Source organism: Janthinobacterium sp. SUN118 (assembly GCF_030397695.1).
In the GTDB taxonomy this organism is placed as follows: domain Bacteria; phylum Pseudomonadota; class Gammaproteobacteria; order Burkholderiales; family Burkholderiaceae_D; genus Janthinobacterium.
Genome location: NZ_JAPUBV010000003.1, coordinates 230,686 through 286,991 on the forward strand (window position 1 = coordinate 230,686; position 56,306 = coordinate 286,991).

Annotated in this window: 54 protein-coding genes (2 of these 54 only partly in view); 28 read left to right on the top strand and 26 right to left on the bottom strand. The window is 63.8% G+C overall.

Features of this window, described 5'->3' with window-relative positions; all coding sequences use genetic code 11:
- Positions 1–259, top strand: partial view of an SDR family oxidoreductase gene (locus O0880_RS20090; protein ID WP_289888370.1) — the 3' end only. Its footprint begins 458 nt before the window's first position; 259 of the gene's 717 nt are visible here — the last part of the coding sequence; its start codon lies off the left edge, out of view; its stop codon occupies positions 257–259.
- Positions 260–262: 3 nt separating this feature from the next.
- On the opposite strand, the gene O0880_RS20095 is transcribed toward O0880_RS20090, so the two are convergent.
- From O0880_RS20095 to O0880_RS20105, 3 genes are read right to left on the bottom strand one after another with little or no spacing between them, the layout of a single operon-like run.
- On the bottom strand, positions 263–781 hold the full coding sequence (locus tag O0880_RS20095) for a hypothetical protein (protein ID WP_289888371.1): 519 nt from the start codon (positions 779–781) through the stop codon (positions 263–265).
- Between the two features lie 39 nt (positions 782–820).
- A complete protein-coding gene (locus O0880_RS20100) occupies positions 821–1,342 on the bottom strand; it encodes a DUF1993 domain-containing protein (RefSeq protein ID WP_289888373.1) in 522 nt (173 codons plus the stop codon).
- Positions 1,343–1,392: 50 nt separating this feature from the next.
- The gene (locus tag O0880_RS20105; protein ID WP_289888374.1) at positions 1,393–1,887 is read right to left on the bottom strand and encodes a hypothetical protein; all 495 of its coding nucleotides are present in this window, start codon (positions 1,885–1,887) and stop codon (positions 1,393–1,395) included.
- Between the two features lie 127 nt (positions 1,888–2,014).
- On the opposite strand from O0880_RS20105, the gene O0880_RS20110 reads away from it, so the two are divergent.
- From O0880_RS20110 to O0880_RS20140, 7 genes are all read left to right on the top strand, one after another.
- Positions 2,015–2,440, top strand: coding sequence for a hypothetical protein (locus tag O0880_RS20110; RefSeq protein WP_289888376.1), 426 nt, complete (start codon positions 2,015–2,017; stop codon positions 2,438–2,440).
- Between the two features lie 109 nt (positions 2,441–2,549).
- A complete protein-coding gene (locus tag O0880_RS20115; protein WP_289888377.1) occupies positions 2,550–3,515 on the top strand; it encodes a bifunctional helix-turn-helix transcriptional regulator/GNAT family N-acetyltransferase in 966 nt (321 codons plus the stop codon).
- Between the two features lie 98 nt (positions 3,516–3,613).
- Complete coding sequence (locus O0880_RS20120; RefSeq protein ID WP_071325050.1) at positions 3,614–4,252, top strand: TetR/AcrR family transcriptional regulator; 639 nt, start codon at positions 3,614–3,616, stop codon at positions 4,250–4,252.
- 116 nt (positions 4,253–4,368) lie between these two features.
- Positions 4,369–5,178, top strand: a complete 810-nt coding sequence (locus tag O0880_RS20125; RefSeq protein ID WP_289888378.1) for an alpha/beta hydrolase — start codon at positions 4,369–4,371, stop codon at positions 5,176–5,178.
- Between the two features lie 147 nt (positions 5,179–5,325).
- Positions 5,326–7,536, top strand: a complete 2,211-nt coding sequence (locus O0880_RS20130; RefSeq protein WP_289888379.1) for a TonB-dependent receptor — start codon at positions 5,326–5,328, stop codon at positions 7,534–7,536.
- A 117-nt stretch (positions 7,537–7,653) separates the two neighbouring features.
- Positions 7,654–8,655: a PHB depolymerase family esterase gene (locus O0880_RS20135; protein WP_289888382.1), complete on the top strand. Its 1,002-nt coding sequence runs from the start codon at positions 7,654–7,656 to the stop codon at positions 8,653–8,655.
- A 106-nt stretch (positions 8,656–8,761) separates the two neighbouring features.
- Positions 8,762–9,952, top strand: a complete 1,191-nt coding sequence (locus O0880_RS20140) for an esterase-like activity of phytase family protein (RefSeq protein ID WP_289888383.1) — start codon at positions 8,762–8,764, stop codon at positions 9,950–9,952.
- A gap of 14 nt (positions 9,953–9,966) precedes the next feature.
- Here the strand turns inward: O0880_RS20140 and O0880_RS20145 are convergent, their stop codons facing one another.
- Positions 9,967–10,962, bottom strand: a complete 996-nt coding sequence (locus tag O0880_RS20145; protein WP_289888384.1) for a nucleoside hydrolase — start codon at positions 10,960–10,962, stop codon at positions 9,967–9,969.
- 94 nt (positions 10,963–11,056) lie between these two features.
- On the opposite strand from O0880_RS20145, the gene O0880_RS20150 reads away from it, so the two are divergent.
- The 3 genes from O0880_RS20150 (at position 11,057) to O0880_RS20160 (ending at position 13,219) form a co-directional block, all read left to right on the top strand.
- Positions 11,057–11,923 carry a hypothetical protein gene (locus O0880_RS20150; protein WP_289888385.1) on the top strand — a complete coding sequence of 289 codons (867 nt, stop codon included), beginning with the start codon at positions 11,057–11,059 and terminating at the stop codon, positions 11,921–11,923.
- Positions 11,924–12,074: 151 nt separating this feature from the next.
- Positions 12,075–12,734 (top strand): hypothetical protein, encoded by a 660-nt coding sequence (locus O0880_RS20155; protein WP_156894934.1) that lies wholly within the window; start codon positions 12,075–12,077, stop codon positions 12,732–12,734.
- Positions 12,735–12,778: 44 nt separating this feature from the next.
- A complete protein-coding gene (locus O0880_RS20160) occupies positions 12,779–13,219 on the top strand; it encodes a DUF695 domain-containing protein (protein WP_071325043.1) in 441 nt (146 codons plus the stop codon).
- A 117-nt stretch (positions 13,220–13,336) separates the two neighbouring features.
- Here the strand turns inward: O0880_RS20160 and bla are convergent, their stop codons facing one another.
- Positions 13,337–14,227, bottom strand: a complete 891-nt coding sequence (gene bla / locus O0880_RS20165; RefSeq protein WP_289888387.1) for a class A beta-lactamase — start codon at positions 14,225–14,227, stop codon at positions 13,337–13,339.
- Positions 14,220–16,895 carry a PAS domain-containing protein gene (locus O0880_RS20170; protein WP_289888388.1) on the bottom strand — a complete coding sequence of 892 codons (2,676 nt, stop codon included), beginning with the start codon at positions 16,893–16,895 and terminating at the stop codon, positions 14,220–14,222. Before O0880_RS20170 ends, bla begins: the two co-directional genes overlap by 8 nt.
- Positions 16,896–17,420: 525 nt before the next feature.
- Between O0880_RS20170 and O0880_RS20175 the strand changes: the two genes are divergently transcribed.
- Positions 17,421–19,652: a TonB-dependent receptor gene (locus tag O0880_RS20175; protein ID WP_289888389.1), complete on the top strand. Its 2,232-nt coding sequence runs from the start codon at positions 17,421–17,423 to the stop codon at positions 19,650–19,652.
- Between the two features lie 74 nt (positions 19,653–19,726).
- On the opposite strand, the gene gluQRS is transcribed toward O0880_RS20175, so the two are convergent.
- From gluQRS to O0880_RS20190, 3 genes are all read right to left on the bottom strand, one after another.
- Complete coding sequence (gene gluQRS / locus O0880_RS20180) at positions 19,727–20,653, bottom strand: tRNA glutamyl-Q(34) synthetase GluQRS (RefSeq protein WP_289888390.1); 927 nt, start codon at positions 20,651–20,653, stop codon at positions 19,727–19,729.
- A gap of 318 nt (positions 20,654–20,971) precedes the next feature.
- On the bottom strand, positions 20,972–21,814 hold the full coding sequence (locus tag O0880_RS20185) for an outer envelope protein (RefSeq protein ID WP_289888724.1): 843 nt from the start codon (positions 21,812–21,814) through the stop codon (positions 20,972–20,974).
- A 192-nt stretch (positions 21,815–22,006) separates the two neighbouring features.
- Positions 22,007–22,195 (bottom strand): hypothetical protein, encoded by a 189-nt coding sequence (locus O0880_RS20190; RefSeq protein WP_289888391.1) that lies wholly within the window; start codon positions 22,193–22,195, stop codon positions 22,007–22,009.
- A 31-nt stretch (positions 22,196–22,226) separates the two neighbouring features.
- Between O0880_RS20190 and O0880_RS20195 the strand changes: the two genes are divergently transcribed.
- The 6 genes from O0880_RS20195 (at position 22,227) to O0880_RS20220 (ending at position 29,639) form a co-directional block, all read left to right on the top strand.
- Complete coding sequence (locus tag O0880_RS20195; RefSeq protein WP_289888392.1) at positions 22,227–23,741, top strand: ABC transporter ATP-binding protein; 1,515 nt, start codon at positions 22,227–22,229, stop codon at positions 23,739–23,741.
- Entirely contained in the window at positions 23,734–24,810 is a 1,077-nt protein-coding gene (locus O0880_RS20200; RefSeq protein WP_289888393.1) for an ABC transporter permease, read from the top strand. The genes O0880_RS20195 and O0880_RS20200 overlap by 8 nt, the downstream gene beginning before the upstream one ends.
- The gene (locus O0880_RS20205) at positions 24,803–25,732 is read left to right on the top strand and encodes an ABC transporter permease (protein ID WP_071325036.1); all 930 of its coding nucleotides are present in this window, start codon (positions 24,803–24,805) and stop codon (positions 25,730–25,732) included. Before O0880_RS20200 ends, O0880_RS20205 begins: the two co-directional genes overlap by 8 nt.
- An 84-nt stretch (positions 25,733–25,816) precedes the next feature.
- Positions 25,817–26,893: a BMP family ABC transporter substrate-binding protein gene (locus O0880_RS20210; protein WP_071325035.1), complete on the top strand. Its 1,077-nt coding sequence runs from the start codon at positions 25,817–25,819 to the stop codon at positions 26,891–26,893.
- A 121-nt stretch (positions 26,894–27,014) separates the two neighbouring features.
- Positions 27,015–27,851, top strand: a complete 837-nt coding sequence (locus O0880_RS20215) for an HDOD domain-containing protein (protein WP_071325034.1) — start codon at positions 27,015–27,017, stop codon at positions 27,849–27,851.
- Positions 27,852–27,998: 147 nt separating this feature from the next.
- On the top strand, positions 27,999–29,639 hold the full coding sequence (locus O0880_RS20220; protein ID WP_289888395.1) for a M28 family peptidase: 1,641 nt from the start codon (positions 27,999–28,001) through the stop codon (positions 29,637–29,639).
- A gap of 459 nt (positions 29,640–30,098) precedes the next feature.
- Here O0880_RS20220 and O0880_RS20225 read toward each other — a convergent pair whose 3' ends face one another.
- Together O0880_RS20225 and O0880_RS20230 are read right to left on the bottom strand one after the other, a co-directional pair.
- Positions 30,099–31,340 carry an MFS transporter gene (locus tag O0880_RS20225; RefSeq protein WP_289888396.1) on the bottom strand — a complete coding sequence of 414 codons (1,242 nt, stop codon included), beginning with the start codon at positions 31,338–31,340 and terminating at the stop codon, positions 30,099–30,101.
- Positions 31,341–31,657: 317 nt separating this feature from the next.
- The gene (locus tag O0880_RS20230; protein WP_289888397.1) at positions 31,658–32,656 is read right to left on the bottom strand and encodes an LLM class flavin-dependent oxidoreductase; all 999 of its coding nucleotides are present in this window, start codon (positions 32,654–32,656) and stop codon (positions 31,658–31,660) included.
- A 216-nt stretch (positions 32,657–32,872) separates the two neighbouring features.
- On the opposite strand from O0880_RS20230, the gene O0880_RS20235 reads away from it, so the two are divergent.
- Together O0880_RS20235 and O0880_RS20240 are read left to right on the top strand one after the other, a co-directional pair.
- Positions 32,873–34,390: a dipeptidase gene (locus O0880_RS20235; RefSeq protein WP_071325030.1), complete on the top strand. Its 1,518-nt coding sequence runs from the start codon at positions 32,873–32,875 to the stop codon at positions 34,388–34,390.
- Positions 34,391–34,742: 352 nt separating this feature from the next.
- A complete protein-coding gene (locus tag O0880_RS20240) occupies positions 34,743–35,885 on the top strand; it encodes a peptidase M24 (protein ID WP_289888398.1) in 1,143 nt (380 codons plus the stop codon).
- Between the two features lie 781 nt (positions 35,886–36,666).
- Here O0880_RS20240 and O0880_RS20245 read toward each other — a convergent pair.
- A complete protein-coding gene (locus O0880_RS20245) occupies positions 36,667–37,137 on the bottom strand; it encodes a hypothetical protein (protein WP_289888399.1) in 471 nt (156 codons plus the stop codon).
- Positions 37,138–37,293: 156 nt separating this feature from the next.
- Between O0880_RS20245 and O0880_RS20250 the strand changes: the two genes are divergently transcribed.
- Positions 37,294–37,647, top strand: a complete 354-nt coding sequence (locus O0880_RS20250; RefSeq protein WP_289888400.1) for a hypothetical protein — start codon at positions 37,294–37,296, stop codon at positions 37,645–37,647.
- A 20-nt stretch (positions 37,648–37,667) separates the two neighbouring features.
- Here O0880_RS20250 and O0880_RS20255 read toward each other — a convergent pair whose 3' ends face one another.
- On the bottom strand, positions 37,668–38,339 hold the full coding sequence (locus O0880_RS20255; protein ID WP_289888401.1) for a VanZ family protein: 672 nt from the start codon (positions 38,337–38,339) through the stop codon (positions 37,668–37,670).
- A gap of 55 nt (positions 38,340–38,394) precedes the next feature.
- On the opposite strand from O0880_RS20255, the gene O0880_RS20260 reads away from it, so the two are divergent.
- Positions 38,395–38,628, top strand: a complete 234-nt coding sequence (locus tag O0880_RS20260) for a hypothetical protein (RefSeq protein WP_289888402.1) — start codon at positions 38,395–38,397, stop codon at positions 38,626–38,628.
- 12 nt (positions 38,629–38,640) lie between these two features.
- On the opposite strand, the gene O0880_RS20265 is transcribed toward O0880_RS20260, so the two are convergent.
- The 4 genes from O0880_RS20265 to O0880_RS20280 form a co-directional block, all read right to left on the bottom strand.
- Positions 38,641–39,405, bottom strand: a complete 765-nt coding sequence (locus O0880_RS20265; protein WP_071325026.1) for an SDR family oxidoreductase — start codon at positions 39,403–39,405, stop codon at positions 38,641–38,643.
- Between the two features lie 72 nt (positions 39,406–39,477).
- Positions 39,478–39,999, bottom strand: coding sequence for a TPM domain-containing protein (locus O0880_RS20270; RefSeq protein ID WP_289888403.1), 522 nt, complete (start codon positions 39,997–39,999; stop codon positions 39,478–39,480).
- Positions 39,999–40,832 (bottom strand): TPM domain-containing protein, encoded by an 834-nt coding sequence (locus O0880_RS20275; protein ID WP_289888406.1) that lies wholly within the window; start codon positions 40,830–40,832, stop codon positions 39,999–40,001. The genes O0880_RS20270 and O0880_RS20275 overlap by 1 nt, the downstream gene beginning before the upstream one ends.
- A 1-nt stretch (position 40,833) precedes the next feature.
- Positions 40,834–41,448, bottom strand: a complete 615-nt coding sequence (locus O0880_RS20280) for a LemA family protein (RefSeq protein WP_071325023.1) — start codon at positions 41,446–41,448, stop codon at positions 40,834–40,836.
- A gap of 167 nt (positions 41,449–41,615) precedes the next feature.
- Between O0880_RS20280 and pyrF the strand changes: the two genes are divergently transcribed.
- On the top strand, positions 41,616–42,440 hold the full coding sequence (gene pyrF, locus O0880_RS20285) for an orotidine-5'-phosphate decarboxylase (protein ID WP_289888408.1): 825 nt from the start codon (positions 41,616–41,618) through the stop codon (positions 42,438–42,440).
- A gap of 135 nt (positions 42,441–42,575) precedes the next feature.
- Here pyrF and sbcB read toward each other — a convergent pair whose 3' ends face one another.
- Positions 42,576–44,024: an exodeoxyribonuclease I gene (gene sbcB / locus O0880_RS20290; protein WP_289888409.1), complete on the bottom strand. Its 1,449-nt coding sequence runs from the start codon at positions 44,022–44,024 to the stop codon at positions 42,576–42,578.
- A gap of 168 nt (positions 44,025–44,192) precedes the next feature.
- On the opposite strand from sbcB, the gene O0880_RS20295 reads away from it, so the two are divergent.
- Positions 44,193–44,816, top strand: a complete 624-nt coding sequence (locus O0880_RS20295; RefSeq protein ID WP_289888410.1) for a DUF5610 domain-containing protein — start codon at positions 44,193–44,195, stop codon at positions 44,814–44,816.
- 52 nt (positions 44,817–44,868) lie between these two features.
- Here O0880_RS20295 and O0880_RS20300 read toward each other — a convergent pair whose 3' ends face one another.
- From O0880_RS20300 to O0880_RS20320, 5 genes are all read right to left on the bottom strand, one after another.
- On the bottom strand, positions 44,869–45,834 hold the full coding sequence (locus O0880_RS20300) for a GGDEF domain-containing protein (protein ID WP_071326653.1): 966 nt from the start codon (positions 45,832–45,834) through the stop codon (positions 44,869–44,871).
- Between the two features lie 262 nt (positions 45,835–46,096).
- Positions 46,097–46,474 carry an HPF/RaiA family ribosome-associated protein gene (locus O0880_RS20305; protein ID WP_071325019.1) on the bottom strand — a complete coding sequence of 126 codons (378 nt, stop codon included), beginning with the start codon at positions 46,472–46,474 and terminating at the stop codon, positions 46,097–46,099.
- Positions 46,475–46,727: 253 nt separating this feature from the next.
- Entirely contained in the window at positions 46,728–47,393 is a 666-nt protein-coding gene (locus O0880_RS20310) for a DUF1345 domain-containing protein (protein WP_071325018.1), read from the bottom strand.
- Between the two features lie 38 nt (positions 47,394–47,431).
- Positions 47,432–48,703, bottom strand: coding sequence for an MFS transporter (locus O0880_RS20315; protein ID WP_289888412.1), 1,272 nt, complete (start codon positions 48,701–48,703; stop codon positions 47,432–47,434).
- A 91-nt stretch (positions 48,704–48,794) separates the two neighbouring features.
- Entirely contained in the window at positions 48,795–49,820 is a 1,026-nt protein-coding gene (locus tag O0880_RS20320; RefSeq protein WP_289888414.1) for a CDP-6-deoxy-delta-3,4-glucoseen reductase, read from the bottom strand.
- A 12-nt stretch (positions 49,821–49,832) separates the two neighbouring features.
- Here O0880_RS20320 and O0880_RS20325 point away from each other — a divergent pair, with 12 nt between their 5' ends.
- The 4 genes from O0880_RS20325 to O0880_RS20340 all read left to right on the top strand — a co-directional run bounded on the left by O0880_RS20325 (position 49,833) and on the right by O0880_RS20340 (position 52,061).
- Positions 49,833–50,750: an SDR family oxidoreductase gene (locus O0880_RS20325; RefSeq protein WP_289888415.1), complete on the top strand. Its 918-nt coding sequence runs from the start codon at positions 49,833–49,835 to the stop codon at positions 50,748–50,750.
- Between the two features lie 84 nt (positions 50,751–50,834).
- A complete protein-coding gene (locus O0880_RS20330; protein WP_071325014.1) occupies positions 50,835–51,095 on the top strand; it encodes a hypothetical protein in 261 nt (86 codons plus the stop codon).
- Between the two features lie 214 nt (positions 51,096–51,309).
- Positions 51,310–51,579: a hypothetical protein gene (locus O0880_RS20335; protein WP_289888416.1), complete on the top strand. Its 270-nt coding sequence runs from the start codon at positions 51,310–51,312 to the stop codon at positions 51,577–51,579.
- 242 nt (positions 51,580–51,821) lie between these two features.
- Positions 51,822–52,061, top strand: a complete 240-nt coding sequence (locus O0880_RS20340) for a hypothetical protein (RefSeq protein WP_029496207.1) — start codon at positions 51,822–51,824, stop codon at positions 52,059–52,061.
- A gap of 87 nt (positions 52,062–52,148) precedes the next feature.
- On the opposite strand, the gene O0880_RS20345 is transcribed toward O0880_RS20340, so the two are convergent.
- From O0880_RS20345 to O0880_RS20355, 3 genes are all read right to left on the bottom strand, one after another.
- Positions 52,149–52,895, bottom strand: a complete 747-nt coding sequence (locus O0880_RS20345; RefSeq protein ID WP_071325012.1) for a hypothetical protein — start codon at positions 52,893–52,895, stop codon at positions 52,149–52,151.
- A 188-nt stretch (positions 52,896–53,083) separates the two neighbouring features.
- Positions 53,084–54,928 (bottom strand): CHASE domain-containing protein, encoded by a 1,845-nt coding sequence (locus O0880_RS20350; protein WP_289888427.1) that lies wholly within the window; start codon positions 54,926–54,928, stop codon positions 53,084–53,086.
- Positions 54,929–55,137: 209 nt separating this feature from the next.
- A protein-coding gene (locus O0880_RS20355) for a glutamine--tRNA ligase/YqeY domain fusion protein (RefSeq protein WP_289888433.1) crosses the window boundary here: on the bottom strand, positions 55,138–56,306 show its 3' portion. Its footprint extends 604 nt past the window's final position; the window shows 1,169 of its 1,773 coding nt (coding positions 605–1,773); its start codon lies off the right edge, out of view — the gene reads right to left on this strand; its stop codon occupies positions 55,138–55,140.

The window sequence follows — 56,306 nt, forward strand, 5'->3', positions numbered from 1 at the left end:
GTTCGCCCTGAACGGCATCGCCGATGCCTTGCGCGAAAGTTTCCGCGAGCAGGGCCTGGCCGTGACGGCGCTGCAGCTCGGCTACCTGAATACGCAGGATGGCTTGTCCGTGCCGCTGGCGGACGCCGCCGCGCGGGGCGAAGGCGAGCTGATTCCCGTGCATGACGTTCTCACCATCGTGCGTGCGCTGCTGAGCCTATCGAACGTGTCCTTCGTGCGCGAACTGGTGTTGCCGGCCATCCGCGACGAGCGTTTCTAAACCTCAGGCGGCGTCGCCGTAGAGCTCGCTCCAGCCCAGGCGCTCTTCCAGCCACTCGTCCGCTTCGGAGGAGTCCATCTGCAGCAGCAGGGCGCCCAGCCGCAAGTTGCCCTTGGCCAGGGCCAGCACGGCGAACACGGATTCCAGCATGACGGGATCAAGCTGGCCCTGCAAGTCGCGTGCGGCGATGGCGGGCAGCTGCGCCCAGGCCGCCTGGTAGCTGTCGGCCAGCCAGTCCGGCAGCGGCGGATTGTGCTTGCGGTGGCGCTCCAGTTCGATCAAGGCGATGAGTGCATAGAAATCTTCCTCGCGCGAGGTCGCGCCACCGAGCATGTGGACGAGCTGGGGCACGGCCGCATACGAGGCGACGCCCACGTCGCCCTGGTGGTGCAACTCTTCCCATAGCTCATGCCACATGTCGTCGCCGGCCTGCATGGCCTTGAGCGCCTCGGCCACATCGTAAGGCATGCGGTAGCCGCCTTCCAGGGTGGGCCAGATGGGATCGTCGAGTGATAACAGCATGGTTTCTTCCTTATTGAAATGTGTGCGCCGTCGCAACGCTCACGCTGGCCGCGCATAGGCAAACATATGTTGTACATACTCGGCCTTGCCGAGCGGCACGCCGTTGTGCCGCAGGATGTTGTACGCCGTCACCAGGTGAAAATAGAATTGCGGCGTGGCCCAGTTCACCGCGTATTCCTGGCCCGTCATGTCGAAGGTCAAGCCGCCGCCCAGGGTGATGGCGACCGGCTGCTGCGCGCTGGCGTCGATCGCGGCGCGGTCCGCGGCGGCCAGCAGCTCCAGCGTGCGCGCGATCAATGCCCTGGCGGCCGGCATGTTCGCGGGCGTTTCAAGTAGCGGCAAGGGCTGCTGCGTCAGCCGGCACACGGCTTCCTGCGCCTGCGTGCACGTGAATTCCACCTGCCGCGCCAAGGTGTGCATGTCGGGCGCCAGCCGTGACTCAAGCAGGTTTTGTGCATCGAAGCCCAGTGCCTGGGCGCGTTCCTCGCCCTTGGCCAGCAAGGTCGTCAATGAGCGCAGCATCTGTGTAAAGCAGGGAATGGTAATGGCGTAGACCGACATGGAGTTCCTCAAGTAGTTATGCAGATCATCAGCAGAAAGGCGCGCGGCCCTTACGGATTGCCCAGCACGCCCGGGCAATGCTCGAACCAGCCGTCGTCTTCCTGCTGCGCGATAAACGCCGTGATCAGCGCCTGCTCCGCTGGCGGCGCGGCGGCCAGCAGGGCGTTGAAGCAGGCGATGGTCGAGGCGTTGGGCGTGCCGGCGCCGTTGGCGATGCCGACGAGAAAGTCGCCGGCCCAGTCGGGCAAGCTGGCGATCAAACGCGGCAGTTCGTGCAGCAGGGCGTTGCAATACACGCTTTCGCCGAAGCGCCAGGCGGCGCGGTTGGCCGTCTGGTAGGCGCCGTAATCGTGCTCGGCCTGCACGGATTGAAAAATGGCCAGCGCGTATTGCGCGCCTTCCGTGCCCGTCAGCGCATCGAGCATGGCGCAGTAGCGCTGGAAGCGCCGATGCGCGTCATCGGGCGGCGTGGCGGTATCGTCATCCTGGACGATATTGCCCACAATTAAAAGTTCGGCTTTCCAGAGTTCAAAGGCGGTCGGCATACATAGATCAAGGGCGAGAACGATGCCAGCATTATGCCCGGGCCAGCCGTGTTTCGGCGTGCCGCTTGAACATGCTACAGTCCGCCTTTGCCGCCAGCCCAGCGCGGCGCCTTCCGGATCATGCCCGATGCCCACCTGGACTTCCCCGCCACAACTCGTCTCCCTTGCCGCCCTGTATGCGCAGGCGCAAGCCCGGCCGGAGGCCTTCCTCGACGCGGCCTTTCTCGACGCCGTCAAACAGGCCCATTGGCCCACCAACTGCTGGAATTACGTGGAAGCGTCGTTCGCCATCATCGCGCCTGCCTGCCTGCTGCGTCCGCATTTGACCGCGGATCTGATCGCCTTGCCCATCGACGCCATGATCGCGGGCGGCCTGGACGATGCGGGCCAAGTCATTGCGATCGGCCTGGCGTGCGCCACGCGCAGCGAGCCGTATGTGGCGCCGAGCGAGGAGGGCAGGCGCTGGCTGACGCAGGTGTGGCCGGGACTCGGAGCGCTGGTCGAGACGGTGTTCCAGGCCAGGCTGCAAGAGGCGCTGGCCGATGACGATTGACGCCATGGCGGCCCTTGCTGCCAGCTGTCTGTGACACGCGGTCCCTCTTGACCTGGGAAGGTAGTTTACGTTACGGTATACGTAACTACTTACATATATTTCCTTCCTCATGTCCTCCACCCTGCAAACCTACGGCTCGCTGATGCTGGCCAGCCGCCTGCGCCGTCTTTCCGATCAACTGTATGCCGGCGTCGACACCAGCTATTTGGCGGCTGGCGTCGAACTGACGTCGCGCTGTTTCCCCTTGTTATTGCTGCTGCGCGACAATGGCCCCACGGCCATCACGGCGCTGGCCGCGCAGATCGGGCAGACGCATCCCGTGGTGGTGCAGCTGGGACGCAAGCTGCTCGATGCCGGCGTGGTGGTGGAAATGCCGGACAGCAAGGACGAGCGGCGCCGCCTGCTGGCGCTGTCCGACGCCGGGCTGGCCTTGCTGCATAACATGGCGCCGCTGTGGGACGATGTGCGCGCGGCCGTCGACGCCGTGTTCGAGCACGGCACGCCGCAGCTGATGGCCAGCCTGGACCGGGCCGAAGCGCGCCTGCAGGCGCAAGGCTTCGGCGAGACGATCGCCGCCTGCCGGCGCCAGCGCGAGCGGGCCGCCGTGGACATCATCGATTACGACGCGCCCTATGCGGCCGACTTCAAGCGCCTGAATATCGCCTGGCTGGAACGTTATTTCTATGTCGAGGCGCTCGACGACAAGGTGCTGTCCGATCCGCAAGGCTCGATCCTCGATGCTGGCGGGCAGATCTTCCTGGCGCGCCTGGACGGCACGATCGTCGGCACCTGCGCCCTGATCCGTGCCGGCGACGCCAGCTTCGAGTTGTCGAAGATGGCCGTCACGCCCGAGTGCCAGGGCCTGGGCATTGCGCGCCGGCTGATCGAGCGGGCTTTCGACGCCTTCGAGGCCAGCGGCGCGCAACTGCTGTTCCTGGAATCGAACAGCAAGCTGGCGCCGGCCATCCGCCTGTATGAAAGCAGCGGTTTTACGCACGTGGCGCGGCCGGCCGGCGACGCCCATTACCAGCGCGCCGACGTCTACATGGAGTGGCAGGGCAGAAACCGCAGCTGAGCGTGACGGGAACGCTCCCCATCGGCCGTCTCCCGCGTTACAATAGGCGTATCCAATAACGGAACCATGGTTCCACTATTCAAAGACGCCGACGCCGCATGCCTTCCTTTCCGATGCCCTTCCCGCAGATGATCGTGCCACCCGAGCCCACCCAGGCGCGCAGCAAGCAAGCGTTCGAGCGCCTGCTGCTGGTGGGCGAACAGTTGCTGGCGGAAAACCGTTTCGATGAAATCGGCGTGGCCGACCTGGCCAGGCTGGCGGAAACCTCCGTCGGCACGTTCTACCGCTTATTGGGCGACAAGGACACCCTGAGCCGCTTGCTGCTGCAGCGCTTTTTTTCCGACATGGTGGACAAGGTCGAGACCCTGACGGAACTGCGCCAGTGGGAAGGGCGCAGCCTGGAAGAGTTCATCCGCGCCATGGTGGCCATGTTCGTGGCCGTCAACACGGGCCGGCGCGGCGTGCTGCGCGCCCTCATCACGCGCTGTTCGCAGGATGCGCAGTTCCGCGACAAGGTGCACCAGATCAATCATCTGATCTCGCAGCGCACGGTGGCAGTGCTGGCCAGCAAGTCAGCCAGCATCCGCCATCCGAACCCCACGCAGGCGATGATGGTGGTGCCGCCCGTGCTGCTGGGCATCCTGAATCAGCACGTTTTGTCGGGCTCGCTCTCCTTCCTGTCGGGCGCGGCGCTCGAGGATGAACTGGTACGTGTTGCTTTAAATTACCTGACTTGAGATATTTGTCGATTTAACTTGAAATCGGAATTCGGATTCCGTATTATGTTTTCCAACAGCAGGAAAATATATTCCTGCACCTGAACACAAAGCATGTTCAACAGCAAGGAGACAGAATGCGGCGTCACACGACATCCGATGTTCCATTGCATTACCTCGACCTCGGCAGGGGGCAGGCCGATCCCGCGCAGCAAGCCCCTGTGTTTCTGCTGCATGGCCTCGGTTCCTGCGCCGAAGACTGGCGTGCGCAAATCGACGCGCTCGGTGCCACGCGCCGCGTGATCGTGCCCGACCTGCGCGGCCATGGCCGCAGTCCCGCTCCCGGCGGCGACTGGCAGATCGGCGACTTCGCCAACGACGTCTTCAACCTGATGGACCAGCTCGACGTGCCGCGCGCGCACATCGTCGGCTTTTCCCTGGGCGGCATGGTGGGCCTGGAAATGGCCAACCGGGCGCCGGGACGTGTCGCCACCTTGTGCCTGATCAACTCGCAACCATTCCAGGGCCGCAAGCCCGCTGCGCTGCTGTTTGCCTACTGGCTGCGCCGCACGGTGATCGCCACGCTGGGCTTGAAACCCATGGGCAAGATCATCGGCAAGAAGCTGTTCCCGGATCCCGCGCAGCAGGCGCTGGTCGAACGCTTCGCCACGCAGATGGCGGGCATGGACAAGCGCGCCTACCTGGCCGCGCTGGACGCCATCTTTCACTGGGATATCGAGATTCACTTCCAGGCCCTGGCCATGCCCGTCCTCATCATGGCGGCCGACCAGGATTACACGCCCGTCGCCAGCAAACGGGCCTTTGCCGCACAGATTCAGCATTGCGAGTTTGAAATCATTGCGAACTCGCGCCACGCCACGCCCCTGGACCAGGCGCAGCGTGTGAATACCTTGTTGCAGTCCTTCCTTACTCTACATTCAAAATAAACAGGCCACTTGCCGCACGGGCAGGGGGCCGGCTTCAATCGTCGCAGGGCAGGTGCTCGCTTCACGCGCGCGGGCACCGTTACGTCTTGCGATTCTGGAGTCCGGCCGTTTTCCCTGGCGGTCAGCAAGCCTGACATTGGAGACGCTATGAAACTTGCTTTGAAACTGTTGCCCGCCGCACTCGCCGTTGCCGGCGCCTTTGCCACCCAGGCCCATGCGCAGGAAGCCAGCCCCGCGGCTGCCAGCACTGCCAGTGCCCAGGAAGCCAGCGATGCGAAAGAACGCATGGAAACCGTCACCGTTTCCGCCCGCCGCCGCGAGGAGCGCCTGCAGGACGTGCCGCTGGCCGTCACGGCGTTTTCCGCCAAGGCCCTGGAAAGGGCGAATATCCAGAACCTGGCCGACTTGCAGGAACGCGTGCCGAACCTGACCGTGTACGCCTCGCGCGGCACGAATACCACCTTGACGGCGTTCATCCGCGGCGTCGGCCAGGCCGACCCCGTCTGGGGCGTGGATCCGGGCGTGGGCATTTATTTCGACGACGTCTACATGGCCCGTCCGCAAGGCGCCTTGCTCGACGTCTTCGACGTGCAGCGCATCGAAGTGCTGCGCGGGCCGCAAGGCACCTTGTACGGCAAGAACACCATCGGCGGCGCCATCAAGTACATTTCGCGTCCGCTGGCCAAGGAAAACGGCGGCTCGGCGGAAGTGGGCCTGGGCAATTACAACCAGCGCAACTTCAAGGCCGCCTTCAATGTGGCCAACGAAAGCGGCACCTGGCGCGCGCGCCTGGCGGCCGCCAAGCTGGACCGCGATGGTTTCGGCCGCAACACCTTCAATGGCGAGCAGGTCAGCGACCAGGACAGCACGGCCGCGCGCCTCTCCGTCGGCTACTTTCCGCAGGATATACCCTTGACCGTCGTGCTGAGCGTGGACGCCACCGACGACAAGTCGGGCGTGCGCGGCTTCCAGCGCATGGGCGTGAGCGCCTTCGACCCGCTCAAGCGGCCAGCCAGCACGGATGCGTACGACATCCAGAGCGGCATGCCGGGCCACAACTTCACGCACAACCGGGGCGGCTCGCTGGTGGCCAACTACACGCTGTCGAACGATTGGTCCGTGAAAGTGATCGGCGCCAAGCGGCGCAGCACGTCCGAGCAAACCATCGACTTCGACGGCTTGCCGCAGCCGATCGCCGACGTCTTCGGCGACTCGCGCGACGAACAGAAGAGCCTGGAGCTGCAGGCCTCGTACAGCGGCGACTACGGCGCCGGCGTGATCGGCCTGTACCGCTTCGAAGGCACGGCCGGCGGCGGCATCTACAACAACTTCCTGGGACGCCAGTTCACGGCCGCCGTCAGCACGGTGGAGACGGACAGCACGGCGCTGTACACGGACTGGACCTGGCCGCTGGGCAAGGTGTGGAGCGTCAACGCGGGCTTGCGTCACACGCGCGAGGAAAAGCGCGCCATCGTGCTCAACCGCACCTTCGCCGATGTCGGCTTCACGCGGCCCATCCAGACGGCGGCCGACTTCGACAAGTCGCTCTCCGTCAGCAATACCTCGCCGAAACTGTCCGTGCGCTATGAAGCGTCGAAGACGACGAATTTTTACAGCAACCTGTCGCGCGGCTTCAAGTCGGGCGGCTACAACGTGCGCGCCAACAACCTGGTGGTGCCCGATTCCGCGCGGCCATACAAGGATGAAAAACTCGACGCGCTGGAAGTGGGCATGAAGTATGCGGCGCCGGACGATACCTTCGACGCCAACGTGGCCCTGTTCTACAACCGCTACAAGGATATTCAGCTGTCCGTCTTCACCAGCTATGTGCAGCCGGGCGGCGTGCCGGGCTTCTATGGCGACTTCACGAACGCGGGCAAGGCCACCGTCAAGGGCGCCGAATTCGAATTCTCGTGGCGGCCGAACCGCCAGTGGGAAGTCAACGGCTTCCTCGCCCTGCTCAATGCCGGCTATGCCGAGTTCATGAGCGGCGGCAAGAACATTGCGGATACGCAAAAGTTCAGCAACACGCCGCGCCGGCAAGTGGGCTTGAACCTGACGCGCACGGACCGCGACGTCTTCGGCGGCGCCCTGCGCAGCATGGTCGGCTATGGCTACCGCAGCAAGGTGTATCCGACCACGGACTTGAGCGAAACCCTGGCGCAGGGCGGCTACAGCATCTGGACGGCCGGCATCGTCTGGGAAGCGCCGAAGAACTGGACCTTGAGCCTGCATGGCAGCAACCTGGGCAACAAGCGCTACCGCACGGATGGCTACAACATTCCCGCCGTGTTCATCCTCGACGGTTTCTACGGCCCGCCGCGCCAGATCATCGCCAAGGCAGGCTACAAATTTTAAGGTGTCATCAAGGTAGGACGTTGCAAGAGTAGGGCGTTGTAGGAGTGGCCGGCTTGCGTTGGATCAAGCCGGCCCATTGTCGCTGTTTTCGTCGTTAATAATAATCAGGAGACTGGCATGGAATTTCCGCGTTTGCGTCACCAACTGCGTCATTTGTTATCTGCATTCATCGCCGCCTGCGGCTTGCTGGCCGCGTTGCCGGCTTCCGCCGGGCAGTGGGACTTCGGCCTGTACGCGAGCCTGTGGGGTTCGCGCGAATACCAGGTCTGGCTACCGAGCAACTACAACGCCAGCACGCCGCTGCCCGTCGTGCTGATGCTGCATGGCTGCGGTTCCGAGCCGAACAGCATGGCCGCCGTCAGCCGCTTTAACGAACTGGCCGACAGCGAGAATTTCATCGTCGTCTATCCGCGCCAGAACGTCACGGCCAATCCCATGCGCTGCTGGAATTTCATGTTGCCGCTGAACCAGGAGCGGGGCACGGGCGAACCGGCCGTGCTGATGGGCATCTTGAACAAGGTCAAGAATAAATATGCGGTGCAGGACAGCCGCGTGTATGTGACGGGCATCTCGGCCGGCGGCGCCATGGCCTCCATCATGGCCGCCTGCTACTCGGACGTGTTCGCCGCCGTGATGGTGCATTCGGGCGGCATGTACAAGGGCGCCACCGGCATGATCACGGCCGCCGACTCGCTGTTCAACGGCAGCTCGTTCGACCCGAAAGTGCGCGGCAAGGATGCGTGGCGCTGCTCCGGTTCACCGCGCCGTCTGATGCCGACGATGGTATTCCACGGCACCTCCGACATCGTCGTCAACCCCGTCAATGGCGAGCAAACCATCGAGCAATTCCTGCAGACCAGCGATTACGGCGACGATGGCCTCGACAATGACAGCGTGCGCTACCGTGCCGACAGCATCGTGCGCCAGACCGTGCCGTATGGCCGCAGCTATTCCATCGACACCTATCTGCACAACGGCGCCGTCATCGCGCAAAAATACACGGTGGAAGGCATGAACCACGCGTGGAGCGGCGGTCCTCCGGGCTGGCCATTCAGCGATGAGCTGGGACCGGACGCCACCGTGATCAGCTGGAATTTCTTCAAGAACTATCAGAGGTAAAGCGGTGCGGGCGGGAACGCCGACTTGACCGGCCCGTTCCTGCCCCGCAAAATGTCGGCGCATCGCGCGGCGACATGGTGTCCCGGCGCATACTCACGAGGAAACCATGGCCGTCCCCTTGCGCCGCATTCTTGCTCCCCTTGCCATCGCCTGCCTGCTGGCCGCCTGCGCCCAAGCGCCCGTGCGCGGCGTGCATGCCACGGCTGCCGCCCCGGCGGAACCGGGCATGGCGCTGCGCCTGATCGGCGAGCAGCGCATCGCCTGGAAACACGATTACCAGGGCACGGCCGTGGGCGGCCTGTCCGGCATCGATTACGATGCGAGCAACGATCGCTGGGTGATGACGAGCGACGACCGCTCGGCCATCAACCCGGCGCGCTTCTATACGGCAAAGCTGCGCTATGACGCGCAGCACGTCGCTCCCGTGGAACTGACCGGCGTGCATTTCTATCGGCAGGCGGACGGCAGCCCCTATCCCAACCTGCAAGCGTGGCGCACGCAGGGCGGCGAAGTGCCCGACATCGAAAGCATCCGCGTCGATCCGCAAGACGGCAGCCTCTGGTACACGAGCGAAGGCGACCGCAAGCTGGGAGCGCAACCGTTCATCCGCCATGCGCGCGCCGACGGCAGCCTGATCGGCAGCCTGCCGCTGCCAGCCATGTTCGCCATGCCGGCGCCGGGCGCGCCTGCGCAAGGCAAGCCATCGGGCGTGCGCGACAACCTGGGCTTCGAGGGACTGGCGTTTGCGGCCGATGGCCAGTCGCTGTGGGCGGCCATCGAGGCGCCGCTGCTGCAGGACGGACCCGTGGCCGATTTCGTCGCCGGCGCGCATAACCGCATCACGCGCTTCGGCCGCGACGGCCAGGTGCTGGCGCAGTATGTGTATCCGCTGGAAAAAGTCGCCTCCATAGGCGGCCCCGCGCGCTTCGCGGAAAACGGCATCTCGGAAATCCTCGCCATCGACGAGCACCGCCTGCTGGTGGTCGAGCGGGCCGGCGTGCAGGATGCGCAGGGCACGTTCCACGAATTCGTGCGCGTGTACGAGATGGACGTGCGCGGCGCGACCGACGTGAAGGACGTGGCCGCGCTGCAAGGCGCCAGCTATACGCTGGCCGGCAAGCGCCTGGTGCTGGACATGAACGCGCTGAACCTGCCGCGCCTGGACAATATCGAAGGCATCAGCTGGGGCCCCAGGCTGGCGAATGGCCATGCCAGCCTGGTGATGGTGTCCGACGACAATTTCCACGACAAGATACAGGTGACGCAGTTCCTCGTCTTTGAAGTCTTGCCGCGTTAAGCCTCACTGCCGCCTCACTGCGCCTTTTGCGGTGCGGCCAGCAGGCGCTGCATGAATATGTTGAAAAAGCGCGGCTGGTCCGAGGCCAGGCATACCTGGGCGTTGGCCTTGCCCGCCACTTCGCGCGTCAAGCCGTCGTCCGTGACGGCGATGCGCAGCGGCGTCGTGGGGCAGCTGGCCGGGTCGAGCAGCCAGGTGACGGGCACGACGTCGAACAGCGACGGCATGTTGCTGGACCATGGCTGATAGGTGTCGATCCACTGGTGGTACAGCAGGGTGACGGCATCCGTCAGCGGCGAGCCATGGCCGAAGATGGCGTTGCGCTCCACTTCATCGAGGCGTATCTGCGTCGAGTCGAGCGGCATCATGACGATGGGCACGCCGGAGCCGAACAGCGCCTGCGCGCCCTTGACGTCGGACGCGATGTTGTATTCCTTGTCGGCCGGGCGTACGGGCACGTACTGCGACTTGCGGTAGCCGGCGCGCACGGAGCCACCCATCATCACCACCTGTTTTACTGTTCCGAAGGCGACGGGATCGCGCGCGATGGCGGCGCCGATATTCGTCAGCGGTCCCAATGCCAGGATAGTGATCTGGCCAGGCTGGCGTTTGATTTCGCGCAAAATAAAGTCGATGGCGTCCGGCGGCGGCTGTGCCGGCGCCAGGCCCTGCTGCGCATAGCGCGCCTGCGTGAACGGCGTGGGGTTGGGCGTGGCGATGCCTTGCGCGACGGGAATGCCGGCATGGCCCGTTTCGCGCAGCAGGCGTTCGAGCAGGCGGCCGCGCAAGGCCGTGTCGCCCCAATCGGTGGTGATGCCGACGATCTCGATCTCCGGGCTTTGCAGCAGCAGCGCCAGGGCGAAGGCGTCGTCGATGTCGTCACCGATATCCATGTCGACGATGACTTTGTGCGCGGCGGCTGTGGCCGTCGCCTGGCCGGCGGCCAAGGCGGTGCAGGTCAGGACGGAGGCAAGCGCGGCGCGGCGCAGCAGGGCAAGGCAGACGGACATGGCGGACCTGGAATGAGTGAAAGGCGCGGCGATTTTAGCAGGCGCATGCCTTGCATCAGTACAATGCCGTATCGTTCCATGTGTGAAAGCCGCCATGCCGTCTCGCCGTGTATTGCCCCTCCTCATCTGTGCTGTGCTGCTGGGCGGCTGCGCCAGTGTCGGCATGGACACGCCATCGGCTGCCCATACGGAGGCGTTCGAGCGTGCCGCCAGGCAGGACAGCATGCGCAGCGAGTGCGACTGGGGCGTGCGCTATGCGCCCGTGGCCCCGGAGGGCGCCAGCGTGGCGCAGCTGCAGGCGATCGCCACGGTGCGCCTGGCGGCCATGCGGCTGGCGCCCGCCTGGACCCTGGCCATGTCCGGCGGCGAGGCGCAGGCCTTCACGGACTCGAAGGAGGACCGGGCCGGCTTGCAGTTGTTGCTCAGCATCGTTTTGCCGGCCATGGAACGCTATCCGGCCGGCGTCTTCGCGCAGACGGGCTTGCGCCACGTCGTGCTGGTGAAGGACTTGAGCGTGGATGGCCAGCGCCGCCTGGCCATGCCGGCGCCGAAAATCGACAGCGTCGTCTACGCCGACAACATGCTGGCCGCCATGTGTCCATCCGGCATGGAGCTGCGCGTGCACCACGAGTATTACCACTTCATCGAATACCGGCTGTTCAACGATTTCTATTACCGCGACCCCGTTTGGCTGGCCTTGAACCCGCCCGATACGGCGTATGGCCAGGGCGGCGCCACGGCCTACGGCAAGGGCTTCCAGAACCTGGGCCACCCGCAGCCGGGATTGGTCAGCCGCTACGCGGCCTACGGCCCCGAGGAAGACAAGGCCGAAGTGTTCGGCTGGATGATGACGCCCGCGTACGCGCCACGGCTGGAACAATGGAGCTTGACGGACGCGGCGCTGTCGGCCAAGCGGCAACTGTTGCGGCAAGTACTGGGCAGCAAGACAGCGTCTTACTAAGTATCAAGTTTGCTTCTCCTTTGACGGCGAAGTCAGGCGATGCGCCGCCACCCTTCGCACGTCTTGACGCCGCGTCATCCCTGTCTTTCCTGGTAACTATATAATCTGCGCTTGGGCGAGGTCCGCTCTTGAACTCCAGTGAAGGAATGACATGCGAGGATATTTCGTGCGCCCGTTGGCGCTGTTTGCGGCATCGGCCGTGTGTGTCTCTGCCGGCGCAGCCGATGCGGTGGTCGATGCACAGCAGCGCGCATCCCTGCTGGCATTTTATGCGCAGCAATACCCGGGCGAGCCGGCCACGCGCACCGTGTTCGAAAGCGTGCCCGTGGTCGGTGGCCGTGGCAGCGAGGTGGTCGGCAGCGTGGAAGCGCCGCCCTACCGTGGCCATGGCGCACTGTGCCGCACGCAGCGCACCAAGTTCGTGCTGCAGGGCTCGGGCCAGCAGGCGCGCTGGCAAGAGGCGGGCATCGAGTATTACGCCTGGCTCGACCGTGGCACTTGCCGCGCCGTGGCCGAACCCGTGCGCATGCTGCAGCGCGTGCCCGATGCGGAGCTGGAAGGCGTGTTGCTGTACCAGAAGCCCCTGCTGGCGCGGGCGCGGTTGCTGATGGCGGGCAATACGGCCTGCGCGCCGCTGCGCGCCTTGCCGTTTGCGCTGGCGGCCGTCGACGTGGGCGCCGCCGCGCCGCGCGCCGAAGAGCGCTATGCGCTGGTGTTCAAGAGCGACCGCGACAGCTACGCCCGCATCTGGCTGCGCAAGAGCGGGGGCCAATATGACGCCTGGAATGTGACTTGCCCGCCAGTGCTGTAAACTGCTTGCCCTTTGTTTGATCCCTACTTTTGATTGTTGCAACCATGAACCAGAATTCCACTTCCGCCCGCAGCTGGGGCACCGTCGTCACGCACAGCGACGAGATGGCCATCATCTACCGCTACGTCGACGCCTTCCATGACGACTGGGACCTGTCGTCGCAGCCGGACCGCATCATCATCGCCTGGCGCTACGAAGACGAGACGGGCATGCCCGCGCCGAACGAGCGCGAGCACATGGAGGAGCTGGAAGCGGCGCTGGAACCGGTGGTGGAAGCGGATGGCTTCGCTACCCTGGCGCTGGTGTCCACGGGAGAAAACCTGCGCGAATGGATTTACTACACGCAGTCGGGCGAGGAATTCTTCAACCGCCTGAACACGGCGCTGGCGCCGCGCCCGAAGTTCCCGATTGAAATTCGCAGCGCGGCCGACCCCGCCTGGTCCACATACGCGGGTTTCATGGCGGCCTTACCCCCAACGACCTGATCAAACCTGCTGCGCGTCGTGATCTGCCGCCTGCGATGCTCACTGTGCTAAAGCACAGTTCCGCTCTCGGCGACAGCTCTCTTCCGCTCGCGACGGTTTTATCAGGGTTGGATCTAATCAGACCAGCGCGGCCGTTACGATGCGCGTGGCGGCCGTGATGATGTCCTGGTTCGTCGGTGCATTTTTCTGTTCGCGCGTGTAATACACGGCGATCAGCAGCGGCGCGCCGCTGGCCGGGTAGGCGACGCCGATATCGTTGACGCTGCCATACGCGCCCGAGCCCGTTTTATCGGCCACGTTCCAGCCGGCAGGCACGCCGGCGCGGATGCGCTTGTCGCCGGTCGTGTTGCCGCGCATCCAGGCGTCCAGTTGCTGGCGCTGCGGCGCCGGCAAGCTATTTCCCAATAACACTTGTTGCAAGCTGTGCGCCATCGACGCAGGGCTGGCCGTGTCGCGCACTTCGCCCGGAATCGCGCTATTGAGTTCCGTTTCCCAGCGTTCCAGCTGGAACAGCGTATTGCCGATGCTGCGCGCATAGGCCGTCACGGCTTGCGGTCCGCCCAATATTTTCATCAGGAAATTGGCCGCGCTATTGTCGCTGTATTGCAAGGTGGCGGCGCACAGCTCGGCCACGCTCATGCCGTCGGCCAGGTGCTTTTCCGTGATTGGCGAATACGTGACCAGTTCTTTTTTCTCGTAGCGCACGTGCTGCTCCAGCAAGCCCGGCTGGCTGACGCTGCGGGCCAGCACGGCGGCTGCCAGCATGGCCTTGAAGGTGCTGGCCAGGGGAAAGCGCTCGTCGGCGCGGTGGGTGACGCGCACGTCGCTGCCGTGGCGCCAGGCGGCAACGCCGAGGCGTCCGCCGGCGGCCTGTTCCAGCGCAGCCAGCTGTGTTTCGGCAGTGGCGATGCTGATGGCGGGCGCGGCGAACAGCGGTGTCGGGCACAGCAGGGCGGCGCCGCTGGCCAGCAAGAGGTTGCGGCGGAGGGGATTCAGGGATTCAGTCATGGTCTGGAAGCATTTTCGGTGTGGATAGGGTGGCCAGCAGTTCGCCGATGGCGAGCAGGTTGGCCGGTTTGGTCAGATGGTGGTCGAAGCCGGCCGCACTCGACTGGCTGCGGTCGTTTTCAGCGCCCCAGCCCGTCAATGCGACGAGCACGGCGGCAGCGCCGGCCGGCGTCTGGCGCAAGGCGCGCGCCACTTCGTAGCCGTTCATGCCGGGCAGGCCGATATCGAGGAAGATGACGTCGGGCAAAAATTGCGGCGCCATCGCCAGTGCCTGCGCGCCATCGTGGGCCACCTGCGTGGCATGGCCCATCATGTCGAGCACGGCAGCGAGCGTATCGGCCGCATCGACATTGTCGTCGACCACCAGTACGCGGAAATGGCGACCGCTGGCGGGGTATGCCGGGATGGCCGCTTCGGCGGGCGCTGCCGGCGCCACCGCCAGCAGCGGCAGGCGCACGCTGAAGGTGCTGCCGAGGCCGGCGCCGGGGCTGGCCGCCGTGGCGCTGCCGCCATGCAATTCGGCCAGGCGCCGCACCAGCGACAGGCCGATGCCCAGGCCGCCCTGGGCGCGGCCCATGTTTTGCCCCACTTGCGTAAACATGTCGAACACGGTGGCGATCGACTCGGCGGGAATGCCCACGCCGCTGTCCTTGACCTCGATCAAGACCTCGTTGCCATCGCGTACGGCGCGCAAGCTGATGTGGCCGCCGGCGGGCGTGTACTTGGCGGCATTGTTGAGCAGGTTGCCCAGCACTTGCGCCAGGCGCGTGGGATCGGCGTTGAGCGGCAGCGCCTGCTCGTCCAGCGCTACCTGCAACTGGTGGCGGTTGGCTTCGATCAGCGGCATGCTCGTTTCCACGGCGCCCGCGATGATGGCTTTCAAGTCCGCGCGTTCGAGCCTGAGTTCGATCTGCCCCCGCGTGATGCGGGCCACGTCCAGCAAGTCATTCACCAGGTGCACCATCTGATTGACTTGCCGCTCCATCACGTCGCGCACGCGCGCCACGGTGGCGGGCTTGTCCGCGGCCAGGCGCATGATCTGCAAGCCGTTGCGGATGGGCGCCAGCGGGTTGCGCAGCTCGTGCGCCAGCGTGGCGAGGAATTCCGTCTTGCGCCGGTCCATCTCGGACAGGTTGTCGGCCAGCTGGCGCAGCTGCTGCTCCGAGCGCTTGCGTTCGCTGATGTCGCTGAACAGTACCGTCAGCAGCCGGCTGCCGGGTCCGCCCAGGCGCGCGGCAAACACTTCGAACCAGCGCTCCATGGCCACGGCTTCGTTTTCATAACGGGCAGGCTCGCCCGTTTTCACGACCTGGTCGTACAGGTCGAACCAGTGCTGGTCGTGGTCGGGCACGAAGCTGCGGATGGTCTTGCCGATGGCATTGTCCAGGCCCGACTGCTTGACGAAGGCGGGGTTGCCTTCCAGGTAGCGGAAATCCACGGGACGGCCTTGCTCATCGTACAGCATTTCAATCACGCAAAAAGCCTGGTCCATCAGCTCGATCAAGGTGCTGTAGCGTTCCTCGCTGCTGCGCAGCGCGTCTTCCACCTGTTTCTGGCGCGTGATGTCGAGGAGGACGCCCGGCAATTGCAACGGCGTGCCATCGGCCGCGTATTCCACGCGTCCGCGCGCGATGACCGAGCGGTACTGGCCGTCGCCGGCGCCGACGCGGTAGCTGGCCTCGAACGGCGTGTGCGCGTGCAGCGCTTGCGCAATCTGCGCGCTGACTTGCTCACGGTCATCAGGATGGATGACGTCCAGGTAGCGCGCCAGCGGCGCCGCTGCCGTCGCGTCCGCATCGATCGGGAACAGGCGCGCCATATTGCTGTCGGCCGTGACGCGGTCGGCAACGATGTCCCAGTTCCAGGTGGCCACTTCGCCGGCTGCCAGGGTCAGGCGCAAGGTTTCCTCGTTCTGCTTGCTGGCCGTCAAATCGAGCGAAATGCCGGACAGGGCGATGACGTTGCCGGCGCCGTCGCTGGCGCAGGCGCCGCGCATGTGGGCCCAGTGCAGCGAGCCGTCGGGCCAGCGCACGCGGATTTCCACTTCGAAGTCGCTGGCGCTGGCGATCGCCGCATGCACGGCCGCCTGCCAGTGCTGCAGGTCGCCGTCGAGCATGGCGCCCGTCAATTGCGCGTAATCAATGCTGCTGGCCGGCGGCAAGCCGAGATTGGCCCTGAACGCGTCGGAACAGGTCATGCTGCCGCTGCCCAGGTCGATCTCCCACGTGCCCATGCGGCCGCCCTGCATGGCCAGGCGCAGGCGCTGCTCCGTCTGCCGCTGCTGCGTCACGTCGCAATGCGAGCCCAGCCATTCAATGACGCCGCCGTCCGGCGCGCGCACGGGCAACATGCGCACGATCACATTGCGGTAGGCGCCGCTGACATGGCGCAGGCGGTACTCCGTCTCGAATACCGTGGTCAGCTGCGTTGGCATGACGTAGGGCAGGTTGCGGTCGTCCGGGTGCAGCGCATTGATCCAGCCACGGCCCATCAGTTCGGCTTCGCTCTGGCCCGTGAAGGCGCGCCACGAGGGCTGGTCGGCATCGAACTGGCCAAAGGTTTTGGTGCTCCAGACGATGTCGCAGTGCGCGCCCAGCAGCAGATGCGCGGCCTGGGCGGCGGCAAGTGAGGATGGATCGGCGTGGTTGTGCTGGCTTGGTTCTGGCATGGATGTGATCGGCTATGGTGCGGCGCGCCGCCGCTGCACCGGAATGTGGCAGAACGGCATCGCTAGGTACGGCGATATTACAGTCAAATGCCGCTGCGGGCGCGTCTTCCACACAGCTGGCTCCGCCTTTTGCGCGCTGGGCGCACATGCCGGCGCCGGCGCCGGCAAACGGTGAAAACGGCGCCAGCATGCCCGTAGTGTGGCTGAATAACCACTAGGCAGTCGTTAATGTTAACTAATAAATATTTTACATAACAATATTCTTGCGGCGCATAAGGCGCTTGAATTAAATTGGCGCCTTACTGAAAAGTTGGTGTTCATCAGACATCCCAGAGATGCGGCCAGGACCGCTGTCAACTTGCGTGACAGCCAGGGCAGAGCCAGTGACGCCGAGAGCGGGGGGACATCCGCTCGCGCTGTTGCACCACGGTAGTGCAAATGATCGTCCAGCGCCGTACACATTCCGGAGACAGGTTGCAAGAAATACAGATTTCGCAATTCTTTTTTAAACTTCTGGGAAACAACATGATCAAAATGTCCAAGATGCACAAGCGTTTGTGCGCCAAAAGCGCCGCCATGCTGGCACTGTCCGCAGCCCTGCCTATCGGCACGGCTTACGCGGATGAAGCCGCCGCAGATACGACGCCTGCCGCCAGCCAGCTCGAGACCGTGACGGTCACGGCGCAGCGCCGCAAGGAAAATATCCGCGACGTGCCCGTCTCCGTGTCGCTGTTGCGCGACGAGAAGCTCGACGTGCTGGTCTCCAGCGGCCAGGATATCCGCGTGCTGGCCGGCAAGGTGCCGAGCCTGAACGTGGAATCGTCGAATGGCCGTACCTTCCCCCGCTTTTACATCCGCGGCTACGGCAATACCGATTTCAACATCTTTGCATCGCAACCTGTTTCCCTGATTTACGACGACGTGGTGCAGGAAAACCCGATTCTCAAGGGCTATCCGATTTTCGACGTGGCCGGCGTGGAAGTGCTGCGCGGCCCGCAAGGCACCCTGTTCGGCCGCAATACCCCTGCCGGCGTGGTCAAGTTCGAATCCGTCAAGCCGAACCTGGACAAGGTCGAAGGCTATTACAACGTCTCCACCGCCACGCATAACACGAGCAATTTCGACGGCGCCGTCAACGTGCCGCTGAGCAAGGAATGGGCGCTGCGCTTCTCGACCCTGCGCCAGCACCGCGACGATTACGTCGACAACACCTTTACGGGCAAGAAAAACGCGCTGGACGGCTACAACGAACACGCCGAGCGCGTGCAACTGCTGTACGCACCGAACACGACTTTCAACGCCCTGTTTAATGTGCACCAGCGCAACACCACGGGCAGCGCGCGCGTCTTCTACGCCAACATGATCAAGCAGGGCACGAACGATATCGTCGACGGTTTCGACCCGAACAAATCGTTTACGAATGCCCCGAACTTCCAGCGCCTGCGCACCAACGGCGCCAGCGCCCGTCTGAGCTGGGACCTGGATGGTATCAAACTGTATTCGATCACGGGCTTTGAGCAGGTCGGTAATTACGTGTCGCATGGCGACATCGATGGCGGCACGCCGACGGGCCCCGGCTTTATTCCTTTCCAGGTTGAAACGGCTGGCGGCATCACGAGCGTGAAGCAATACTCGCAAGAATTCCGCGCCGAATCGAAGAATGCCGGTCCGCTCAATTGGCAGGCAGGCGTGTACTACTTCAACGAAGATGCCAATGGGTTCACCGACAACTTCAATACCGACACGCATGTGCTGACCACCCACCTGGCCAGCCGCCAGAAGAACTCGGCCTGGGCAACGTTTGGTTCCGTCAACTACGCCGTCAACGATGACTTCATGCTGCGCGCCGGTTTGCGCTACACCAAGGACAAGAAGGATTTCAACACGGTGGAAGCGACCAACATCGTGCAAGTCAACCCGACCAGCGCCGATGTCAGCAAAGCCAAGGTCAACTGGGACTTGAGCGGCACCTATAAATACAACAAGGACGTGAACTTCTACGGCCGTATCGCTACCGGTTTCCGCGCGCCAAGTATCGCTCCGGCCAGCACCAGCGTGCCCGTCACCGTGGCCGATGCGGAAACCATCACCTCGTTTGAAGCCGGCATCAAGGCCGACCTGTTCAACCGCCGCGCCCGCGTCGCGTTCAGCGTGTACGACTACCAGGTGAAGAACCAGCAGCTGACGGTGGTGGGCGGCACGTCGAACATCACGCGCCTGATCAATGCCGCCAAGACGAATGGCCGTGGCGCGGAACTGGAACTGGAAGGTTTTGTCACGCCGAGCCTGAAGATGTCGCTGGGCGGCAGCTACAACTTCACGGAAATCAAGGACCCGAGCCTGTCGATCGCCACCTGCGCCCAAACGCGCTGCACCGTGACCGATCCGCTCACCACGGGCAATCGGGCCATCATCGACGGCAATCCATTGCCGCAAGCGCCGAAGTGGACGATCACCGCCACGGGCCGTTATTCGATCCCGATGGAAAACGGCGAGTTCTTCGTCTTCACGGATTGGGCATACCGCAGCAAGATCAATTTCTTCCTGTATGAGGCAACCGAGTTCACCGGCAAGCCGATGGTCGAAGGCGGCTTGCGCGTGGGCTACACCTGGGATGCCGGCAAGTATGAAGTGGCTGCGTTTGGCCGCAACATCACCGACACCCAGCGTATCACGGGCGCCATCGACTTCAACAACCGCACGGGCTTCATCAATGAGCCGCGTCAGTTTGGCGTGCAATTCAAGGGCAACTTCTAATTGCCCGATAGCAGGCGCCGGCCATGTGCCGGCGCCGGCATTGCCACCCGCCCGGTTCGCCGCGGCGGGTTTTTTTATGCGCGCGCGGGAAGTTGCGCCAGCCGCTGGGCCCAGGCGGGAATGGCCTGCCGCCAAAACGCATCCACGTTATCGGCGCGCACGTCGAGGCCGAGGAAGCGGGCGGCCGGCAGCAGCGCCGACGCCAGCAGCCCGGCAGTGCCCGTGCCCGTATCGAAGGCGAGGGCGCCCGTCTGCTTCGACAGTTTTTCGCCGCTGTCGTTGGTGACGACGGGCACGTGCAGGAAGCCCGGATGCGGCAGACCCAGCACATCCTGCAGGTAGAGCTGGCGCGGCGTGGAATCGAGCAAGTCGGCGCCGCGCACCACCTGCGTGATGCCTTGCGCGCCATCGTCGACCACGACGGCCAGCTGATAAGCCCAGTAGCCGTCGCCGCGCAGCACGATGAAGTCGCCCACCTCGCCGGCCAGGTCCTGTTGCTGCGGACCATGCCAACGGTCGACAAAGCCATACACGGCTTGCGGCCCCTCTGGCACGCGCAGGCGCATGGCGCGCGCCGCCTTGCCTGGCGCCAAGCCGTGGCGGCAGGTGCCCGGATACACGGCGGCGCCGTTTTTCGGCGCACCGGATTGCAGCACCGAATCCTGGATTTCCTTGCGCGAACAGCCGCACGCATACACGAGGCCATCATCCTGCAACTGCTTGAGCGCCGCCTCGTACAGCGGCAAGCGCTTGCTCTGCCACGTCGCCTCGCCATCCCACTGCATGCCGCAACGCTGCAGGCTGGCCAGGATGCCGAGATCGGCGCCCTCGACATTGCGGTCATAGTCCAGGTCCTCGATGCGCAACAGCCACGTGCCCCGATGCACCTTGGCATCGAGATAACTGGCCATGGCGGCAACAAGTGAACCCATGTGCAGGGGGCCGGAGGGGGAGGGGGCGAAGCGGCCGATGTAGTGGGCGGTGGGCAAAGAAGTGTTCATTCGTGCAGGCGCAGGCGGCTACACCGGTAGGCTGCGCTTGGGGAGTTGGCTATGGTTGGCGCCAAGTATCGGGGAGCGAACGTGGCGTGTCAAATCGGGGGCGAAATGCTGCATGCCGTCATGATCGGTAACGCCATGCTGGTTTGCCGGATGCGCGCGATGTCGGCGATGGCATCTCGCGGAAGTTGTGCGAATGAAAGGACGAATAGTATCCAGGGAACTTGCCGGCAGTTGTTCCACGCTCGCGCCCTCCGCCAGCCGGAAAGCGTCATGCTGGCATCAGGCGCGCGCGTGGGTGTCGATGCGTGACTATGATTCCTAGAAATGGTACTCGGCGCGTATCATCGGCGTCTTCGCCGTCTGCCCCGTGTTGCCCGTGGTGGCGGGCGAATTGCCGAACTTGTTTTTCCAGTACTGGTACTCGAGGCCCACGCGGAAGGTGTTCTTGGCACTGCCCAGGGCGGCGCCCACGTCGTACATCACTTGCATGTCGATATTCGTTTCCACCGCCGTGTCGCGGCCGACCTCGTCCTTGCCTTTTGAATCGATGAGGTTAAAGAATCCTTCGAACGAGAACAGCGGCGACAGCGGGATGGCCCAGGCGCCCGTCAGCATCGTGTGCGTCTTGTACGTGTAGCGGCCCGTCACTTGCGAGATGGGCGGGAAGGCGCCGCTGGGGGCATTGCTTTCGCGCAGCAACAGCAGGCTGGTGTTGAAGAAACCGGGCACGTCCCACATCAGGGTCGGGCCCGCCACCAGCATGCGCTTGCGCGAGTTGTAGCCGACGTCGTTCTTGGTGTTGACGTCGAAGCCCAGGGTGACGCCGACGCCGCGCACGGGGCCGAACTTGATGTCGCTGCCGCGCACCTTGCCGATGTCGATGGTGTTGCGGTACACCAGGTAAGCCTCTTGCGCGCCCGAGGTCTTGCCCAGCGCGCCAGGGTCCTTGCTGTCGGAAATCAGGAAGTCCAGGTTGACGAAGTTGCTGCCGTATTTGTAGCCGCTGGCATGCGTGATGGCAAAGATGTTTTTCTTGATGTCATCGGGATTGAACGGTTCGCGGTAGTCGTTGCCGGCGCGCCAGCTGAGGGCGGTATCGCTCCATTCGGCGGCCTGGACGGCGGCCGCCGGGCCGAGGGTCGTGGCAAGGCATAGCAACAGACACGGTAGGTTTTTTGGCACTTTCGGCTCCTGGTGGCGGGGTGGGAAAACGGTGCTGCGCGATGGCGGGACGGGGTGCCCGCACCTTGCGGCGACGCGGAAAAAAGGCGTGCCGTTCAATCCATGATGCGAGCAGCGCGGCGCCGGACGATATGTATCATGTGCATACTTACTATCATTTCCTGCATATAATCATCGCACCTTCTCGTCCTTGCGGGGCAAGGCGGGTGCTGCAAAGCTGATAATTTTTTTCAAAATTGTATACCGGTGTTGTTTTTTTGCGGAAATGGAAATGGGCGCCGCCACGCCATCCACCAAAGCGCCGCGGATGCCGATACGATACCTGTCAGACACATGCACGGCCCGGTTTTCCTCTCCCATCGATATACTGCAGCGAGGCACGAGAACAACAATGACGGCACGCCTGGAACTCATCGGTATCAGCAAGCGCTATCCGGCCGTGGTGGCCAATGACGGCATCCATCTCACCGTCGCACCCGGGCAAATCCACGCCGTACTGGGCGAGAATGGCGCCGGTAAATCGACCTTGATGAAAATCATCTACGGCGCCGTACAGCCCGATGGCGGCCGCGTCCTGTGGAACGGGCGCGAAGTCGATATCGCCAACCCGTCGGCCGCGCGCGCGCTCGGCATCGCCATGGTCTTCCAGCATTTCTCCCTGTTCGATACCTTGACCGTGACGGAAAACATCGCCCTCGGCTTGCCTGCTGGTACCGACATGGCGGAGCTGGCGCTGCGCATCGAGGCGACGGCGCGCCAGTACGGGCTGGAACTGGAACCGCAGCGCCATGTGCACACCTTGTCCGTCGGCGAATGCCAGCGCGTGGAAATCGTGCGCGCCTTGCTGGCCAAGCCGCAACTGCTGATCCTCGACGAACCGACGTCCGTGCTGACGCCGGGCGCCGTGGAAAAACTGTTTGCCACCCTGCGCCAGCTGGCGGCCGAGGGGTGCAGCATCCTCTACATCAGCCACAAGCTCGACGAGATCCGTGCCCTGTGCCATACGTGCACGGTGGTGCGTGCCGGCAAGAATGCGGGCGTGTGCGATCCGTCGCTGGAATCGGCGGCCAGCCTGTCGCGCATGATGATCGGCGCCGAGCCGCCCGCCATCACGCGCGTGGCGCGCACGCCCGGTGCGGCCATGCTAAGCGTCAAGAATTTGCATTTGCCGAAGAGCCATCCATTCGCCACGCAATTGAGGGATATCCATTTCGACGTGCGCGCAGGCGAGATCGTCGGCATCGCCGGCGTGTCCGGCAATGGCCAGCAGGAATTGCTGGCCGCGCTGTCGGGCGAGGACAGGCGCGCCGGCGCCGACACCATCGTCCTGAACGGCACGCCGGCGGGCCGCTTGCCGCCGGGCCGGCGTCGCGCGCTGGGCTTGGGTTTCGTGCCGGAGGAGCGGCTGGGCAGGGGCGCCGTGCCCGACATGTCGCTGGCCGACAACGTCTTGCTGAGCTTGCAAACGCCAGCCACCATCCGCCACGGCTTCCTGCGCCACAAGGTCATTGCCCAGCGCGCCGCCGCCATCATCGCGCGCTTCCAGGTGAAGGCGGGCGGGCCGCAGGCGCTGGCGCGCAGCCTGTCGGGCGGCAACTTGCAGAAATACATAGTCGGGCGCGAAGTCCTGCGCGCACCCACGGTGCTGGTGGTGGCGCAGCCGACCTGGGGCGTGGACGTGGGTGCGGCCGCGCAAATCCGCGCCGAGTTGCTGGCGCTGCGCGATGCGGGCTGCGCCGTGCTCGTCGTATCGGAAGAACTCGATGAATTGTTCGAGATCAGCGACCGCCTGCTGGTGATGGCGAAGGGGACGATGTCGCCCTCCGTGGCCGTGGGCGAGGCCAGCGTCGCGCAGGTGGGACAATGGATGAGCGGGTTGTGGCCGCAGGAGGCTGCCCATGGCTAAGTTTGCCTTGCGCCTGGAAGCCCGTCCGTCCCCATCCAGGTTGATGGCGTGGCTGTCGCCCGTGCTGGCCGTGCTGCTCACCGTGCTGTGCGGCGCGCTGCTGTTTATGGCGCTGGGGCACGATCCGCTGGCCGGCCTGGCCGTCTTCTTTGTCGAACCGCTGCGCGATGCGCACGGCTGGTCCGAGCTGGGCCTCAAGGTGGCGCCGCTGCTGTTGATCGCCGTCGGCCTGGCCATCTGCTTTCGTGCCAACATCTATAACATCGGCGCGGAAGGCCAGCTGACGCTGGGCGCCATCTGCGGCGGCGCGGCCGCCTTGCACCTCGACGATGGCGTCGGCGGCGCGGCCATCATCGGCGTGTCCCTGCTGGCCGGCATGGCGGGCGGCATGGCGTGGGCGGGACTGGTGGCGTGGTTGCGCGACCGCTATAACGCCAGCGAAATCCTCGTCTCGCTGATGCTGGTCTACATCGCGCAGTTGCTGCTCAGCTATCTCGTGTATGGCGTGCTGCGCGACCCGGAAGGCTTCAATTTTCCCCAGTCGAAACTGCTGTCGGACGGCTTGCTGCTGCCGATGGTCGTGGCGGATACGCGCTTGCACCTGGGCATCGTCTTTGCCCTGCTGGCCTCATTGGGCGGCTGGCTGTACCTGTCGAAAAGCCTTTCAGGCTTCCGCCTGCGCGTGGGCGGCATGGCGCCGGCCGCCGCCCGCTATGCGGGCTTTTCCTCGCGCAAGACCCTGTGGTCGTCCCTGCTGATCTGCGGTGCGCTGTCGGGCCTGGCGGGCGCATGCGAAGTGCTGGGACCGATGGGGCAGCTGACGCCTACCGTCTCGCCCGGCTACGGCTTTGCCGCCATCATCGTCGCCTTCGTCGGGCGCCTGCATCCGGTGGGTGTGATCTTTTCCAGCTTCGTCATGGCCCTGTTCTATATCGGCGGCGAGCTGGCGCAATCGCGCCTCGGCTTGCCCAGCGCGATCACGGGCGTGTTCCAGGGCATCTTGCTGTTCGCCTTGCTCGCTTGCGATGTGTTGATCCAATACAAACTGCGCTGGAGGAAACATGGATAACCTGGCCCTGACGATTGCGCCATTGGTCGCCGCCAGCATCAATGCGGGCACGCCGCTGATGCTGGCCGCGCTCGGTCTGCTCGTCAATGAAAAGGCGGGCGTGGTGAACCTGGGCGCGGAAGGCATGATGCTGGTGTCGGCCATCACGGGCTTTGCCGTGGCCGTCAACACGGGCAGCCCCACGCTGGGCTTCCTGGCCGGCGCGGGCGCCAGCATGGTCCTGTCCGGCTTTTTCGCGTGGCTGACGGTGTGGCTGGGCACGAACCAGTACGCGACGGGCCTGGCCCTGTCGCTGTTCGGCGCGGGAGCGTCCACGTACATCGGCCTGAAGTACGTGGGCAACAGTTTGCAGAACGGCCGCTTCGGTATCCCTTTCCTGGAAGACATTCCCGTGCTGGGGCCGGCCCTGTTCCGCCAGCATCCGATGGTGTATCTGTCGCTGCTGCTGTGCCTGGCCATCGCCTGGTTCTTGTACCGCACGCGCGCCGGCCTGGTACTGCGCGCCGTAGGCGAGTCGCCCGCTTCCGCCCATGCGCTCGGCTATCCCGTGCGGCGCATCCGCCTGGCGGCCGTGCTGTTCGGCGGCGCCTGCTGCGGCCTGGCCGGCGCCTTCCTGTCGCTCGTCTACACGCCGCTGTGGGTCGAGGGCATGGTGGCGGGGCGCGGCTGGATCGCGCTGGCGCTGACCACCTTTGCCACCTGGCGCCCGGCGCGCGTGGTGGGCGGCGCCTATCTGTTTGGCGGCATCACGATATTGACCTTCCACGCGCAGGCGCTGGGCGTGCCCGTCGCTTCGCAGCTGCTGTCGATGCTGCCGTACGTGGCGGCCATCGTCGTGCTGGTCCTGATTTCCAGCAATGCCAATTACATCAAGCTCAACATGCCCGCTTCGCTGGGGAAGAATTTCAATCCGGGCGCTTAGCCCATGCCGCTCGAAGGCACGCCGTCACTCCCCCGCGGCGCGCTGTCTTCTTGATTTCCGATGGGGGGCCATCAAAGGAAAACCATGTCCAAGAAACTGTTGTGCGCCGCCGTCTGCAGTGCCGTTCTGATGCCAGCCCTGGCCGCCGCGCCTGCCGCTACCCCGTTGAATGTCGGCTTCGTGTATATCAGCCCCATCGGCGACGCGGGCTGGACCACCCAGCACGACCAGGCGCGCAAGGAAATGGAAAAGGCGCTGGGCAGCAAGATCACCACCAAGTACGTGGAAAACGTGCCGGAAAGCGCCGATGCGGAACGCGTTATCCGCGACCTGGCACAAACGGGTAGCAAGCTGGTCATCACGACCTCGTTCGGCTACATGAATCCCACCTTGAAAGTGGCGAAGCAATTTCCTAATGTGAAGTTCATTCATTTGACGGGATACAAGACGGCGCCCAACGTGGCCAATACGAATGCGCGCTTTTATGAGGGCCGCTACCTGGCCGGCGTGCTGGCAGGCAAGATGAGCAAGACCCATGTGGCCGGCTACGTGGCGGCGTTTCCCATTCCGGAAGTGTTGCAAGGCGTCAACGCCTTCACGCGCGGCATGCGCAGCGTCGACCCGAAGGCGGAAGTGAAGGTGGTGTGGGTGAATAGCTGGTTCGACCCGGGCAAGGAGCGCGACGCGGCCATCACCCTGATCGGCCAGGGCGCCGACGTGGTCACCCATCACACGGATTCGACCGCCGTGGTGCAGGCGGCGGAAGAGAAGGGCAAGTATGCGATCGCCTACCACTCGGACATGAAGAAGTACGGACCGAAGGCGCAGCTGGCCGCCGTCACCCACCACTGGGGCGACTACTATACGAAGCAGGCGCAGGCCGTGCTGGACGGCACATGGAAGTCGAGCAGCACCTGGGGCGGCATCAAGGATGGCATGGTCAGGCTGGAAGGCGTCAACGCCGCCGTGCCGGCGGACGTCAAACAGTTTGTATTGGCACGAGAGAAAGAGTTGGTTGCTGGTAAGCTCAACCCGTTCAGCGCACCGATCAAGGATAACGACGGCAAAGTGCGCCTGGACAAAGGCGTGCTGGACGATGCGGCGCTGACGAAGATGGATTATTTTGTCGAAGGCGTGGCTGGAAAAGTTTCCGGAAAGTAATAGGTTTGAGTATAAACTTGCTGTAATATTGCCGGAAACGGGAGCGGGGCCGGGACGCACTGCGCGTCGCCGGCCCGCTCACATAGCAGAGCCTGAACAGGCCCGTACCGGAGAACGACCCATGGATAGACTGGAAGTATTCAAGATTATCGCGTTGCAGGCCAGCAAGGGCGAGCTGACCTTCCCTGCCAACGTCAAGGCCACCCTGAAGCTGCAGGAAGCGCTGGACGACCCCGATTGCCACATCGAAGCGGCCGCGCGCATGGTCATGGCCGAGCCGCTGTTGTCGGCCAGGGTCGTGGCGCTGGCCAACTCGGCCGCCTACAACCGTACCGGCAATGAAATCGCCAATGTGCGCGCGGCCGTTTCGCGCCTGGGCTTTGCCACCTTGAAGTCGATGGTGGCGTCCGTCATCGTGCGCCAGCTGGGCAGCCAGATTACCGACCCGCAATTGCGCGCCAAGTCCGCCAAGCTGTGGGAACACACGGCCCACGTGGCCGCGCTGAGCCAGGTGATCGCCAGGAAAGTCACGCATGTGGACGTGGAAACGGCCATGTTTGCCGCCATCGTGCATGAAGTGGGCGGCTTTTATCTGCTGTCGCGCGCCGAGGAATATCCGGGCTTGCTCGACGATAATACGGAAGACTGGATCGAATACGGCGAAAAACTGATCGGCCGCGGCGTGCTGCGCCAGCTGGAAGTGCCGGACCTCGTGCTGCAGGCCGTGGAAGGCATGTGGCATGGCGGCAGCCCGTTTCCGCCGCGTACCCTGGGCGCGACCCTGGTGCTGGCCAACGACCTGGCGCCCGTCGGCTCGCCCCTGCACCCGCCGGAAAGCGCCGCGCGGCGCCAGGCGGCGGCGAAGATCGACTTCGGCATCGGCGGCAGCACCCTGCATACGATACTCGAGGAATCGGCCGAAGAGATCGAATCGCTGGCGGCCGCCTTGCTGGTGTAATTGCTGGTCCGAACATTTTCATTGAAGAATCCCCGCCCTTGCGCGGGGATTTTTTTCGCCCGCATTTTGCTGTGCTTGCCCCATGGCATACAATCGCCGGCTCGGCCATCCGCCGGACTGACTTACTCCTCTTATCAAAAGGATCTTATGCAGAAGCTGTTTTCCTCCCTGGCCTTCACGGCGCTCGCTTCCAGCCTGGCGCTGGCGTTTTCCGCGCACGCCGCCGCGCCTGCCGCCAAGGACTTGCCGACCGTGCAGGAAGCGCCGTTGCGCGCCCACCTGGCCTTCCTGTCGAACGACTTGCTGGAAGGCCGCGGCACGGGCCAGCGCGGCGCCGACCTGACGGTGGCGTACCTGGAAACCCAGGCGCAGATGGCAGGGCTGAAACCCGTGCGCGGCAACAGCTACCGCCAGAGCGTGCAGATCGCCGGCGTGAAGTCGCTGCCGGCCGAGAGCAGCCTGCAAGCCGTGGCGGGCGGCAAGGCCGTGCCGCTGGCGTTCGGCCCGGACTGGGTATGGGCCACGGGCGACTCCGTTGCCGCCCACACGTTGGATGCGCCGCTGGTGTTCGTCGGCTACGGCATCACGGCGCCGGAAGAAGGCTGGAACGATTTCAACGGTGTCGATGTCAAGGACAAGATCGTCGTCATGATGGTCAACGACCCGCAGCCGACCGTGGCCGAACCGAACCGCTTCGCCGGCAAGGCGCTGACGTATTACGGCCGCTGGACGTATAAATTCGAGGAAGCCAAGCGCCAGGGCGCCGCCGGTGTGTTGCTGATCCACACGAAGCCATCGGCATCGTATGCGTGGAGCGTGGTGCAGAACAGCTGGAGCGGCAGCGAGCGCTTCCAGCTGGCCGACCGCACGGCAGGCACGCCGTTGCAGGGCTGGATCACGGAAGAGGCGGCGCGCCGCCTGTTTGCGGCCGGCGGCCAGGACCTGGACGCCTTGCGCGCCAAGGCGGAAAGCAAGGACTTTAAAGCCGTCGCACTGGACGCCAAACTGTCGGGCGAAATGAAGTCCGCCGTGCGCAAGGTGGAGCAGTTCAACATCGCCGGCATGGTGCCGGGCACCGATCCGAAACTGAAGGATGAAGCCGTCATCTACAGCGGCCACTGGGATCACCTGGGCAAGCAGGGTGACACGGGCGACACCATCTATAACGGCGCCGTCGACAATGCCTCGGGCACGGCAGGCTTGCTGGCCATGGCGCAGGAAGCCGTGAAAAAGCCGGCCAGGCGCACGCAGATTTTCCTGTGGGTGGCGGCCGAAGAACAGGGTTTATTGGGCAGCGCCGCCTACGCGGCCGACCCGTTGTGGCCGCTGGACAAGACGGCTGCCGCGCTCAACCTCGACAGCCTGAACTTCGTCGGCGCCACGCATGACATCGGCGCACAGGGCAGCGAGCGCACGGAACTGGGCGCCATGGCGGCCACGGTGGCGAAAGCCATGGGCATGCATATCGCGCAAGCGCGCCCTGACCTGGCCGGCGGCTATTTCCGCAGCGACCATTTCAGCTTTGCCAAGGCGGGCGTGCCCGCGTTCTCCATCAATGGCGGACGCGAGTACATCAAGGACGTGGAAGCGTCGAAAGCGAAGGCGGCCGCGTATGGCCCCCGCTATCATCAGGTCACCGATGAGTACGACGCCAGCTGGGATTTGTCCGGCATGACGCAGCAGGCGCAGTTCACCCTGAACCTGGGCCAGGCCGTGGCGAACGGCGCGAAGATGCCGGCCTGGAAGGCGGGCGACGCGTTCGGCAAGGCGCGCGAACCGGCGCAGTAAGGACGTAAAAAAACCGCTCGAGGGAGCGGTTTTTTTTAGGATCGTAGGTCGGATTAGCTCGAAGAGCGTAATCCGACAACATGGTTGGCGCAGCAGTGTCGGATTACGCGGCGTGCCGCCGCTAATTCGACCTACGTGATAGATGGCTGGGCGGCCCGTTCCAGCCGTCGCTGCGTGTGGCGGTACTTGCTCCACACCAGCAGGATCGTAGGTCGGATTAGCTCGAAGAGCGTAATCCGACAACATGGTTGGCGCAGCAGTGTCGGATTACGCGGCGTGCCGCCGCTAATTCGACCTACGTGATAGATGCCTGGGCGGCCCGTTCCAGGCGGCGCTGCGTGTGGCGGTACTTGCTCCACACCAGCAGGGTCGTAGGTAGGATTAGCTCGAAGAGCGTAATCCGACAACATGGTTGGCGCGGCAGTGTCGGATTACGCGGCGTGCTGCCGCTAATTCGACCTACGTGATAGATGTCTGGGCGGCCCGCTCCAGCCGGCGCTGCGTGTGGCGGTACTTGCTCCACACCAGCAGCAGCAGGAGCGGCATGGCGCCGCCGACGGCGCACAGGGCCAGCCAGCCGCCGGCGGCAAAGCTGGCGCTGGCCAGCGCCGAACCGGCCGAGGCGCCGATGAAGCCGCCCGCGATGAAGACGGTGGTGACCCTTGCGCGCGCATGCGGCGCCAGCTTATAGATGATGGACTGGTGCGTCACTTGCAGCCCCATCACGCCCATGTCCAGCAGGACGATGCCGACCAGCAGCAGCACCAGCGAGTGGGCGCCGAAGCCGATCAGGGCCCATCCCGCCAGCGAGGCGACGGCCAGCAGCCACGTGGCCTGGCGCGCGTAGCCGCGGTCGGCCATGCGGCCCGCCGTGTTCGCGGCAAACGCCCCCGTGGCGCCCGCCAGGCCGAACAGGCCGATCTGCATTTCCGAGTAGTGGTAGGGCGCGCCGCTGAGCAAGAAGGTCAGGCCCGTCCAGAACACGCTGAAGGTGCCCAGGCCCAGGCCGGAGAACAGCGCGCGCTGGCGCAGCAGCGGCTCCTGGCGGATGATGTCGGCCAGCGAGGCCATCAGCTTGCCGTATTGCAGCTTGCCCCGTGGCGCCTCGTTCGGCAGGATGCGGCGCAGCATCAACAGCAGCGCCGCGACGACGATGGCGGCCAGCACGTAGACGGTGCGCCAGCCGCCGCTGATCTGCGCCACCGTGCCGGACACTGTACGCGCCAGCAAGATTCCCAGCAACAGGCCCGTCATGACGGTGCCCACCATGCGGCCCCGGCTGTGATCGGGCGCATACGAGGCCACCATGGCCGTGACCACCATCAATGCGCTGGCCGTGATCCCCATCAAGACGCTGGCGATGGCAAAGACAATAATATTCTGGCTGGTGGCCGCCAGCAGCAGGGCGGCTATCTTGGCGATCAACATCCACGTCAGCAGCTGGCGGCGGTTCAGCACGTCGCTGAGCGGCACGAGGAAGACGATGCCCAGCACATAGCCGATTTGCGTGGCCGTGACCAGGTAGCCCGCTTGCGGCACGCTGACGCCAAACGAGGCGGCCAGCATGGACGTGAGCGGCTGCACATAATAGAGGCTGGCGACGAGCACGCCGGCGGACAGGGCAAACAGCAGGATGCGGGTGGCGCTCAGCAGGGTGCTGGCGTCGAGGGTAGCGGGTGCGGCGGGAACAGCTGGTTTCATGCGATACGACTTTCTTGGAATGACGCTTTTGGATCAGCATGATAGCGGGGCTGCGCATTTCTTGCCGGGCATGGCCGATTCTGGCGGCGGGACGCCAGGCAAAAAAAATCCCGGCGATCGTTGCCGATGGCCGGGAAAAGGGTATACGGGGATATACCGAGGGAGGAAAACAGAAAACAATTGCTACACTTGCTGAGCGTGCCGATTGCGTGCTTCGGCGGCCTGCATTGCCCGCTGCCTCGGCGGTTCCATGCATCAGCACGGTGCAGGGGCTCGTCGACCACGCGCTTGCGCCCGCGGCAGACTGGGCAGCGTTGTTATGACTGGCGCGCCAGTTCCGCGTGCACTTGCGCCGTGATTTCGTACGAGCGTAGCCGGTGCTGATGCTCGAAAATTTGCGAGGTGATCATCAGCTCGTCGGCGCCCGTTTCGGCGATGAAGGCGGCTATCTTCGCCTTCACCGTGTCTGGCGCGCCGATGGCCGTGCACGACAGGACGGAATCGAGCATGGCGCGTTCCTGCGGGCCCAGCTGCTCCAGGTAACCGGGCACCGGTGGTTGCAAGCGCGACGGGCGCCCCGTGCGCAAGTTCACGAACGCCTGCTGCATCGACGTGGCGCGCAAGTGCGCTTCCGCATCCGTGTCGGCGGCAAACACGTTGAAACCCAGCATCACGTACGGTTTCGCCAACTGTTTTGAAGGCTTGAAGTGTTCGCGGTAATAGGCCACGGCTTGCAGCATCATTTGCGGCGCGAAATGCGAGGCGAACGCATATGGCAAGCCCAGGTGGGCCGCCAGCTGGGCACCGAACAGGCTCGAGCCGAGTATCCACACGGGCACTTTCGCGCCCTTGCCAGGCACGGCCAGCACGCGCTGGCGCGGCTCGTCGGACATATAGTCGATCAATTCCAGCACGTCCTGCGGAAATTGCTCGGCATCGGATTGCAGGTCGCGGCGCAAGGCGCGCGCCGTCGTCTGGTCGGAGCCGGGGGCACGGCCCAGGCCCAGGTCGATGCGGCCCGGATGCAGCGCTTCCAGGGTGCCGAACTGTTCCGCGATGACCAGCGGCGAATGGTTAGGCAGCATGACGCCGCCCGCGCCCACGCGGATGGTTTTCGTGCCGGCCGCCACATGGGCGATCACGACGGCCGTGGCGGCGCTGGCGATGCCGGGCATGCCGTGGTGTTCGGCCAGCCAGTAGCGGTTGTAGCCCCAGCGTTCGCCGTGCTGCGCCAGGTCGAGCGTGTTCTTGAACGACTGGCTGGCGTCGCTGCCTTCGGCGATGGGGGCCAGGTCGAGTATGGAAAATGGAATCATGGTAGCGATATCGGGACGTGGTGGAAAATCACAATGGACGATTTGTCTATCCCCTGACGACAGCAGGGTCAGCCACAACAGCATGGCGGGGAAGACAGGCTGTGCACATGATAATGCGAATCGGGAATTTGCGTACTGATCGGTAAAAAACTCGCCTTGATTGGAAATTCATGACAGCAATGCTAGAGTGTGCCTCCCAACCCTACACCCCTCGCCATGACCAAGAAACCCGTCCTGCTGACCCTGCTGACCCTGCTGCTGCAGTCCGCCTTCCCGCTTGCCGCCCACGCCGCGCCCGTCAGTGCGCAGGCGCAGGAAACGGCCCGCCATGCGCTGGCCACCTATCCCGAACCGCTGATCGCCAGCCTGGCGAAGATGGTCAGCTACAACACGGTGGCCGACCCGGCCGTGCCGTTTGCCGACAATCCCCAGCACACGGGCTTCAAGCGCTACCTGGCGCAAGAGGCGCAGCGCCTCGGCTTTGATTTTCACGATCACGGCCATGTGGTGATCATCGGCATGGGCAGTGGCAGCGAGCGCGTGGGCGTCATCACGCACGGCGACGTGCAACCGGTGAATCCCGCCAAGTGGGCCCGTTCGCCGTTCGAGTTGGACCGCACCAGCGAGCCGGGCAAGCTGCTGGGACGGGGCACGGAAGACGACAAGGGCCCGATCGCCACGGCCCTGTATGCGATGAAGGCCATCCAGGATAAGAAAGTCCCGCTGAGCAAGCGCATCGAGCTGTACGTCTACATGGCCGAGGAATCGGACTGGGAGCCATTGAAACAGTTCCTCAAGACCCATACGCCGCCGCAGGTGAACATCACCATCGACGCGGAATACCCGGTGGTGACGGCCGAGAAGGGCTACGGTTCGATCAAGCTGACCTTGCCGCCGCGCACGGCCTTGCCGGTGGGCGGCGGCCCCGTGCTGACGCGCTTGACGGGCGGCTTTTTCGGCAGCCAGATCCCGGAAGATGCGAGCGCCGTCATCGCGCATGCGCCGCCAGCGCTGGAAGCGGCCATCCGCGCGCGGGCGCAGGCGCAACAGGGCGTGCGCTACAGCTACGCGCGGGACGGCGACACCCTGACGGTGACGGCGCTGGGCGTGTCGGCCCACTCGTCGAAGCCGGAGGATGGCGTCAACGCCATCAGCATGCTGGCCGACGCGCTGGCCGTGCGGCCATGGCAGGGCACACAGGCGGCCGACATGCTGTCGTTCCTGAATGAACTGGTGGGCACGGGCATCCACGGCGAGCGCTTTGGCCAGATCGCCTACCGCGATGGCTTCATGGGGCCGATGACGGTGGCGCCGACCGTGCTCAAGCAGAATGGAGGCGAACTGGAACTGAATATCAACCTGCGCCGTCCGCAAGGCAAGACGGCAGCCGTGCTGCAGCAGCAGGTGACGGCCGCGTTCGATGGCTGGAAGGCGCGGCGTCATGTGCCGGCCACCTTGCAGGTGCAGATCGGCGAACCGTGGCTGCAGACGGCGGCGCCGCAGATCCCCACCCTGCTGTCCGTCTTTTCGCACTACACGGGCATCGCCGATCCGCAACCGGTGGCCATCGGCGGCGGCACCAATTCGCGGCTGTTCCCGAACGCCGTCAGCTTTGGCCCGGCCATGCCGCATACGGTGTACACGGGGCATTCCGAACACGAATTCATCACGGAAAAGCAATTGCTGTTGAACTTGCAGATGTACACGGCCGTGCTCATTGAGCTGGCGCAATAAGAACCTGTCACGGCAGGCAGCGTCTTCTGCGGCCTGTTTGGCCTGGATGCGGACAGGACGCGAGGAGGCAACGGGGCAAGCCACGCGACGGCTCCCCGCTTCGGCGGGCCGTCGGCTGTGCAGGTATTTATCTGGCGGGATAGGCGCCAAGGCTTGAAAAAAAAGGCTGGCGGCATAGACTGCAACCCTGAGACAACGCCGGCTGCCGAACTTTTTGCATGCATGCGTGTCATACGTTTCCATGTGGGAAGGGGGCAGGTATGCATAGCAAACAGGACGTCCGGCTGGCGGCGGGCCGGGCAGGCGTGGCAGGCGGGACAGCGTTGCGGCTGGTCCCGGATGGAGAGCGATCATGAACTGGCCGCTGGAACTGGAAGTGGCGCACAAGCTGGCGCAGATGCGCGGCTGGCTGGAAGACCAGCGTGCCGGTGCCGTGCGCCTGCGCGGCGTGGACTGGTTTGCCTGGGCCACGGCGGGCGCGTCGAACAGCCATTGCCAGACAGCCGAGTGCGGCTGTGCGGAGGTGCTGGTGACGCGCGACGCCGCTTACATCCTGACTGACGAGGCTGAAGCCATGCGCATGCGCGAAGAGGAAGTGCGCGGGCCGTGGACGTGGCAAGTGTCGCCATGGATGCAGCCCCAACTGTATGAATTGCGCGAGCATTTCGTGCAGCATGTAGCCGGTGGCGCGCCGATCTTGTCCGATCGGCCCGGACTGCATGAGCGCAGCTTGCCCGTGGCCTTGCGCGAAGAGCGGCTGGTGCTGCTGGAATCGGAGCAGTCGCGCTACCGGCAAGTGGGCCAGCTGGCCGCCAGCGCGGCAGCGGACGCGCTGCGCCAGGCCCGCCCCGAGTGGAGCGAGCGGGAACTGGCCGCCGCGTGCGTGCGCGCCCTGTGGCTGCGCGGCTTGCAAGCCGTGCACGTGCTGGCTTCCGGGGCCGAGCGTCAGCAGCGTTATCGCCGTGCACCGGCTGCCCATGACGCTCTCGGTTCGCACGCCGTGCTGGCCCTGTGCGCGCGGCGTTTTGGCCTGTGCGCCAGCCTGAGCCGTCAACGGCGCTTCGGCCCCACATTGAGCACGGGCATGAGCACGGGCACGGCCGGGGCGGCGGGCGGCATGGACGACGCCGATGCGGCCATGCTGGCGCTGGAAGCCGTGGCCCTCGACGCGTGCGAGACGGGCCATGCGCTGAGCATGGTGTATCACGCGCTCGACAGCGCCTATGCATATGCAGGCCAGCCCGATACGGTGCGCACCAGCCGCCAGGGCGGCATTCATGGCTACCTGGCGCCCGAAGTGGCGGCCGGCGCGCATACGGAAATCATCCTGAAGCGCGGCATGGCGCTGGCGTTTCACCCCAGCCTGCCTGGCAGCACGGTGGAAGACACCTTCCTGCTCGACGCCAACCAATTGCATAACCTGACGCATGACCCCGCCTGGCCCTCCATCGTCGTGCAGGGACGTAGCCGGCCATTGACACTGGCATTGGCTTAGCGCTACCAGGCAAACCAGACCAGACCAGGCCGAGTCAAACCGAGTCAAACCAAACCAAACCAAACCAAACCAAACCAAACCAAACCAAACCAAACCAAAGCAAACCAAAGCAAACCAAAGCAAACCAAAGCAAACCAAAGCAAACCAAAGCAAACCAAACCGAGTCCAGCCTGGCCAATCCGAGTCTGGTCAAGCCGAGCCTAGTCAAGCCGAGCGGGGCTCGGCTTTAATCCGGCCAGGCGCTTTCGCTTTAAGCTCTTTAAGCTAGCTCTTTAAGCTTTAAATGAAGCTTTAAATCAGCGCTGCCGTTTGAGAGGCCGGTTTGAGGCCGATGCCGTACCCGTCCATCCGCACCATCTGCAACAGGCGTACCGAACCATGCCTTGCCTTGTCATGAGCGGCGGTCGCTTCAGGTGCGAGATTTCCGTTGCAGCAGTTGCTGCAGCAACCACAACCACAACCACAACCACAACCACAACCACAACCACAACCACAACCACAACCACAACCACAACCACAACCACAGTAGTAACCGCAACAGCAACAGGTAACCGCAACCGCAACCGCAGTTGTAGCAGCAACCACAACCGCAGTTGCAGCCGACGCTGCCACGCCGCCGCAGCACTGTCGCTGCCGCACCGACAAGTACCGGATGGCTACCGGGTGCCGCCCTTGCGACTGTCGCCCGTCCGACTGTCACTTTCCCCAAGCCCCAAGCCTCATGTGCCAGGCGCCAGCGGCGCGGATAGCCGGCACGATGCATGGCACGGCCGGCGCCCGGTTAATAGCGTTGCATCACGCCCCGTTGCACGCTGACCCGTTCGCCGATCTGGAACGCGGGCTGGGTGTTTTGCACAAAGGTGCGCGTCGTGCCGTCGTCCAGGCGCAGGGTGACGCGGTACAGCATGTTGCCGGCGGCGCCAGCGCTGCTGCCGGTGCCCGCAGTGCCCGATGTACCCGCCTGCATGTCGCCACTGCCCTGATCCATGCCGCGCGGCACGGTTTCTATCGATTGCACGGTGGCCGAGCTGATATTCAGGGTGGCTGGCGCGGTGTCGTTGCTCATGTTGCTGGTATCGGTGGCGGTACTGGCGGCGGTGCTGGCAGGGGTGCTTTGTGGCGTCGTGGCGGCGGGCGCGGCATAGGTTACGCCGCTGTTGCTACGGGCCAGGCTGGCATCGTCCGTGGCATGGCAGGCGACCAGCAGCGCACACAGCATGCCAGTCAGCAGCAAAGGGGTTTGTGATCTCATCTTGGTCTCCTCATGGTCGAACATTCGGGATCGGCACCAACGGCGATGCGGATATCGGCAATAGCTGCATATAAGAGCGCGGTGGATGGAAGATGTTCGCTGCCTGTCATTGTCGATTGAGCTAGATCAAGCGGCTGACTGTCGTGCTTGGTATAAATGATGCTCACGAAAACCCTTCGTGCGTGCGCACGTTTCCTCACTGTTGAACCAGGAGAAAAAATGTCATCAGGTCCTACCGTAAAGCTGATTGATGAGTTGGTGCTGGCCATTATCGGCACCGCGCGCGATGCCCGTGCGCGCCATGTGTTGGCACAGGCCTTGCATGGCCTGGTGCGGCTGGCGCGTTCGGAACAGTTGCTGGACATGCAGCGCGACGCGGCGCGCGCTTTGGGCGCCGGCAGCCGGCGCGAGATGCGCTCCCTGATGCGGCGCATGGGCACGCGTAGCGCGCGCAGCCAGGAACAACTGCCGCTGGAATTGCTCGGCAGCGACAACAACGAACGCGCTTGACGCCGGCTGCGCGCCAGGCACTAAGCTTCTGGCAACGGCCTTGCCTGGCCCAGCGCGGCGGCGACCATTTTGGGCCAGAGGAAACACAGCGGCAGGGTAACGGCGACCGCGGCCGTGATATCGACCATCCAATCCTGGACTGCGCCACGGCGGTAGGGCAGGAAACTCTGGATGAACTCGTCGAGCGCGCCCATGGCCGTTACCATCAGGATCGACAGCAGCGCGCGGCGGCCCATGCTGCCGCCCGTGCCGCTGAACAGAATCAGCGCCAGCACGCCGTAGCCGACGGAATGCAGCACGCCGCCCGAGGCATATTGGCCGACGTCGGCGCGCACGCCGGGGATATCGCCGATCAGGATCACCAGTACGTACAGCAGCAGCGCGGTGCGGTAGCGCAGGCGTTCGTATCGGTCGGCAAAACACAGCTGGAGCAGGGGCGGGAACATGGTCGTGAAGGAAAGCATAGGGAAGCGAACAATATCATGGGTGGGAGGGACGGTCGTGTTTTTGCGCAAGGATGTGTATCGCTGGCAAAAAAAAGGCCCGCGGGGGCGCGGGCCAAAAACCCAAATGAAATGGGTCAAGAGTGAGAGTTGCTCGGTACTAACCTTGTCGCCCGCCTTGCCGGCGCGCGCCACGGTCATGAAAGGGAGTGGTGTGCCATGGCGGCACACCTGTCTGTAGTCAGGCATATCGGTTGCCTGTACAGCAGATGAAGCAAGTATAGGGGGAGAAAATGACGGGCCTATGACACGCCGCAACATTTTTTGCGAGGGCGCGATTTTATTTCAGGCGAGGATGGGAGGTGGCAAGAATAGCCATGTTGCAGGAGTAGCAGAAAAAAAAAGCCCGCTGGTGAAAGCGGGCTTAAAACTATTTTCTTGGAGGAGAATAGTGGAGACAGGTGCATTATGCTGCGTCGCACTATATGTGTCTAATGGTATTTTCAGATATCTATTATTGATTTTTGATATAACTTGACGCGTGCTGCGCTTATTCCTTCACGGCCACCGTGTAATTGAGCGCCATGCGTCCGCCGTCCACATAGATGGTCTGGCCCGTCATGTAGGTGGCGTCGTCGCTGGCCAGGAAGGCGGCGATGCCGGCCACTTCTTCCGGTTCGCCGCAGCGGCCCAGCGGCGTGCGCGACAAGATCGTGTGGCGCGCCTCCGGACTGGACAGCACAGCCTGCTTGGCCAGTTCCGTCAGGATGGTGCCCGGCCCGATGCCGTTCACGCGCACGCCGTACGGGGCGAGATTCAAGGCCATGACCTTGGTCAGCTGGTTGATGGCGCCTTTCGACACCACGTAGGGCACCTGGTTCGGGATGGCCAGCTCCGCATTGACGCTGGACATATTGATGATGCAGCCGCTGTTGCGCTTGACCATTTCGCGCGCCACGGCCTGGCCGCACAGGAACATCGACTTCAGGTTGATGCGCATGACCCTGTCGAAATCGTCTTCGCAGACATCGAGGAAATCGGCCGCGTGCGTCACGCCCGCATTGTTGACGAGGATATCGATGTGGCCGAACTGGGCCAGGGTTTCCTTCAGCATGGCGTCCACGTCCGCCTTCTGGCTGACGTCGGCGCAGAAGAAGCGCGCCTGCGGACCGAGGGCGGCAGCGGCTTGCGCGCCTTCTTCCTTGATGTCGACCAGCATCACCTGCGCCCCTTCGGCGAGCAGGCGGCTGGCGCACGCCAGGCCGATGCCTTGCGTGGCGCCCGTGACGATGGCGGTTTTATTGATCAGTTTCATGTGTTCTCCTCGGCGGCTGGGGCGCGCTGCCATTGTGCGCGGCAATGGCAGATTCTAATCCCTGCCCGCCATTCAGAGGAGGATGGGTTCGTTCGGCAACTGGTTGCCGCGCGCGCCATTGGCGGGGAAGTGGCTTTGCAGCAAGCTGTTTAGCTGCTGCAAGGCATCCAGGGTGCTGTCGTGGTAGTTGCCATCCTTAAACCCTTTGGTCATGGTGCGGCACACGGCTTGCCACTGCTCCGGCGTGACGCGGCGGCCCACGTTGCGGTCGGCCACGATATCGACCTGGTGTTCGGCCAGGTTGATGTAGATCAGCACGCCCACATTGTCTTCCGTGTCCCATACGCCATACTGGGCGAACAGTTCGCGCGCCCGTTCGCGGTTGCTCACGCCCTGGTACGCCATGCCCGGTGTGAGGGCCGCCTCGACGATCAGCCGCACTTCCGCCTGGTGCATCCGTTCACCGTCGGCGATGGCCGTCTCGATGGCTTGCAAGGTGCTTTCCGGGAAAGCCTGGCGGCCCGTTGCCGGCGTGCCCCGCAAATGCTTCAAGGCGCGCCCGCAGCGCTGTCCGAATGTCAGTTGTTTCGTCATTACCAATCTCCCGAGGCGCCGCCGCCGTCAAAACCGCCGCCGCCGCCACCGAAACCACCGCCGCCCCCGCCACCGCCAAAACCGCCGCCGCCGCCGAAGCCGCCACCGCCGCGGTTGTTCAGCGCCTGGCTGAGGATGCTGCCCAGCACGACGCCCGTGGCGCCGCTGGACCAGTTGCTGCCGCGCTGCAGCCGCGTCGGTCCTCCGCGCGAGCGGAACAGGGTCAGCACGATGAGGAAGCCGAAGAACAGCAGCGGCAGCCAGAAGGTCAGGCCGCCCGCTTCCACCGTGCGCGGCGCCTGCTGCTGGGCTGGCGCGGGAAATTGCTCCTGGTTCAGCAAGGTGGCTATCGCGCCGATGCCGGCCACCAGGCCGCCATAATAGTCATCCTGCTTGAAATGCGGCGCGATGACATCCTGCAGGATGCGTTTCGATTGCGCATCCGTCAGCACGCCCTGCACGCCGCGGCCCGCCTCGATGCGCAGGCGGCGCAGGGCGGACGGGTTGTCTTTCGCCACCATCAGCAGCACGCCGTCGTCGACGCCCTTGCGGCCCAGCTTCCACGCATCCGTCACGCGGATGCTGTATTGCTCGATCGCTTCCGGCGCCGTGCTCTTGACCAGCAGCACGGCGATCTGGCTGCCCGTCTTGGCTTCGTAATCGGCCAGCACGGCTTCCAGCGCCGCCTTTTGCTTGGCGTCCAGCATGCCGGCGTCGTCCGTCACGCGCGCCGCCAGTGGCGGCACGGGCACGAGCTCCTGCGCGCTGGCGGGCAGGCTGGTGCACAGCAGCAGCGCCGTCGCCAGCGCCACCAGATAAGACCAGGCTTTCATCTTATTTGCCGAAATCGACGGTTGGCGCGGTCGAGATGGCCTTCTCATTTTCCACCGTGAACGATGGCTTGACCTTGTAGCCGAAGACCATGGCCGTCAGGTTGTTCGGGAAGCTGCGCGCATGCACGTTGTAGTCTTGCACGGCGGTAATGTAACGCTGGCGCGCCACGGTGATGCGGTTTTCCGTGCCTTCCAGCTGCGACTGCAAGTCGCGGAAGCTGGTGTCGGCCTTCAAGTCCGGGTATTTCTCGGACACCACCATCAGGCGCGACAGGGCCGACGACAGTTGCCCCTGCACTTGCTGGAACTTTTCAAACGCGGCCGGGTCATTCAGCACTTCCGGCGTGATCTGGAAACTGGTGGCGGCGGCGCGCGCCTTGGTCACCGCTTCCAGCGTTTCCCGTTCGTGCGTGGCATAGCCCTTGACGGTGTTCACCAGGTTGGGGATCAGGTCGGCGCGGCGCTGGTACTGGTTGACCACTTCGCCCCAGGCGGCCTTGGTTGCCTCGTCCTTGCTCTGGAAGTCGTTGTAGCCGCAGCCCGTCAGGACGCCGGCCAGGACGGTGACGCTCAGCGCCAGGCGCAGCCATTTGGTGAATTGATTGGTGATTTGCATGATGGGTTCCGTGCGTAAAGGGGAGGTGAGGCAAATATACCTGAAACGGCACAAGATGTTGGTTTAATAAGCGCTCCAGACCGCTTCGGCGCGGGCGCGGACTGCCGTGGCAAGCCCGCGCCGCGTTACAATACGGGGTTTGCAACTGAATATAGAGAAGGTGTGCCGTGAATTTCATCAATAAATTATCCGCCGCGTGGACGGCCAATAATTCCCTGCTGTGCGTGGGACTGGACCCCGACCTGGCGAAACTGCCGGCCGAATTGCGCGACTTGCCCGATGGAATCACCACCTTTTGCACGCGCATCATCGATGCCACGGCCGACCTGGCCTGCGCCTTCAAGCCGCAGATCGCGTATTTCGGCGCGCTGGGCGCGGAAAAGCAGCTGGAAGACATTTGCCGCTACGTGCGCGAGAATTACCCGCACATCCCGCTGATCCTCGACGCGAAACGGGGCGACATCGGCGCCACGGCCACGCAATACGCGCGCGAAGCGTTCGAGCGCTACGGCGCCGACGCCGTCACCGTGAACCCCTACATGGGCGAAGATTCGCTCGACCCTTACCTGGCGTGGAGCGACCGCGGCGTGATCATCCTGTGCCGCACCTCGAACCCGGGCGGCTCGGACCTGCAATTCCTCGATACGGACGGCGTGCCGCTGTACCAGCGCGTGGCGCGCCTGGTGGCCGAGAAATGGAACAAGAACGGCCAGTGCGCGCTCGTCGTCGGCGCCACCTTCCCGGAGGAACTGGCACAGGTGCGCGCCATCGTCGGCGACATGCCTTTATTGGTGCCCGGCATCGGCGCCCAGGGCGGCGACATCGCCGCCACCGTCGGCGCGGGCCAGACGGCCAATGGCATGGGCATGATGATCAGCTCCTCGCGCGCCATCATCTACGCCACGCCGCAGGCTGGCGAAGACTTCGCCGATGCGGCGCGCCGCGTGGCGATTGAAACGCGCGATGCGATCAATGCCCATCGTTCGGTTTAAGTTGCATCCATAAAAAATGCCGGGCTAGCCCGGCATTTTTCATTGGCAGCTCGGCTTGGCCGCATGGCGTAAGCCGACATGAGTCGTCGTCGGCACTTGTCGGATTACGCTTCGCCAATCCTACCTGCCCGGGTTTCAGTCGCGCATGGGCGCGACCATCTCCGCATAGTCGTACAGTTCGCCCAGTATCTCTTCCCCCCGCTCATCCACGGATTCCGACAGTACGTCGATTTCCGTAAACAGCATTTCGATGGTGCGGGCGCCGCCGTCGCCGTCGAACAGGCGGGCGGCGCGGTGCTGTTCCCAGCGCAGGCTTTCCGCTTCGCTCAGGGTCTGCGGGAAATTGCGGGCGCGGTAGCGGAACAGCAGTTCCTGCAGGCGCTCGTCGGCAAACGAGGGGCGCGCCGTGGCCAGCTTGGCCGGCGTTTCGCGGCGCAGCGACTCGAGCAGGCGGCGGTCGTCGTTGCTGACGAAACCATTGTACAAATCCTCATCCACGTCCAGCGCGGTATTCGCTCCCGGACGCTGGAACACTTCGGCCCAGATGGCGTCCATGTTCGGCGCCGTGGCGGCGAATTGCGCGTTGATCTTCGCGGCGTCCACGTCGATGCCCCATTGCGCGGCCATGGCAGGCGACAGGGTCTTCAAATTACCGACCAGCATGGGCGACTTGTTCAGGTGTACGCTTTTCACGGGCAGGCGCGTCATGCCTTCGGGCATGGCGTCCTTGCGCGTAAACAGGCGCGTGCGGATGGTGTCCGCGTCCAGGCTGAACAGTTCGCGCGGGTCGTACTGGCAATCCCACACGAGGATTTCATTTTTGTTGCTCGGATGCGCGGCCAGCGGCCAGACGACGCCCAGGCAGCCCCGTTCGGCCGGGAACATGCCCGACACGTGCAGGAAGGGCTGGCGCTCGCTGGCAGCCAGGTGCATGCCCATTTCGCTGGCGACCTTGTCCTTCTTGTGCAGGGCCAGGCAGAATTCGAACAGTTTCGGCTGCTTTTCCCTGATCAGGCGCGCCAGGGCGATGGTGGCGCGCACGTCCGAGAGCGCATCATGCGCCGCTTCGTGGACGAGGCCATTGGCCTTGCTCAGGTGTTCCAGCTTGAAGCTGGTCTGGCCATCGTCGCGCTTTGGCCATTCGATGCCTTCCGGGCGCAGCGCGTGCGTCATGCGCACGACGTCGAGGATGTCCCAGCGGCCGCAATGGTTCTTCCATTCGCGCGCATACGGGTCGATCAGGTTGCGCCAGAACAGGAAACGCGTCACTTCATCGTCGAAACGGATGGTGTTGTAGCCCACGCCGATGGTGCCCGGCTCGGAAAAGGCCGCTTCGATGGTGGCGGCGAACTGGTGCTCGGGCACGCCCAGTTGCAGGCATTGCTGCGGCGTGATGCCCGTGATCAGGCACGACTGTGGGTCGGGCAGGAAATCATTGGCAGGCTGGCAATACAGCATGATGGGTTCGCCGATCTCGTTGAGTTCGGCATCCGTGCGGATAGCGGCGAACTGGGCCGGGCGGTCGCGGCGCGGCTGGACGCCAAAGGTTTCGTAGTCGTGCCAAAGGAAAGTCTGCTTAGTCATTGATGGTCGTTGCTTATCGTGTGCTGATGGGTTGCTGAATGTTTTGTCCGGGCCGCTCAAGGCGTCATCGCTACAGTTTTCTGAAAACCTGCCGATACTACACGAGAGGATAGTCACCGTTGCGGTTTTCGCATGGTGTCATACATTGCCCGTTCAAGGAGGCCTATCGTGTCAATTCCCATCGCCGCAGGCGGCAATTCCGCCGCTTCCGTGAGTTCCATCAGTTCCGGCGTTGCCGGCAAGGACGATAAAGTCCAGCAAAAGGACGCCAGCAAGACGGAAATGAGCGTTAACGACCGTACGAAGCTGCAATTGAACGCATCCATCATGCAGGCATCGCTGAACGTGTCGATCGGCGCGCAGAACGATCCGCTGGCGCTGGTCTACAAATCGGCCATCACCAGCATCAATGAAGCGTTGCAGGGACAGTACGGCGACGACGCGATCCAGAACGCGGCCTCGCAGGACAATAGCGCCGAAGCGACGGCGAGCCGTATTGTATCGCTGTCGACGGGGTTTTTTGACGCATTCAAGAAGCAGAATCCCGAGCTGGACGACGATGCCGCCCTGAGCAAGTTCATGGACACCATCAGTGGCGGCATGGAAAAAGGCTTCAAGGAGGCGCGCGACATCCTCGAGGGCTTGAAGGTGCTCGGCGGCGATATCGCCAGCAATATCGACAAGACCTATGCGCTGGTGCAGAAGGGCTATGCGGACTTCATCGCCGCGCACGGCAGCAAGAAGGATGACGCCGCCGCACCGGCCAAGCCGGCCGACAGCAAGGCGGCCTGAGACGAATGACGTCAGGCGCCCGAGAACATGTGCAGGCGCCATGGACGCTGCATCAGGTGCTTACTCTATTGCGGCCAGCCGCCTTGGCACGGTACAGGGCCGCATCGGCCGCCGCGATCAGGCCATGGTCGTCCTGCTCCCGGGCCAGGCTGGCCACGCCGAACGAACCCGTGATGTGCGGGAGCGGGCTACGCATGTCGTTGAAGATGATGGCTTGCTGCATGCGTTCGCACAGGCGCTGAGCCACGCGCAGGGCCACATTTTCATTGGTATCGGGCAAGATCACCATCAATTCCTCGCCGCCGTAGCGCACGGCAAAATCCGTCGGCCGCAGGGCCGCGCCCAGCACTTGCGCGGCGATGCGCAGGGCCTGGTCGCCCGCCTGGTGGCCGTGCGTGTCGTTGAAGCGCTTGAAATGGTCGAGGTCGATCATGATCAGCGACAGCGGCGCGCCGCTGCCGTGGGCCGTGACGATCATATTCGGCAGCAGGTCCGTCAGCCAGGCGCGGTTGTACAGGCCCGTCAGGCTGTCGACCATCGATAGCTGGCGGTAGAATTCGCCCAGTTTCTGCCGGCGGCGCAGCAGGGCGTTGGCGGCGCGGATGCGGAAGGACAGCAGGCGCAGCAGGTTGCGCGCCAGGCCGTTCGACTGCTCGATCAATTCCCAGACGATGGCCGCGTCGATCACCAGCAAGTCGGTTTCTTCCAGTGCGGAAATAGCGGCCAGGTTGCTCGCTTCGTCGAGCACCGATTGTTCGCCCACGCTTTCGCCGGGCAAGACCTTGCTGACGGTGCCGTCATCCATGCCCGTATGGGTATCGGCGGCCACGGCCAGCGAGCCGCGCAGGACGATGTACAGGCTGGCGCCGCGCGTGTCGGTAATGGCTTCGCCCGCTTCGAGGCGCATGACGGGGCAGGGGGCCAGCATGGCGGTCGTCCGGCTGTCCGCCCCATCGCGAAATAGCTGTAAATCGCCGATGTTGCAGCCTGAAGCACCAAAGTTGCCGATCTGTTCCACAATCACACTTTCAAAAATCCGGCGCCCGCGAGCAACGTGCCGGTATCTTCATGATAGCGTAAAGCTGCCCCGGCCGTAACGGCAAAGGCTTGCTTGAGGTCACTTACTGTGAGAAATACGACAATTATTTCATTGTCGCGTTAATAAGCTGAAATGCTTGTGGTTTTGATAGCGTTGTTGCCGCTGGCGAAACGGTGCGCCCGATGTGCAAAGGCAGCCTTGAACGGCTGCCTTGGTCTCTGGCAAAACTGCGGGTGGGGAATTACTCGGCCGCTTCTTCGACTTCCGTCGTATCGATCACGGCATTCTTGCCGGTGGCGTGGCGCTTGCTGTCTTGCAGGCGGCCCAGCGCGCTATCGATGGCGCGTTTCAGTTTGTCGGTGGCGCCGGCAACGGCTTGGTGCACGGTGGCGTTTTGTTCAGTGACGGCAATTGGTTGGTAGCCGGCAACGCGTGCTTCCATGACGCAGCGGATATCGTCCGCGCCGCCTTTCGGGCCGTTCGTATCGCTGAGGTGGACTTCGATGCGGGTCAGGTTGTCGCGGAAGCGGTTCAGTGCGGCTTCCAGTACGGATTGCACATGTTCGTTCAGTCCAGCGGTGTTGGCGATGGTGCTGTCGGTATGAATATTGATTTGCATATGCTTACTCCTGTCAATTCAAAAAAAACCCATCTCAGGCGCCATGCACGGCAGCGGTACTGCTCGCTGCCAGGGCGCGTCGGCGCCTGGTTCTTGCCTCATACACATGACCTCGTGTATGTAACTTATCTTACTCCAGTTTCTACAATTTCAAGGGGTTTGCACGATTAAGATGGGCTTAACCCTACAGCCAGATCAAGTTTCCTCAAGGAATTTTTTACGGCCCGCCGCCAGTCCCGCCCTGACGCCGTCTTCAGCCGTTAATCAGGCCGGCAGCGATATTGATGGACAGGCCCAGCACGACCAGGTTGAAGAAAAAGCTCAGCACGGATTGTCCCAGCACGATTTGCCGCATCATGCGCGTCTGCACGGACACGTCCGACGTTTGCACGGCCACGGCGATGGTGAACGAGAAATACAGGAAGTCCCAGTAATCGGGGTCGGGCTCGTCGTCGGGGAATTTCAGGGGGCGCAGTGCGGGGTCGGCCTGGTAAAACAGGTGCGCATAGTGAAAGCAGAACAGGGTGCCGACGAGGAACCACGAGCCGACCAGGGTCAGGATGGTGAGCGCGTAGTGCAGGGCCCGCTCATCGGCGGCCATGTCCTTCATGGACGACAGCTGCGAGATGATGGCTGCCAGGCTCATCACGGAAGCGACGGACAGGGCCGACAGGACCGTGGCAGCCCGTTCATCCTGGCGCTGCGCCATGGCCTTGACCTTGTGATGGTTGGCACGCATCATCATCCAGGCCATGGTCGCCAGGTAGAACCAGACGGCCACGTTCCAGGCCGTCAGCAGCCGCGTCATCTGTTGCCATGACGCCGGCAGCAGCAGGCCGGCCGCCACGCCGATGGCGGTGGCCAGGCTCAGGTGCGGACGGCTGCGGATGAAGCTGTGAAACGGAAGCGTGATTTTCATGGCGCGGTGACCTCAGTGGCGATAGCGCATCTTAGCCCTTAAGTCGTGGTCGCGGTGGCCGCCCTGGAGGCCGCCTCTTTCTCGTGGTGGGGGAAGCGGTCCATGCGCGACAGCACGGGGAACAGCACGGCCCACACGCCCGTCACGGCCAGGGTGGCGGCGCCGCCGAAGAGGACGGCGCGCACGAGGCCGAACCAGCCGGCCGTCAGGCCCGATTCGAACTCGCCCAGTTCGTTCGAGGCGCCGATGAAGACGGCATTCACGGCGCTGACACGGCCGCGTATCTCGTCGGGCGTCTCGAACTGCACCAGCAGGTGGCGGATGTAGACGCTGACCATGTCGCCGGCGCCCATCAGGAACAGCGCCACCAGGGCCAGCGGGAAATAGCTGGTGCTGCCCAGCACCAGGGTGCCCAGGCCGAATACGGCCACGCCGCCGAACATCCAGGCGCCGACCCGGCGCGTGATGGGGAAGCAGGCCAGCGCGATCGAGCACAGGGCCGCGCCGGCGCCGGGCGCCGTGCGCAGCAGGCCCAGGCCGCTGGGGCCGATATGCAGCACGTCGTGCGCGAGCGCCGGCAGCAGGGCCGTGGCGCCGCCGAACAGCACGGCGAACAGGTCGAGCGAGATGGCGCCCAGCACGATCGGTTTCGACCAGACGAAGCGCAAGCCTTCGAGCAGGGTGTGCCAGCTGACGGGTTCGCGTTTCACCAGTTGCGGCGCCGGCGTGGTGGCGCGCATCAGCAGGACGGACGCGACCAGCAGCGCGGACGAGATCAGGTACACCACCTTGGGGCCGAAGTAGTACAGCAGGCCGCCCAGGGTGGGGCCGAGGATGATGGCCACGTGCGAACTCGAGGAGCTGAGCGCCAGGGCGCGGCTGAAGTGCTGCGTCGGCACCATGTTCACCAGCACGGCTTGCGTGGCCGGCATCATGAAGGCGCGCGCGCTGCCGAACAGCACCAGCACGGCAAACACGGGCCAGACGATGGCGAGGCCGCTGACGGTGAACGCCAGCAGGGCCAGCGCGCACGCCAGCTGCGCCGCCAGGCACCAGGCGATGATGTTGCGGCGGTTGTAGCGGTCGGCCACGTGGCCGGCGGGCAAGATCAGCACGAGGAAGGGCGCGAACTGCGCCAGGCCGATCAGGCCCAGGTCGAACAGGCTGCCCGTGATCTGATACACCTGCCAGCCGATGGCCACGCTTTGCATCTGCACGGCCACCGTGCCCAGTACGCGGGCCGACAGGTAGCAGGCAAAGTTGCGGTGGCGCAAGATACTGAAGCCGTTGCCGGCGGAGGCGAGAGACATGATATTTCCAGGGAACAGCGGGGTGGCAGGGACGGCGTGGCGGCGGCGGGGCGCCGCACCAGCAGCGCCCCGCTGTCTGGAAGGTGGCTGCCTACTTGGCCAGGTCGGCTTCGGTGGTGAAGGCGTCCGCGTAGAACTCGTCGTCGGGCAGGCCGCATTGCTGCACGAAATCGCGCTTGGCCGAATCGACCATCACCGGTGCGCCGCACGCATATACCTGGTGGCCGGACAGGTCGGGCAAGTCGGCGATGACGGCCTGGTGCACGAAGCCCGTGCGGCCGCTCCATGCGTCTTCCGGCAAGGCTTCCGAGACGACGGGCACATACGTGAACTGCGGCAAGTCGGCGGCCCACTGGCGGCACAGCGCATCCATGTACAGGTCGTGCGGACGGCGGCCGCCCCAGTACAGGGTGATCGGGCGCGTCGACTGTGCATGGATCATGTGCTCGACGATGGCTTTCAGCGGGGCGAAGCCCGTGCCCGAGGCCAGCAGCACGACGGGCTTGTCGGAATCGTCGCGCAGGAAGAAGGTGCCCATCGGCCCTTCGAAGCGCAGGATGTCGCGCTCCTTCAGCGTGGTAAACACCTGGTCGGTGAACAGGCCGCCCGGGATGTGGCGGATGTGCAGGGTCACGGGGCCGCCGTCGCTCGGTGCGCTGGCCATGCTGTACGAGCGGCGCTTGCCGTCGCGCAGCATGAATTCGATATACTGTCCGGCGCGGTACTGCAGGCGCTCGCTGGCCGGCAGCTGCAGGGTCAGGACGACGACGTCGGGCGCCACTTTCTCGATCGTCGTCACGCGCGACGGCATCTTCTTGATCGGATAGTCGCTGCTGCCGGCCACTTCGCGCGCCTCGATGACGAGGTCGGCTTGCGTGGTGGCGCAGCAGAACAGGGAAAAGCCGGCCGCTTCTTCTTCCGGCGTCAGGGCGCGCTGCTGGTGCGCCTTGTGCTGTACGCTGCCGGCGACAACCTTGCCCTTGCAGGAGCCGCAGGCGCCGTTTTTACAGCCATAGGGCAAGCCCACGCCGGCGCGGATCGCCGCCGCCAGCACGGTTTCGTCCGCCTCGCAGCTGAATTGGTGGCCGCTGGGCTGAACAGTAACTTGAAAAGTCATACAATCCTTGAGATGAAAAATATGTTAATGCATTCTTTGCGCAAGCCGGTGGGGCTGCCGCGCCTGCTGATACTGGGCTGTGGCGACGTCGGCATGCGGCTGTTGCCCTTGCTGCGCGCGCGCTTTCGCGTCTTTGCCGTCACCAGTCAGCCGGGGCGCTGTGCGCAGCTGCGTGAGGCCGGCGCCGTGCCCATCGTGGCCAACCTCGACGACCGCGCCAGCCTGCAACGGCTGGCGGGGCTGGCATCCATGGTGGTGCACCTGGCGCCGCCCCTGTCGTCCGGCTTGCTGGACCGGCGCACGCGGAATCTGGCCGCCATTTTACCCGAGCATGCGCGGATGGTGTATGTGAGCACCAGCGGCGTGTATGGCGACTGCGGCGGCGCCACGGTGGCGGAAACGCGGCCCGTGGCGCCGGCCAATGCGCGCGCGAAGCGGCGCGTCGATGCGGAGCAGGTCTTGCGGGCCTGGGGGGCGCGCCGCGGCGCCAGCGTCGCCATCCTGCGCGTGCCCGGCATTTATGCGGACGACCGCTTGCCCCTGAAACGCTTGCGTGAAGGCACGCCGGCGCTGGCCGAGGCCGATGACGTGTACACCAACCATATCCACGCCGACGACCTGGCGCGCATCATCGAGCGGGCCCTGTGGCGGGGCAGGCCGGGGCGCATGTATCACGCCAGCGATGACAGCGAACTGAAAATGGCGGAATATTTCGATGCCGTGGCCGATACCTTCGGCCTGCCGCGCCCGCCGCGCCTGCCCCGGGCGGCGCTGCAGCAAGCGGTCACGCCGATGTTGCTGTCGTTCATGTCCGAGTCGCGCCGCATGGACAATCGCCGCATGAAGCGCGAGCTGGACGTGCGCCTGCGCTACCCGCGCGTGGCCGATGCCTTGCAATCGATGTCGGACGGCAAGGCCGGCATCAGTTAAAATGGCCGGTTATTTTCGCATTTTGCACTGGCCGGCGCGCCGCGCGCCGGGCCTGACGCGCGCCATCTACTAAAGGAATACAGCATGACCACCCTCACTTACGAAGAATACCTGGACGAGGTCACCACCGTCCTGACGGAACTGTATGACCTCGATGACGAGGCCGCCATCAAGCTGGTCGTGGCAGCGCAGGATGCCGAATTTTTCGTGCCGCACGATGCACATGAGGAAATGCGCACCGTGGAGCAGGCAAAGAAGGATGCGGTGACCCTGTTCGAGCGCAAGCAGAACCGCCAGCAAACGCAGGAAAAGCAGCAGCAGCGGGTACGCCAGCAAAAGAAATGACGGCAGGCCAGCGGCGACCGCTCCTCAGGCCGCCGCTGGCATGAAGCCGCGGCGCCCCGGCGCAACACCGGGGCCCGGACTTTGATGCAGCGCAAACGTGTCAGGGCGGCGTGGCGATATGGTGGGCGATGTCGTCACATGTGCCGTGTCGGCATGGTTCTTACCGCAATTCATCGCGCTGGCCGGTCACGCGCCGGCGCGACGGGAGCAGCTGATGCATCAGATGAGTCATCCCAGCAAGGAGCAAGTGCGTGCCTACATGCGCCGCCGCGAACATGCGCGGCAGCCGCCTCCTCCACCCGATGAAATCCGCCGGCAACTGGCCTGGTGCCGCGTGGATGCCAGGACGGGCGCCGGCCTGGGCGTGACGCCGGCCGGCGTGGCCGCGCGCGGCTGGCATTTATCGGCCGACATGGCCCGCCTGAGCACCCTCATGGCCATAGCCTGGTTCATGCATAGCGGTGTTGCTCATCGTAAAAATTGATGACTTGCAGCAAATTTTTCCATTTTGAGTTATCCTCTAGCACATTCCAAGTGCGTCAATTCTCTTCAATTATCACAATTTTGCTTTAAGTTACGCAAAAATCAACAATAGCGTGTATTATATTGTTTGCGGAATAAAAACCGCATAAGTGATGGCGCTTTTTAGTGTGTTTACCATGAATTATTGCAAAAGCGACATTCGGTTTCTTTTTGCATTAATACAACAAGTACGGATTTTCGATTATGTCTCTCAAACAAATTACCTCTTTGCCTACCTACAACCCGAATCGCGTCCTCGATGCGATCATCGACAAGCTGCAGCTGAAAAATGATGCCGCCCTGTCGCGAGCACTGGAAGTGGCGCCACCCGTTATCAGCAAGATTCGTCACAACACCTTGCCGATCGGCGCCACGATCCTCATCCGCATGCATGAAATCAGCGATTTCAGCATTCGTGAGCTGCGCGAGTTGATGGCTGCCTAAGAGCGCCTGACAGACGGCAAACTGAGAGGTGCCGTCTGCGTTAGTCAAGCTTGCCGCGTGCGGCAGCCATACCTGTCTTCCGGTTTTCTATTGCGTGTCCGGGCTCAGAGTCGGACGATCCGTATAGAAGCGCCCTGTTTCCAGGCCAGTCGGGGATGACTCGACCAGCGCTGCGGCCAGTTTGCCGGGCGCGCTGGAAAAAGCGGTTTGCGCGGCACCGGTAGCGCGGCCCGAATACGCCGTCGCTTGCACCGCTGCACTGGAAAACGCCGTTTGCACGGCCCGTCCCGAATATGCCGTCGCCTGCACGGCTGCGCTGGAAAATGCCGTTTGCACGGCCCGGCCCGAGTATGCGGTCGCCTGTACCGCCGCGCTGGAAAATGCCGTCGCCTGTACTGCCGCACTGGAAAACGCCGCCTGCACGGCGCGTCCCGAATATGCCGTCTCTGCACGGATGTAATCTTCGCCGAATGTCTGCTCGTACAACTGCTTCATGCGCTCGCCCACGCGGTGGTGCGCCGCTTCGTCGTCTTCGCCGCGCAGGCCGATGTAGGGGAAATGGTGCAGGAAGTAGCCAAAGACTTGCTGGCAATCGGCCGCATATTTCAGCGTGTCGAGAATATGATAGTGCCAGAAGGTGTCGACATCCATCAGCGGCGCCGTTTCTTCCTGCGGGAACTGCTTCATGAGGATGAGGAAGCGGCGATACTCGAACTCCACCGCATTGGCCTTGTCCAGGCTCCATCCCTCGCCGGATTCCCGGTGCATCAGCTTGACCTTGATCGCGTCCAAATTCAAATCGGCAATTGCCTTGAAACTGTCGTTCGTATCCATGAATGTCCTTTGATAAACAGTGTTGGGGAAAGTACGGCGAAGAAACGGAGAGGCTGGCGGTGTGAACTCCTGGCAAGGGGTGGACGGATGCCTGGCCCATGGGGCAAGCGCTATGAGTTGTTCTACGTCAATATTGCATCTAATTACAAAATACGCAAGCTGAGCTTGCTTCAAGTGCGCAGCGTCCCTCAGGCGTTGGCCTTGCTTTCTTCCAGGTAGGGGAAGCGGGTGGCATCGGCGCTCAGCGGCACGCTGACATGCACGCTCATGCCGGCGCCGGGACTGCTCTCGATATAGAAGGTGCCGCCCAGCAGCTTGATGCGTTCCTCGATGCCGACCAGGCCAAACGAGCCCAGCTTGTTGCGTCCGTCGATGGCCGCGCCCACGCCGTTGTCGCTGATGCTCATCGACACCGTGTCGCGGCACTTCTCCAGCTTGACTTGCACGCGGCTGGCATTGGCGTGCTGGGAAATGTTGCTCAGCGATTCTTGCAGGATGCGGAACAGCGCCGTCGCGCACTGGTCGCTCAGGCAAATGTCGTCATGGCTCTCGCTTACTTCGCAGGCGATGCCCGTGCGCAGGCGGAACTGCGCCACCTGCCATTCGACGGCCGCATTCACGCCCAGGTCGAGTACGGTAGGGCGCAAGTCGTTGATGATCTGGCGCACGCTCTTGATGGTGACGTCGATCTGATCCAGGGTAGAGCGGGCGCGGGCGTTCAGGCGCGGGTGGCGCCGCTGCGTGCGCGAGGCCAGCATGTCGGCGTCGATGCGCAGCACCAGCAGGTTCTGGCCCAGGTCATCGTGAATTTCGCGCGCGATGCGCTTGCGCTCCTCTTCCTTGATCTGGTCGGCATGGGCCGCCAGGCGGCGCAGTTTCTGGTGCGACAGCTGCAAGCGGATCTGGCTGGCCCGCAATTCTTCCGTCATGCCGTTCGCCATCTGGATGGCGCGCCGGCGCGACGAGGCCAGCGTGTGGAACAAGGTGTACAGCAGCATGGCGCTGGTAAAGCCGATCAGCAGGGCCAGCCACGGCAGGAAGGCGTCGAAGCGTGTATACAAGTCGTTCTTGCGCACGCTGAACAGCGCTTGCCAGACGCGGCCATTGTGCTCGATCAGCATCGTGCTGCTCAGAAACTTGCTCGAGCTGCCAGGCTGCCACCAGGGCGCGTGCAGGCCCGCCGCGCTGTCAAAGATGGGGCGCATGTCGTGCGGCAAGTCCAGCGGGGTGCGCGCTTGCGGGCCGATATCGAACAGGGTCAGGCGGACATTGCGTACCGGCATGTCGGTCAGCGTGTTGCGCACCATCGTCACCAGATCGTAGCCGATGCCGACCGAGCCCTGGTGGGCCGCGCGCCGCTGTTCCACGGTGTCGGTCGGCATGCCGATGCGATACACGGGCAGGCGCATGGCCATGCCCGTCAGCTGCGGCCGGCTCTGCATCGGCACGGGCATGCCGGAATTGCTGATGTGACTGGAGTCGCGCGACTGCGCCAGCGCCTCGGCGATCAGCGGGCGCGCAGAGATGTCGTAGCCATATTTATCCGTGGCGCTGGCGATCGGCTCGATGTACACGAGCACGGAATAATGTTCGCGCGGCCCGGGAGGGTGGATGGCGAAGGCGGGGTAGCCATCGCGCCCGGCCGGATAATCGCGCCGCATGGCCGCCTCGAATGCGGGGTACTGCGCCGCGCTCACTTCCTGGGCGTAATTGAGATTCATCACGCCGGGGAAGTTCTGCTTCAAGTCCATATTCGCCACGTAGCGGTGGAATTGCTCGCGGCTCACATGTTCGTTGGCGCGGAACAGGCTGGCCGCGCCGCGCAGCAGGTCGGCATACGATTTGACGCGTGATTCGATGTTTTGCCTGGCGTTGCGCGCCAGATTGTTGAACAGTTCGCTGGCATCGTTCTCGATCGACAGCGAGGCGGCCATGTAGAACAGCATGCCTACCATCAGCGACAGCATGAAACCGAGCAGCCACAGCGGTTTTTTTTCAGGGGATAACTGTTGCTCGCCGGCAGTAGAGGACATCGCAATCCGCATCAGGAGGTGGAATCGGGTGCCGCCTGAGGGGCGGTGGCCTTGCTGGCTTGCACAAGTACAATTGTAAATTGCTCAATAGGTGCACAATATACAAAACTATTGTTAATGTAGTCAACTGGCAATGTTTCTCTTGTAAAGCATCGGCTTGAAACGAAAAAAAACCGCCGCAGCGGTTTTTTCGTGGGTCGTCTGGCGCTTTACTTGGCAGGCTGCCAGCTGTCCTTCAGGGTGACGATGCGGTTGAAGACGGGCTTGCCCGGCTGGCTGTCGATCCGGTCGGCCGCGAAGTAGCCGTGGCGCTCGAACTGGAAGCGCTGTTCCGGCTGGGCCAGTTCCGCGCCCGGTTCCAGCCACGCTTGCACCACTTCCTTGGCCAGCGGATTCAAGGCCAGCTTGAAGTCCTTGCCGCCCGCGTCCGGCTGCGGGTCGGTAAACAGGCGGTCGTACAGGCGCACTTCGGCGGCAATCGCCGTCGGCGCGCTGACCCAGTGCATATTGCCCTTGACCTTGTAGTTGGCGCTGCCTTCCGTACCCGACTTGCTGTCCGGGAAGTAGGTGCAATGCACGGCGATGACCTTGCCGTCGGCATCCTTGTCAAAGCCCGTGCACTCGATCACATAGCCGTAGCGCAAACGCACCTTGCTGCCCGGCTTGTCGTCGATCGGCGGATACAGGCGGAAATAGCCCTTGTTCGGCACTTCCATGAAGTCGTCTTCCTCGATCCACAGCTCGCGCGAGATGGGGAAGGTGCGCAGGCCGCGCTCGGGGAAGTGCGGGTGCACGGGCGCCGTGCATTCCACGCTCTCGTTTTCAGGGAAATTGTCGATGATCAGTTTCAGCGGACGCAGCACGGCCACCGTGCGCGGCGCCTTCGGGTCCAGGTCTTCGCGCAAACAGCCTTCGAGCACGCTGTAGTCGATCCAGCCGTCCGATTTCGTCACGCCCGTGCGTTCGCACATCAGCTGGATCGCTTCCGGCGTGTAGCCGCGGCGGCGCATGCCCACCAGGGTCGGCATGCGCGGGTCGTCCCAGCCGTCGACGATTTTTTCTTCCACCAGCTGGCGCAGCTTGCGCTTGCTGGTGACGATGTAGGTCAGGTTCAGGCGCGAGAATTCGAACTGGTGCGGCACCGGTTGCTGGAAGAAGCCGCCGGCGGCCAGGGTTTCCAGCAGCCAGTCGTAGAAGGGGCGGTGGTCCTGGAATTCCAGCGTGCAGATCGAATGCGTGATGTTTTCCAGCGCGTCCGAGATCGGGTGCGTGTAGTCGTACATCGGATAAATGCACCAGGCGTCGCCCGTGCGGTGGTGGTGCGCGTGGCGGATGCGGTAGATGGCCGGATCGCGCAAGTTCATGTTCGGCGAACTCA

Coding starts and splice junctions, on each gene's coding strand:
- O0880_RS20155 (WP_156894934.1), top strand. CDS start 12,075: ATGCGAGGATATTTCGTGCGCCCGTTGGCGCTGTTTGCGGCATCGGCC.
- O0880_RS20265 (WP_071325026.1), bottom strand. CDS start 39,405: ATGAAACTGATCAATAAAACCGCCATCGTCACGGGCGCCACGCAAGGC.
- bla (WP_289888387.1), bottom strand. CDS start 14,227: ATGACTGAATCCCTGAATCCCCTCCGCCGCAACCTCTTGCTGGCCAGC.
- O0880_RS20170 (WP_289888388.1), bottom strand. CDS start 16,895: ATGCCAGAACCAAGCCAGCACAACCACGCCGATCCATCCTCACTTGCC.
- O0880_RS20340 (WP_029496207.1), top strand. CDS start 51,822: ATGTCTCTCAAACAAATTACCTCTTTGCCTACCTACAACCCGAATCGC.
- O0880_RS20150 (WP_289888385.1), top strand. CDS start 11,057: ATGCCGTCTCGCCGTGTATTGCCCCTCCTCATCTGTGCTGTGCTGCTG.
- O0880_RS20140 (WP_289888383.1), top strand. CDS start 8,762: ATGGCCGTCCCCTTGCGCCGCATTCTTGCTCCCCTTGCCATCGCCTGC.
- O0880_RS20330 (WP_071325014.1), top strand. CDS start 50,835: ATGACCACCCTCACTTACGAAGAATACCTGGACGAGGTCACCACCGTC.
- O0880_RS20345 (WP_071325012.1), bottom strand. CDS start 52,895: ATGGATACGAACGACAGTTTCAAGGCAATTGCCGATTTGAATTTGGAC.
- O0880_RS20260 (WP_289888402.1), top strand. CDS start 38,395: ATGACACGCCGCAACATTTTTTGCGAGGGCGCGATTTTATTTCAGGCG.
- O0880_RS20215 (WP_071325034.1), top strand. CDS start 27,015: ATGGATAGACTGGAAGTATTCAAGATTATCGCGTTGCAGGCCAGCAAG.
- O0880_RS20175 (WP_289888389.1), top strand. CDS start 17,421: ATGATCAAAATGTCCAAGATGCACAAGCGTTTGTGCGCCAAAAGCGCC.
- O0880_RS20205 (WP_071325036.1), top strand. CDS start 24,803: ATGGATAACCTGGCCCTGACGATTGCGCCATTGGTCGCCGCCAGCATC.
- O0880_RS20130 (WP_289888379.1), top strand. CDS start 5,326: ATGAAACTTGCTTTGAAACTGTTGCCCGCCGCACTCGCCGTTGCCGGC.
- O0880_RS20115 (WP_289888377.1), top strand. CDS start 2,550: ATGTCCTCCACCCTGCAAACCTACGGCTCGCTGATGCTGGCCAGCCGC.
- sbcB (WP_289888409.1), bottom strand. CDS start 44,024: ATGACTAAGCAGACTTTCCTTTGGCACGACTACGAAACCTTTGGCGTC.
- O0880_RS20245 (WP_289888399.1), bottom strand. CDS start 37,137: ATGAGATCACAAACCCCTTTGCTGCTGACTGGCATGCTGTGTGCGCTG.
- O0880_RS20125 (WP_289888378.1), top strand. CDS start 4,369: ATGCGGCGTCACACGACATCCGATGTTCCATTGCATTACCTCGACCTC.
- O0880_RS20280 (WP_071325023.1), bottom strand. CDS start 41,448: ATGCAAATCACCAATCAATTCACCAAATGGCTGCGCCTGGCGCTGAGC.
- O0880_RS20320 (WP_289888414.1), bottom strand. CDS start 49,820: ATGACTTTTCAAGTTACTGTTCAGCCCAGCGGCCACCAATTCAGCTGC.
- O0880_RS20230 (WP_289888397.1), bottom strand. CDS start 32,656: ATGATTCCATTTTCCATACTCGACCTGGCCCCCATCGCCGAAGGCAGC.
- O0880_RS20255 (WP_289888401.1), bottom strand. CDS start 38,339: ATGCCTGACTACAGACAGGTGTGCCGCCATGGCACACCACTCCCTTTC.
- O0880_RS20235 (WP_071325030.1), top strand. CDS start 32,873: ATGACCAAGAAACCCGTCCTGCTGACCCTGCTGACCCTGCTGCTGCAG.
- O0880_RS20210 (WP_071325035.1), top strand. CDS start 25,817: ATGTCCAAGAAACTGTTGTGCGCCGCCGTCTGCAGTGCCGTTCTGATG.
- O0880_RS20110 (WP_289888376.1), top strand. CDS start 2,015: ATGCCCACCTGGACTTCCCCGCCACAACTCGTCTCCCTTGCCGCCCTG.
- O0880_RS20305 (WP_071325019.1), bottom strand. CDS start 46,474: ATGCAAATCAATATTCATACCGACAGCACCATCGCCAACACCGCTGGA.
- O0880_RS20100 (WP_289888373.1), bottom strand. CDS start 1,342: ATGTCGGTCTACGCCATTACCATTCCCTGCTTTACACAGATGCTGCGC.
- O0880_RS20315 (WP_289888412.1), bottom strand. CDS start 48,703: ATGTCTCTCGCCTCCGCCGGCAACGGCTTCAGTATCTTGCGCCACCGC.
- O0880_RS20350 (WP_289888427.1), bottom strand. CDS start 54,928: ATGTCCTCTACTGCCGGCGAGCAACAGTTATCCCCTGAAAAAAAACCG.
- O0880_RS20240 (WP_289888398.1), top strand. CDS start 34,743: ATGAACTGGCCGCTGGAACTGGAAGTGGCGCACAAGCTGGCGCAGATG.
- O0880_RS20095 (WP_289888371.1), bottom strand. CDS start 781: ATGCTGTTATCACTCGACGATCCCATCTGGCCCACCCTGGAAGGCGGC.
- O0880_RS20275 (WP_289888406.1), bottom strand. CDS start 40,832: ATGAAAGCCTGGTCTTATCTGGTGGCGCTGGCGACGGCGCTGCTGCTG.
- O0880_RS20145 (WP_289888384.1), bottom strand. CDS start 10,962: ATGTCCGTCTGCCTTGCCCTGCTGCGCCGCGCCGCGCTTGCCTCCGTC.
- O0880_RS20200 (WP_289888393.1), top strand. CDS start 23,734: ATGGCTAAGTTTGCCTTGCGCCTGGAAGCCCGTCCGTCCCCATCCAGG.
- O0880_RS20135 (WP_289888382.1), top strand. CDS start 7,654: ATGGAATTTCCGCGTTTGCGTCACCAACTGCGTCATTTGTTATCTGCA.
- gluQRS (WP_289888390.1), bottom strand. CDS start 20,653: ATGAACACTTCTTTGCCCACCGCCCACTACATCGGCCGCTTCGCCCCC.
- O0880_RS20105 (WP_289888374.1), bottom strand. CDS start 1,887: ATGCCGACCGCCTTTGAACTCTGGAAAGCCGAACTTTTAATTGTGGGC.
- O0880_RS20195 (WP_289888392.1), top strand. CDS start 22,227: ATGACGGCACGCCTGGAACTCATCGGTATCAGCAAGCGCTATCCGGCC.
- O0880_RS20225 (WP_289888396.1), bottom strand. CDS start 31,340: ATGAAACCAGCTGTTCCCGCCGCACCCGCTACCCTCGACGCCAGCACC.
- O0880_RS20325 (WP_289888415.1), top strand. CDS start 49,833: ATGAAAAATATGTTAATGCATTCTTTGCGCAAGCCGGTGGGGCTGCCG.
- O0880_RS20270 (WP_289888403.1), bottom strand. CDS start 39,999: ATGACGAAACAACTGACATTCGGACAGCGCTGCGGGCGCGCCTTGAAG.
- O0880_RS20120 (WP_071325050.1), top strand. CDS start 3,614: ATGCCTTCCTTTCCGATGCCCTTCCCGCAGATGATCGTGCCACCCGAG.
- O0880_RS20250 (WP_289888400.1), top strand. CDS start 37,294: ATGATGCTCACGAAAACCCTTCGTGCGTGCGCACGTTTCCTCACTGTT.
- O0880_RS20160 (WP_071325043.1), top strand. CDS start 12,779: ATGAACCAGAATTCCACTTCCGCCCGCAGCTGGGGCACCGTCGTCACG.
- O0880_RS20220 (WP_289888395.1), top strand. CDS start 27,999: ATGCAGAAGCTGTTTTCCTCCCTGGCCTTCACGGCGCTCGCTTCCAGC.
- O0880_RS20310 (WP_071325018.1), bottom strand. CDS start 47,393: ATGAAAATCACGCTTCCGTTTCACAGCTTCATCCGCAGCCGTCCGCAC.
- O0880_RS20190 (WP_289888391.1), bottom strand. CDS start 22,195: ATGGGAGAGGAAAACCGGGCCGTGCATGTGTCTGACAGGTATCGTATC.
- O0880_RS20335 (WP_289888416.1), top strand. CDS start 51,310: ATGCATCAGATGAGTCATCCCAGCAAGGAGCAAGTGCGTGCCTACATG.